The sequence below is a fragment of the Vibrio pomeroyi genome, assembly GCA_041879425.1.
GTDB classification, from domain to species: domain Bacteria; phylum Pseudomonadota; class Gammaproteobacteria; order Enterobacterales; family Vibrionaceae; genus Vibrio; species Vibrio pomeroyi_A.
The window spans coordinates 1,672,470-1,730,140 of the sequence record CP090855.1 but is presented as its reverse complement, the minus strand read 5'-3'; the positions used below and the strand labels follow the sequence as shown (position 1 = coordinate 1,730,140).

General features: G+C 44.4%; 51 protein-coding genes (2 of these 51 cut by a window edge). 24 read left to right on the top strand and 27 right to left on the bottom strand.

What is annotated here, in order from left to right; genetic code table 11:
* The 5 genes from L0992_23585 to L0992_23565 all read right to left on the bottom strand — a co-directional run.
* Positions 1 to 1,312, bottom strand: the 5' portion of a protein-coding gene (locus tag L0992_23585; protein XGB69360.1) for an ATP-binding protein. It extends 1,253 nt beyond the left edge of the window; only the first 1,312 of its 2,565 coding nucleotides appear in the window; the start codon lies at positions 1,310 to 1,312; its stop codon lies beyond the left edge, outside the window.
* Positions 1,312 to 2,406: an autoinducer 2-binding periplasmic protein LuxP gene (locus tag L0992_23580; GenBank protein ID XGB69359.1), complete on the bottom strand. Its 1,095-nt coding sequence runs from the start codon at positions 2,404 to 2,406 to the stop codon at positions 1,312 to 1,314. Before L0992_23580 ends, L0992_23585 begins: the two co-directional genes overlap by 1 nt.
* 308 nt (positions 2,407 to 2,714) lie before the next feature.
* On the bottom strand, positions 2,715 to 3,029 hold the full coding sequence (locus L0992_23575) for a GIY-YIG nuclease family protein (protein ID XGB69358.1): 315 nt from the start codon (positions 3,027 to 3,029) through the stop codon (positions 2,715 to 2,717).
* Positions 3,030 to 3,686 (bottom strand): YceH family protein, encoded by a 657-nt coding sequence (locus tag L0992_23570; protein ID XGB69357.1) that lies wholly within the window; start codon positions 3,684 to 3,686, stop codon positions 3,030 to 3,032.
* A gap of 63 nt (positions 3,687 to 3,749) precedes the next feature.
* A complete protein-coding gene (locus L0992_23565; GenBank protein ID XGB69356.1) occupies positions 3,750 to 3,950 on the bottom strand; it encodes a hypothetical protein in 201 nt (66 codons plus the stop codon).
* A 195-nt stretch (positions 3,951 to 4,145) separates the two neighbouring features.
* Between L0992_23565 and L0992_23560 the strand changes: the two genes are divergently transcribed.
* The 3 genes from L0992_23560 (at position 4,146) to L0992_23550 (ending at position 5,647) form a co-directional block, all read left to right on the top strand.
* Positions 4,146 to 4,460, top strand: a complete 315-nt coding sequence (locus L0992_23560) for a DUF496 family protein (GenBank protein ID XGB69355.1) — start codon at positions 4,146 to 4,148, stop codon at positions 4,458 to 4,460.
* 152 nt (positions 4,461 to 4,612) lie between these two features.
* The gene (locus L0992_23555; protein ID XGB69354.1) at positions 4,613 to 5,239 is read left to right on the top strand and encodes a D-Ala-D-Ala carboxypeptidase family metallohydrolase; all 627 of its coding nucleotides are present in this window, start codon (positions 4,613 to 4,615) and stop codon (positions 5,237 to 5,239) included.
* Positions 5,240 to 5,410: 171 nt separating this feature from the next.
* A complete protein-coding gene (locus L0992_23550; GenBank protein ID XGB69353.1) occupies positions 5,411 to 5,647 on the top strand; it encodes a hypothetical protein in 237 nt (78 codons plus the stop codon).
* Here L0992_23550 and L0992_23545 read toward each other — a convergent pair.
* Positions 5,644 to 8,208 (bottom strand): ATP-binding protein, encoded by a 2,565-nt coding sequence (locus tag L0992_23545; GenBank protein ID XGB70421.1) that lies wholly within the window; start codon positions 8,206 to 8,208, stop codon positions 5,644 to 5,646. The two genes, L0992_23550 and L0992_23545, sit on opposite strands and share 4 nt — an antisense overlap.
* Before the next feature lie 826 nt (positions 8,209 to 9,034).
* Between L0992_23545 and L0992_23540 the strand changes: the two genes are divergently transcribed.
* Positions 9,035 to 10,471: a glyceraldehyde-3-phosphate dehydrogenase gene (locus L0992_23540; protein ID XGB69352.1), complete on the top strand. Its 1,437-nt coding sequence runs from the start codon at positions 9,035 to 9,037 to the stop codon at positions 10,469 to 10,471.
* A 179-nt stretch (positions 10,472 to 10,650) separates the two neighbouring features.
* On the opposite strand, the gene L0992_23535 is transcribed toward L0992_23540, so the two are convergent.
* A complete protein-coding gene (locus L0992_23535) occupies positions 10,651 to 11,706 on the bottom strand; it encodes a hybrid-cluster NAD(P)-dependent oxidoreductase (GenBank protein ID XGB69351.1) in 1,056 nt (351 codons plus the stop codon).
* A gap of 101 nt (positions 11,707 to 11,807) precedes the next feature.
* The gene (hcp, locus tag L0992_23530; GenBank protein XGB69350.1) at positions 11,808 to 13,469 is read right to left on the bottom strand and encodes a hydroxylamine reductase; all 1,662 of its coding nucleotides are present in this window, start codon (positions 13,467 to 13,469) and stop codon (positions 11,808 to 11,810) included.
* A gap of 273 nt (positions 13,470 to 13,742) precedes the next feature.
* On the opposite strand from hcp, the gene L0992_23525 reads away from it, so the two are divergent.
* Positions 13,743 to 13,973 (top strand): hypothetical protein, encoded by a 231-nt coding sequence (locus L0992_23525; protein XGB69349.1) that lies wholly within the window; start codon positions 13,743 to 13,745, stop codon positions 13,971 to 13,973.
* A gap of 48 nt (positions 13,974 to 14,021) precedes the next feature.
* Complete coding sequence (locus tag L0992_23520; protein ID XGB69348.1) at positions 14,022 to 15,185, top strand: alpha/beta fold hydrolase; 1,164 nt, start codon at positions 14,022 to 14,024, stop codon at positions 15,183 to 15,185.
* A 94-nt stretch (positions 15,186 to 15,279) separates the two neighbouring features.
* On the opposite strand, the gene L0992_23515 is transcribed toward L0992_23520, so the two are convergent.
* From L0992_23515 to L0992_23505, 3 genes are all read right to left on the bottom strand, one after another.
* A complete protein-coding gene (locus L0992_23515) occupies positions 15,280 to 15,894 on the bottom strand; it encodes a LysE family translocator (protein XGB70420.1) in 615 nt (204 codons plus the stop codon).
* Positions 15,895 to 16,005: 111 nt separating this feature from the next.
* Positions 16,006 to 16,926 carry a LysR family transcriptional regulator gene (locus L0992_23510; protein ID XGB69347.1) on the bottom strand — a complete coding sequence of 307 codons (921 nt, stop codon included), beginning with the start codon at positions 16,924 to 16,926 and terminating at the stop codon, positions 16,006 to 16,008.
* Positions 16,920 to 17,381: an Lrp/AsnC family transcriptional regulator gene (locus L0992_23505; protein ID XGB69346.1), complete on the bottom strand. Its 462-nt coding sequence runs from the start codon at positions 17,379 to 17,381 to the stop codon at positions 16,920 to 16,922. Before L0992_23505 ends, L0992_23510 begins: the two co-directional genes overlap by 7 nt.
* A gap of 231 nt (positions 17,382 to 17,612) precedes the next feature.
* Between L0992_23505 and yjeH the strand changes: the two genes are divergently transcribed.
* On the top strand, positions 17,613 to 18,878 hold the full coding sequence (gene yjeH, locus L0992_23500; GenBank protein XGB69345.1) for an L-methionine/branched-chain amino acid transporter: 1,266 nt from the start codon (positions 17,613 to 17,615) through the stop codon (positions 18,876 to 18,878).
* Positions 18,879 to 18,911: 33 nt separating this feature from the next.
* Here yjeH and L0992_23495 read toward each other — a convergent pair whose 3' ends face one another.
* Entirely contained in the window at positions 18,912 to 20,372 is a 1,461-nt protein-coding gene (locus L0992_23495; protein XGB69344.1) for a PLP-dependent aminotransferase family protein, read from the bottom strand.
* Positions 20,373 to 20,462: 90 nt separating this feature from the next.
* On the opposite strand from L0992_23495, the gene L0992_23490 reads away from it, so the two are divergent.
* Together L0992_23490 and L0992_23485 are read left to right on the top strand one after the other, a co-directional pair.
* A complete protein-coding gene (locus L0992_23490; GenBank protein XGB69343.1) occupies positions 20,463 to 21,122 on the top strand; it encodes a pyridoxamine 5'-phosphate oxidase family protein in 660 nt (219 codons plus the stop codon).
* An 80-nt stretch (positions 21,123 to 21,202) separates the two neighbouring features.
* A complete protein-coding gene (locus L0992_23485) occupies positions 21,203 to 22,132 on the top strand; it encodes an urea transporter (GenBank protein XGB69342.1) in 930 nt (309 codons plus the stop codon).
* A gap of 6 nt (positions 22,133 to 22,138) precedes the next feature.
* Here L0992_23485 and L0992_23480 read toward each other — a convergent pair whose 3' ends face one another.
* A complete protein-coding gene (locus tag L0992_23480) occupies positions 22,139 to 23,146 on the bottom strand; it encodes an AraC family transcriptional regulator (protein ID XGB69341.1) in 1,008 nt (335 codons plus the stop codon).
* Between the two features lie 133 nt (positions 23,147 to 23,279).
* Here L0992_23480 and L0992_23475 point away from each other — a divergent pair, with 133 nt between their 5' ends.
* From L0992_23475 to L0992_23450, 6 genes are all read left to right on the top strand, one after another.
* Positions 23,280 to 23,630, top strand: a complete 351-nt coding sequence (locus L0992_23475; protein XGB69340.1) for an MFS transporter — start codon at positions 23,280 to 23,282, stop codon at positions 23,628 to 23,630.
* Positions 23,624 to 24,847, top strand: coding sequence for a biotin/lipoyl-binding protein (locus tag L0992_23470; GenBank protein ID XGB69339.1), 1,224 nt, complete (start codon positions 23,624 to 23,626; stop codon positions 24,845 to 24,847). Before L0992_23475 ends, L0992_23470 begins: the two co-directional genes overlap by 7 nt.
* A 776-nt stretch (positions 24,848 to 25,623) precedes the next feature.
* A complete protein-coding gene (codB, locus tag L0992_23465; protein ID XGB69338.1) occupies positions 25,624 to 26,862 on the top strand; it encodes a cytosine permease in 1,239 nt (412 codons plus the stop codon).
* Positions 26,863 to 26,871: 9 nt separating this feature from the next.
* The gene (locus L0992_23460) at positions 26,872 to 28,149 is read left to right on the top strand and encodes a cytosine deaminase (GenBank protein XGB69337.1); all 1,278 of its coding nucleotides are present in this window, start codon (positions 26,872 to 26,874) and stop codon (positions 28,147 to 28,149) included.
* 356 nt (positions 28,150 to 28,505) lie between these two features.
* The gene (locus L0992_23455) at positions 28,506 to 28,718 is read left to right on the top strand and encodes a cold-shock protein (protein ID XGB69336.1); all 213 of its coding nucleotides are present in this window, start codon (positions 28,506 to 28,508) and stop codon (positions 28,716 to 28,718) included.
* Between the two features lie 458 nt (positions 28,719 to 29,176).
* Complete coding sequence (locus L0992_23450; protein ID XGB69335.1) at positions 29,177 to 30,193, top strand: GGDEF domain-containing protein; 1,017 nt, start codon at positions 29,177 to 29,179, stop codon at positions 30,191 to 30,193.
* A gap of 124 nt (positions 30,194 to 30,317) precedes the next feature.
* On the opposite strand, the gene L0992_23445 is transcribed toward L0992_23450, so the two are convergent.
* Entirely contained in the window at positions 30,318 to 30,917 is a 600-nt protein-coding gene (locus tag L0992_23445; GenBank protein XGB69334.1) for a hypothetical protein, read from the bottom strand.
* A 268-nt stretch (positions 30,918 to 31,185) separates the two neighbouring features.
* Between L0992_23445 and L0992_23440 the strand changes: the two genes are divergently transcribed.
* Positions 31,186 to 32,619, top strand: coding sequence for a DUF3612 domain-containing protein (locus L0992_23440; protein ID XGB70419.1), 1,434 nt, complete (start codon positions 31,186 to 31,188; stop codon positions 32,617 to 32,619).
* A 635-nt stretch (positions 32,620 to 33,254) separates the two neighbouring features.
* Here the strand turns inward: L0992_23440 and L0992_23435 are convergent.
* Positions 33,255 to 34,922, bottom strand: a complete 1,668-nt coding sequence (locus tag L0992_23435) for a DEAD/DEAH box helicase (protein XGB69333.1) — start codon at positions 34,920 to 34,922, stop codon at positions 33,255 to 33,257.
* Between the two features lie 150 nt (positions 34,923 to 35,072).
* Entirely contained in the window at positions 35,073 to 36,440 is a 1,368-nt protein-coding gene (locus L0992_23430; GenBank protein XGB69332.1) for a sensor domain-containing diguanylate cyclase, read from the bottom strand.
* A 286-nt stretch (positions 36,441 to 36,726) separates the two neighbouring features.
* Between L0992_23430 and L0992_23425 the strand changes: the two genes are divergently transcribed.
* Positions 36,727 to 37,929, top strand: a complete 1,203-nt coding sequence (locus L0992_23425; protein ID XGB69331.1) for a DUF3541 domain-containing protein — start codon at positions 36,727 to 36,729, stop codon at positions 37,927 to 37,929.
* A gap of 108 nt (positions 37,930 to 38,037) precedes the next feature.
* On the opposite strand, the gene L0992_23420 is transcribed toward L0992_23425, so the two are convergent.
* The 8 genes from L0992_23420 to L0992_23385 all read right to left on the bottom strand — a co-directional run bounded on the left by L0992_23420 (position 38,038) and on the right by L0992_23385 (position 48,524).
* Positions 38,038 to 38,655: a class I SAM-dependent methyltransferase gene (locus tag L0992_23420; protein XGB69330.1), complete on the bottom strand. Its 618-nt coding sequence runs from the start codon at positions 38,653 to 38,655 to the stop codon at positions 38,038 to 38,040.
* Positions 38,655 to 39,908, bottom strand: a complete 1,254-nt coding sequence (locus L0992_23415) for a HAMP domain-containing histidine kinase (GenBank protein ID XGB69329.1) — start codon at positions 39,906 to 39,908, stop codon at positions 38,655 to 38,657. Before L0992_23415 ends, L0992_23420 begins: the two co-directional genes overlap by 1 nt.
* Entirely contained in the window at positions 39,905 to 40,615 is a 711-nt protein-coding gene (locus tag L0992_23410) for a response regulator transcription factor (GenBank protein ID XGB70418.1), read from the bottom strand. The genes L0992_23415 and L0992_23410 overlap by 4 nt, the downstream gene beginning before the upstream one ends.
* Positions 40,616 to 40,754: 139 nt before the next feature.
* Positions 40,755 to 43,943 (bottom strand): efflux RND transporter permease subunit, encoded by a 3,189-nt coding sequence (locus L0992_23405; protein XGB69328.1) that lies wholly within the window; start codon positions 43,941 to 43,943, stop codon positions 40,755 to 40,757.
* Between the two features lie 2 nt (positions 43,944 to 43,945).
* Positions 43,946 to 45,190, bottom strand: coding sequence for an efflux RND transporter periplasmic adaptor subunit (locus tag L0992_23400; protein ID XGB69327.1), 1,245 nt, complete (start codon positions 45,188 to 45,190; stop codon positions 43,946 to 43,948).
* On the bottom strand, positions 45,187 to 46,635 hold the full coding sequence (locus tag L0992_23395) for a TolC family protein (protein XGB69326.1): 1,449 nt from the start codon (positions 46,633 to 46,635) through the stop codon (positions 45,187 to 45,189). Before L0992_23395 ends, L0992_23400 begins: the two co-directional genes overlap by 4 nt.
* Positions 46,636 to 46,748: 113 nt before the next feature.
* Positions 46,749 to 47,018 carry a hypothetical protein gene (locus tag L0992_23390; protein ID XGB69325.1) on the bottom strand — a complete coding sequence of 90 codons (270 nt, stop codon included), beginning with the start codon at positions 47,016 to 47,018 and terminating at the stop codon, positions 46,749 to 46,751.
* A 297-nt stretch (positions 47,019 to 47,315) separates the two neighbouring features.
* The gene (locus L0992_23385; GenBank protein XGB69324.1) at positions 47,316 to 48,524 is read right to left on the bottom strand and encodes a NupC/NupG family nucleoside CNT transporter; all 1,209 of its coding nucleotides are present in this window, start codon (positions 48,522 to 48,524) and stop codon (positions 47,316 to 47,318) included.
* A gap of 613 nt (positions 48,525 to 49,137) precedes the next feature.
* Between L0992_23385 and L0992_23380 the strand changes: the two genes are divergently transcribed.
* The 4 genes from L0992_23380 (at position 49,138) to L0992_23365 (ending at position 51,881) form a co-directional block, all read left to right on the top strand.
* Positions 49,138 to 49,614 (top strand): hypothetical protein, encoded by a 477-nt coding sequence (locus tag L0992_23380; protein XGB70417.1) that lies wholly within the window; start codon positions 49,138 to 49,140, stop codon positions 49,612 to 49,614.
* Positions 49,615 to 49,898: 284 nt separating this feature from the next.
* Positions 49,899 to 50,168, top strand: coding sequence for a PTS sugar transporter subunit IIB (locus tag L0992_23375; GenBank protein ID XGB69323.1), 270 nt, complete (start codon positions 49,899 to 49,901; stop codon positions 50,166 to 50,168).
* Between the two features lie 10 nt (positions 50,169 to 50,178).
* Positions 50,179 to 51,435, top strand: coding sequence for a PTS ascorbate transporter subunit IIC (locus L0992_23370; protein ID XGB69322.1), 1,257 nt, complete (start codon positions 50,179 to 50,181; stop codon positions 51,433 to 51,435).
* The gene (locus L0992_23365) at positions 51,432 to 51,881 is read left to right on the top strand and encodes a PTS sugar transporter subunit IIA (protein ID XGB69321.1); all 450 of its coding nucleotides are present in this window, start codon (positions 51,432 to 51,434) and stop codon (positions 51,879 to 51,881) included. Before L0992_23370 ends, L0992_23365 begins: the two co-directional genes overlap by 4 nt.
* 164 nt (positions 51,882 to 52,045) lie before the next feature.
* On the opposite strand, the gene L0992_23360 is transcribed toward L0992_23365, so the two are convergent.
* On the bottom strand, positions 52,046 to 53,311 hold the full coding sequence (locus tag L0992_23360) for an HD domain-containing protein (GenBank protein XGB69320.1): 1,266 nt from the start codon (positions 53,309 to 53,311) through the stop codon (positions 52,046 to 52,048).
* A gap of 226 nt (positions 53,312 to 53,537) precedes the next feature.
* On the opposite strand from L0992_23360, the gene L0992_23355 reads away from it, so the two are divergent.
* A complete protein-coding gene (locus L0992_23355) occupies positions 53,538 to 54,068 on the top strand; it encodes a GNAT family N-acetyltransferase (protein XGB69319.1) in 531 nt (176 codons plus the stop codon).
* 164 nt (positions 54,069 to 54,232) lie between these two features.
* Here L0992_23355 and L0992_23350 read toward each other — a convergent pair whose 3' ends face one another.
* Together L0992_23350 and L0992_23345 are read right to left on the bottom strand one after the other, a co-directional pair.
* A complete protein-coding gene (locus L0992_23350; GenBank protein XGB69318.1) occupies positions 54,233 to 55,582 on the bottom strand; it encodes a HAMP domain-containing histidine kinase in 1,350 nt (449 codons plus the stop codon).
* Positions 55,575 to 56,264: a response regulator transcription factor gene (locus L0992_23345; GenBank protein ID XGB69317.1), complete on the bottom strand. Its 690-nt coding sequence runs from the start codon at positions 56,262 to 56,264 to the stop codon at positions 55,575 to 55,577. Before L0992_23345 ends, L0992_23350 begins: the two co-directional genes overlap by 8 nt.
* A gap of 534 nt (positions 56,265 to 56,798) precedes the next feature.
* Here L0992_23345 and L0992_23340 point away from each other — a divergent pair.
* Both L0992_23340 and L0992_23335 read left to right on the top strand, forming a co-directional pair.
* Positions 56,799 to 57,356: a hypothetical protein gene (locus L0992_23340; protein ID XGB69316.1), complete on the top strand. Its 558-nt coding sequence runs from the start codon at positions 56,799 to 56,801 to the stop codon at positions 57,354 to 57,356.
* A gap of 47 nt (positions 57,357 to 57,403) precedes the next feature.
* Positions 57,404 to 57,671, top strand: the 5' end (the start) of a protein-coding gene (locus L0992_23335) for an EAL domain-containing protein (GenBank protein ID XGB69315.1). It continues 1,727 nt past the right edge of the window; the window shows 268 of its 1,995 coding nt (coding positions 1-268); its start codon is at positions 57,404 to 57,406; the stop codon falls past the right edge of the window.

Here is a 57,671-nt window from a genome sequence, read left to right as displayed (position 1 = left end):
CCGACATATTCCAACGAAATACCTTTTCGCCAATAGGCACATTAATACCGGTTAGCTTTGCCCCTTGAACCACCATTTGAATGTTCGGCAACATACGATGCTCAAACTCTTGAGCCATAGCGCCATAGTTGTCATCGTCATCAAACAACGCCATACGAGCCGCAGGGTTCATCTGAATTAAATCGCCTTTTTCAGACCAAACCAAAATCGGCGAGTGAGCAAAGTTGAATAGATCTTGGAACTTTTGGTTCTGCTCAGACAAGCGTTCAAAAGTGTCTTCAAGCGTACAACCGATATGGTGAAATTCAAAGATATTAGAGCCATCGAACTTATTGTACTCTTCGCTATCACTGGCAGAACGAGTGAAGTCCATCAATTTATCCAGCTCCGCCGCCACCCTTCTCTGAATCCAAGCACGCGCAAAGAAAGACATGAATACGATCACCACGATCACAACAATGATTGCTCGCTCATAGTTCTCTTCTAGCGCGATGAAGTTAGTGTTCTTCTGCACAGCACGAATAATGAGAGGGGTTTCAACCGCATTGATCTTGATGGTTGTAATCGTGACGAAATGACGAGGCAGCTGTTCGTAAATTTTATATTCAAGAATATCCTTTATCGTATACGTCTCATCGCCACTGAACGTCGATGTGACAGGTGTGCCATGCGCTTCAATTACGATATTCTCACAGTTACTGCCCTGCTGTATGGACTCTGCAAGGGAGAAATTATTGTCGAGTACAATAGCAATATAAAGCTGACCTAGAACTTCACCTGTTTTGTTATCAACAATCGGGGTTCGACGAGCCAACAAGTGACGCTTGCCAATCTCGGTCATTACTTGGATAAAATGCCAGTTACTGCTGAACGACACCTCGTCCGAAATATGTTTTAAGCTCGATTTATCCAAACCATAAAACTGACCGTTGCCATCTTCCCACGCCAAACCATCATGAGTAGAAACAAAACGTAAATCCGGTGCATGGTCGGGCTCACGTTGGTCAACACCGAAGAAAAAGTAGCTCAGAGCCTCTTCATTACCTGTTTCAAAGTACTCTTTTAGCGTTTCACTGTGTGAGCTACTGTCTTGGTGGATTTGCAGCACCGACAAGCGGTAATCAAACATGTTTTGAATCAAACTAGATGTCTGCTGAACGGTTCGATTGGTCTCTTGCTTTACGATGCTGCTGCTGGTTTCATAATTGTGAATAAGCACGCCGAGTGCCATCACGCCTATCACTAAAATAATGATACGCGTAATGAGTTTGGCTAAGGTGTTCCTTGGTGTACTGGCGTAGCTTTTCTTCATTATTGACCTGAGTACCTAAATGCTCGCTGTTTTAGTTCTGAAATACGTTCTGGAGAATCTTCTTTGGTCACGACTTCAAATTCACCAGAGTAAACGGTAGGAACTTCCAACCCGGCCAGATCCCACTTGATCGCCTCTGCCATCGCAATACCGGTGTCGTCGTTCATACGCATAACGGTCACATCTAAGTCACCTCTCGCAAGAGCTTCAAGCTCAGCGGAACCGCCTCCCCAACCATTAACCAAGATATCTCGACCTGATTCGCGAATCGCTTCTGCAGCGCCTAGAGCGACATCGGTTGCACATGCATAGATAAAGTCTAGATCCTTATCGTTCGCTATGCTGATTTTAGCCGCTTGGTAGCCGGTCTCTTTGTCTGACTTTGTGTAAAACGAAGACTTGAGGGCAAAGTTGGTGTCGGTGTTCACTTCATGGATGAAGGTATCTCCACGAGCATCACTGATATAACCTTCAGAGCGGTACAACACAGAATACTTGCTGTCTGGTTGGCTCACTTCTTTAAAATAATCTGCCAGTTTTAAACTGCCTGTCGCGTGGTCAAAACCCACGTACATAAATGGTTGTCTATCTGCCCAAGCACGCACCGGTGTGGTGATATTCTGCAAGATCAACTTTGTATCGGTGGAACTCAACACGTGTTCGATAAACTTGCGGTGCCGCGTGGTATCTAAGGTAAAGATCAAGTAATCCGTTTTGTTCTCAATCGCCTCTTGCAAAGAAATACTCTGCTGAGTGAGGTCGGCATTAACACGTGTAAACACCTGATTTATCTGATAGTTAATTCTCAGCTTATCAAGGCGCTTCTCAAATGCTTGGATATTACGAACCCAATAGTCAGAGATCTGTTGACCTGGATACACAACCGAAATCGTGATCGGTCGATCTTGAGGTCGCCTCAATGGCACAGGGTGGTTTTGTACAGCTTCGACCATTTTATCGGTCAATATTTTTTGTTCTGGAAACTTGGAAAGATAATCTTGGTATTCCCAGTACCCATTGAGGACATGGGTACCATGAGAGAGAGCGGACGCAGAAAATACGGCAAGTCCAAACAACATCAGTAAACGTTTCATATTTTTCTCGTTTTATATGAGCTACTTTGGCTCATTTTTTAACCTAGCATGACACCATATCTTTGTATGGCTGAACGATATTATGTAGGACAACGATTAGAAATGATAGCGTCTCGCACTAATTAGAACGACATTCTAAATGAGCGAAATGTTAATTTGGAATAGAGATTAGGGTTAGCGTGTTAGATAGTGAAATTAGCCCGATCAAACAAAATCGATTTATCATTTAAATTCAAATAGTTAACCACAATACATATGCAACCAAATATTATTAAGATTTAGTCAATAACGAATATTTTAGCTATGAATTATGAGACTTCGATATATTGAATTTGGTCTTCTTGCCACTCAATGATTAGTTTGAGTGATACCAGTTTTTCTTTACGAGATTTGGGTAATTGTTTGATCGCGTATTCGGTTTTCAATGCCTCACTTTTTGACCTAACATCGAAACTCCAAACCAACTTAATCGGGCCTTTCCCTTTTAAGGCTTTTGCGCCTTTACCTGTCTGGTGCTGTTCAAAACGGCGCTCTAAATTATTCGTCACTCCACAATAAAGAGCATTGTGACGATTGCGGATCAAGTACACGACCCAATCCGCATTTTTATCAGACTCAGACATCTAAAGCAGCGATTCAACCAGAGCCTTAAGCTCTGCCACTTCTGCTCGTAGGCTTGCGACTTCTGACTCTAATTCTTCAAACTTTTCATTCGATGCAGAAGGTGCTGCCGCGCTTACCGATGCCGTCGCAAACGCTTCAACATCCACTTCACCGCTCAACAGGTGTTGGTAACGTGACTCACGCTTGCCCGCTTCACGAGGTAGCTTCACGACTAATGCGCCCGCTTCTCTTGCAGCTAGCTTCTCAAGCGTCGCTTCCACCTCTTTTACATCGCTGAAGTTCGCTAGGCGGCCAGTTCGAGTGCGGAGTTCACCTGGAGTTTGCGCACCACGCAGCAACATACAACAGATGATTGCGCGTTCTTGCTCAGTAAATTGCAGATCACCAAATTCTGTGTTGCAGAAACGATGTTGATATTTGTTTACGCGGCTATTGAAACTGCTTTCGTCGCTTACCATGCGACGCGAAATCAAACCATCAACCGCATCTAAAACATCTGATTCAGACAGTGAAAGAACAGGTTCACGGTTGCTCTTTTGATTACAAGCCGTTGTTAAGCTGTTCAGTGTTAATGGGTAGTGATCGGGAGTAGTGACTTCTTTCTCGATCAAGCAACCAATAATTCTCGCTTCAATTGGGGAAAGTACTGTGTTCATCGTTTTTCCTTTTTATTATTTTGATAATTCCATCTCAACACCTAACAATGCAGCCACTTTGGACTAGTGCTCAGACAAAATCGGTACTCGTTTCTTTCTGCCTTGTTCATCAATCATTATGATCTTAGAACGGTTTAGCTCTATTTCCACGACTTCCAAATAAGTACGCTCTTGTACATACGCATCACGAAGCTTGTTTTGTTCTGCTGAAGATTCAGTGACGTTATCGTCCAATTCTTCGGTTTCTAATTGTTGTTGATTCATTTCACATTTCGTATCAATGCAGTATCTACATGGGATACTAACTTGATCGGTGAGATAAAAACAATCACACATCAGCGAGAGTGACGAATAATTAAACAACCTTACTTTTGCTTTGATCTAAAGACTGTTACATCATCAATTGATGTGCTTTAATCAGAACCAGACAACGTATTTGACGAATAGGAAAAGGAATCTATGAGCAGCGTATTTGAAATTGTTAACCAAGCACGACGTAAGAACAAACTTAAGCGTGAACTTTTAGACAACGAAAAGAAAGTTCGTGACAACCGCAAGCGTGTCGACCTTCTTGATAACCTACTTGATTACATCAAGCCAGAGATGACTCACGATGAGATCCTAGGCATTATCAAAAACATGAAAGCAGACTACGAAGACCGCGTTGATGATCACATCATCAAGAGTGCAGAGATTTCTAAAGCTCGTCGCGACATCAGCCGCCGCATTCGTGAACTAACAGAAGAAGACAAGCAAATCCAAGGTAAGAAGTAATCTCACCTCGTTGATTAACTTGTAATAATGTTAGTAACCCACTCTTTGTAGTGGGTTTTTTTGTACATAAATTTCAGTGTCTATACTTAAGCTTACGCATTTACTGACTCAAATATCACTAGCAAAGCCAACGTAAGTAATGGAGCCACCTTATGTACTCAAGCATCCTAATTACCTTAGCGCTATCAACCACTCAACCCTACCCTGAAGAATTTAAAAGACTTTATACCGAAGAGACTGAAATCACCTACGAAGACCTCGTGGTGGATGTTCATGGCTACAAGGTTCCGACTCGCTCGGCATTTCGTGGTTGGATGTTGCTTAACCACGCAGAAGACCAAGTAAGAGAGATCGGGCAACAGCTCAAAGATGCAGGTATCACGCAAAGCATGCCTTTGCATCTGGTGTTATTACAAGGGACAGACTGGGCAATGAGTAACACCACCTTGTTTACCCTTCCCAATAAGAAGCATGTACCCAACATGATCAACACCTTGAAGTACATTCAACAATACATCGAGCCTGAAATCGGCGTGGTTATTCCTGTTTCTGGTGAACGTTCAAAACTCTACAATCAACAAGCTGGCGGTGCCCTGCAAAGTAAACACTTAGAGTTCTGCGCCTTAGATCTTGTCCCAGCCAACGGTATTTCTCGAGCAGATTTGCACGTTAAGCTCAAAAAAATTCACGCTGAATACGGGCAGAAGAATAACGTAGGATTAGGCCTGTACGCCGGCGTTCGATTCCACATCGACACTTGCGGCTTCAGAAACTGGTGATTACAAATGGATAACAACAAGTCAAAAAGACACGGTTATTAACCATGTCTTTTTGACACAACTGGCACTTGACATTTAATTAAGGTGTTGATATTTAACTAAAATAAAAAATGGAACGCTAATTGCTCTTACTAAGTATCAAAAGAAACTAATAGCAATTAGGAATTCAATATGAAAACTATGACTCAACGCTTTCAAACTCTACTTTCTGTATCGAACTTCAGTTTAGCGATCACCGCGTTACTTATGCTACTCAGCATTATTGTTGCTTATCCTATGGCCGACCACTTCTCACTGCCGATTCAAATCGTCGCTCACATCAGCACAATCTTAGTCGCTGCAGTATTGAAAATCAGCTATGTAGGTCGCTGTCTTGCGCAGTACAACCTTGGCTTAGAAGTCCGCTAGACGATATCAAGACTACTGAAAAGATCGTACAACTGGTGGGATTTATAAGGCTTGGGCAAGTAAGCGTTCATGCCCGCTTCAAAACAATCTTTGATGTCTTCTTCTAATACACTGGCAGTTAAGGCAATGATCGGCAGTGGTGTGGCTTCTTGTTCACACTCCCACTGTCGAATAGCTCGAGTCGCGGTGATGCCATCCATCACAGGCATCATACAATCCATTAAGATGGCATCAAACTGGGCACCTTGAGTGATCACGTCCACCGCTTCTTGTCCGTTACTGGCAATCAAATACTCATAACCCGCTTGTTCAAGGAAGAAGCTCGCTATTTTCTGGTTCATTAAATTGTCTTCAACAATCAAAATACGTCGATTCAGCGAACGAACCTCTTCATCCTTCGGTTCCGCCTGCGGTGCTGGCTCTTCGCCGACATCCAGTGATTGCAAGCTATTGAAGAATCGTCGGCCCAAAAATGGCAAGGTATGAGTCGAGTGCACTGTCTCTGTGATTAGGTTGGTTTTAAATAGGTGATGCTGACACACGATCACACGAGAAAGCGGATATACGGCCTTTAGTGCCGCCAAGTCCTTCTCCATTGAGTGATGCAGCGTATGACAATACAGTATGAAATCGCTCTCTTTGAGGCTGTCATCGAGGTCCGCAATAGATGAAACGACATTAGGACGAACATTCAAGCGTTCACACTCTTTCACCAATTGGTCTAGGTAATTGAAAGAGTTCGAGACAACCGTCACGGAGCTCAAATTCTCGAAGCTTTGAACCTGAGATTCAACAATGTCGACATACAAACAAAAAGTGAACGTCGAGCCCTCTCCTTTCACTGAGCGCGCAGTAATATAGCCACCCATCAAATCAACAAGCTGTCGACAAATGGCAAGCCCAAGCCCTGTACCACCAAATTGGCGCGTGATGCTGCCATCTTCTTGTGTGAAGGGTTCAAAAATGGATTCTAACTTCTCTGGCTCAATGCCTATCCCAGAATCCGACACACTGCATTCAAGCTTTCCTCTTCCCAAAGACATGGGCGTGTACGCAATGTCCGTCGTGATCGTTCCTTTAGACGTAAACTTGATGGCGTTAGACAACAAGTTCGTCAGCACTTGCCTAACTCGGTATTCATCAAAGAACAATTGTGGCGGAGTTTGGGAGTCGATGTTGATGTCGAGTTCGATGTCTTTACTGATCGCTTTGGATAAAATCACACTCACCGAGTCATACACAGCTTCACGCAAATCAGCATTGTGTGGCGACAACATCAAGTTGCCCGACTCGATTTTAGACAGGTCTAGAATGTCATTCAGTAGCACTAACAACGAGTGAGAAGACGATTCAATATCCCCTAGCACTTCTTGTTGGTTGGCACTTAACTGGCTCTGAGACAAGATCTCCGCCATGCCGATAATCCCATTAAGCGGCGTACGAATTTCATGAGACATATTGGCAAGAAAAGCACTTTTCGCTTTATTCGCTGAAATCGCGTCTTCCTTGGCTTTTATTAACTCTTTGTTGTGATGATAGTTACGCTCCATCACTCGGTTCAGAGCCTCAGTAAATTCAGCAAGTTCATCGTTCCCTTGAATGTGAATCACCTTGGGCTTGCCATAACTATCTGCGCATTCTGTTACCCCTTTAAGAATCAGCGAGAGGTTGCGATTTAAACGCAGAGAGGTTGCGATACCGAGCCACAGCAAAACACCTGATGCAGCCAGAATCAGCAGTGTCATGACCAAGGTTTGTCTTTTCTGTAGCGCGATGTTCTCTGTTAGATCGAACTGCAACTGCTTGGTATAAGCGCCAATCGCTTTTGAAATAGCGCGTTTTTTAAGCTCCAAGCCTTTGAGGTGGTCATAGATTTCAGGTGACGAGAAGTCCCCTTCGAGGATTCGTGATGTGAAGCTGTTTTGAAGTTCATCTTTGGAGAAAGCGTTTAACAGTTCTCTAATTTCTGGGGAGCGAGTGCCCGATCGAAAATACGAATCTAACAACTGTTGTTGCCTTTCCAATGCACCAACATAACTCAGTAGATATTGATTTTTTAATTCTGGAGTACGGTACAGGCTGTAGCTTAACCACGCTTCTCTCTGAGTCCAGAATACATAGTTAGTGAGATGGACGAACACCGCATCAGCCTGACCGATATCTTCATCGACTAAGATCATTTGATATTCAGACAACTCCATCAAAACGTCTTTCAGCAAGTCGAATGCGCGTTCGGTCAATTGTGTGTTGTTCGGGGTTTCTGTTTCTTGAGCAAGCCTCATCAACACGCTTTTAAGCTCAACCAACTGCGGTTCAACGCTCCAGTTACTGTCGAACTGTTGAAGTCGAACCTCATATTGAGTGAGCTTATCCAATTCTGATTGCAGTTTTAACAGCAACTGACCTTTCTCAGGGGAGTCATTAGACAGAACCAACCATCGATAAGCACTACTTGAAATGGTATTAAAAGATTGAAGCGCTTCGACCTTAATACGCGTTGTTTCAAGGTGATTCATCTTCTTATCGTTCTTTAGCACTTCGTTAACTGTAAACCCAAACATAATGAATACAGAAACGGTGGAAAGAAAAATAAGACGCCATCTAATTGACATATTTATCATTTTTATAACTACTCCCTTCCCGAAAGTAATTTACCTAGCCCAAGTTAAGAATAGGACATTAACAGAGGTTATTGATCAAATTGGATATGAACAAACGATACTCCGAGTCCAGAACGGACATTTAAAATGAACAAGCATTGATATCAGTGCGATCAAAGTAGAAAGGTTTACCGAGTTATTATCACTCGCATAACAAGTAAAAGAGGAAGAGGTTCAACGCCGTGAGGTAGCGAATCACCGCCCTACACACTAACAAAGTCGAAAATTAGGTTAAATTTTTGAGATCCAATCGTTTGCGTCTTGCTGTTTTTCCACTCAACCTCGGCTTATTCGAAAGTCGAACAGCAAAACCCATTGTTCAGCTTATCTATTGTTTACCAATTCAGTGTAACTTGAGTTAATGATCACACCTTGAATGATAGGTATGACTTTTATTACATATAATATTTTGATTTGAGTATTTTTTGGCGAAAATTAAGTACTACAGATTGTTAAAGTCAATAGTCTTTCTTAATACTGAAATCTTGATTTATGGCTATTATAACGCCAACTTGCAGATAATTTATCTGCATTTATTTTTCCTAGCAGAATAACCAGTCGTACCTTACAATCCTGCCACATAAAAATTACAAGTTACACACAACGCATTCAAGCAGAATTAAGTGGCATTAAAGACCACCGCTTGATAGCTCAACCCCCTATGCTGATTGGCTTCCCTACAACCGCCATGACTGCAGAAACTTAACGTGAAAGGTCCCGAGTAAAGATGAGTCCCGAAAAGCACCTCCTAGACTGGCAAACTAGTCAAACTATTGCTGAATCCATCGCTCCAACTTTAGGTCAGTTATACCGCCAAAAAGGCGTAGAAGTTATCCTCTTCGGTAAGACCTTAGTTAACGCAACCACTATCGACATCATCAAAGCTCACCGCATCGCAAAACGTTACACTGGCTCACCGCTAACCGCAGAACAAACTCAACCAATTATCCAGCATCTACTATCAATGCGCTTGTCTCCATGCCGCGTTGATGTTGGTCGTCTAGCCGCTCAGTACTGGGAAAACCACGAAGACCTTAGCGCGATGGATGACTTCCTTCAAACGGCTCTAATGGGTTCGCTTGAAGGCGACGCGATGACGAAACCTCGTGACGTTGTGTTGTACGGCTTCGGTCGTATCGGTCGTCTGCTAACTCGTATTCTTGTAGAGAAAAGCGGCCCGGGTTACCCACTTCGTTTACGTGCAATCGTAGTTCGTGGCGGTAAAGATGGTGATTTAGAAAAACGCGCAAGCTTGCTACGTCGTGACTCAGTACATGGCCAATTCAACGGCAGCATCGTGGTAGATCAAGAACGCAAAGCGATCATCGTTAACGGTAACTTCATCCAAGTTATCTACGCAAACAAGCCAGAAGAAGTCGATTACACTGCTTACGGCATTGATAACGCATTAGTTGTTGATAACACAGGTGTGTGGCGTGACGCTGAAGGCCTAAGCCAACACGTTGCTTGTAACGGCGCTAGCAAAGTTCTTCTTACTGCACCTGGCAAAGGCGACATTAAAAACGTTGTATTTGGTGTGAATGAAGATGTGATTAAGCCAGAAGACACAATCATCTCGGCAGCAAGCTGTACAACCAACGCGATTACACCAGTATTGAAAGCGGTTCACGACAAGTTTGGCGTTCTATCGGGTCACATCGAAACGGTTCACTCATTCACTAATGACCAAAACCTAATCGACAACTTCCACTCAGGTGACCGTCGTGGTCGTGCTGCTTCATTGAACATGGTACTGACATCGACCGGTGCTGCAAAAGCAGTATCAAAAGCGATGCCAGAGATGGAAGGTAAGCTAACGGGTAATGCGATTCGCGTGCCTACGCCAAACGTTTCAATGGCAGTAGCAAACCTAAACCTTGAGAAAGGCACTAGCAAAGACGAGCTAAACGCGTACCTACGTGAAATGGCGCTGTCTTCTGCTCTGTCCGCTCAAATTGATTACACCGATTCAACTGAGATTGTATCTACTGACTTGGTTGGTTCTCGCCACCCTGGTGTCGTTGACGGTGTTGCAACTATCGCGCAAGACAACCGCGCTGTTCTTTACATTTGGTACGACAACGAGTTTGGCTACAGCTGCCAAGTTGTTCACTGTATGGAACAGATGATGGGTGTTCGCTACAAGACTTACCCAGCGGTTTAAGATCTCTGAGTAAAATCAGCTCCACAACATAATAACTATATCTGCGAAGCCTGTTTCAGGCTTCGCAACCCCTTCTGTTTTACTCCCCCGTATAAACAAAAGGGTTGCCACTTAGATCTGCTCTCTCTAACTGATCTAGGTGGCCTTTTTACATCCAGCCTCGCTAGCCTTCATATCTGTTACAACTCAACCTCAACATCCGACTGAATCGTGCTTGAACACGCCAATACGTATCCTTGTTCAATCTCTTCTGCTGTCAGTGTCTCTTGGCTGCTAGATTCCACCGAACCTTTGGTCACTTTACATTTACACGAGCCACAAATACCGCTGCGACACGCAATAATAATGGGTACCCCTGCTTGCTCTAAAGAGTCGGCTAATGGCGTCCCCGCCTCGGCTTCCACTTCTTTGCCAAACGTTGGGACAAATACCTTAACGGCACTATTCGTATCTCCAGAAGCCTCGACTTGTGACTCTTCTTGCTGAGCATTCTGAGTAGCAGGAGTAAAGCTCTCTTGATAGAAGTTGTCCATGTTGAACTCAAGCTCTTTCAGGTAGCTTTCTATGTCTTGCATAAAGCCAACAGGGCCACAAAGATAAACGGTTCTGTCTAGGATGTCTGGGCTCAGTTTCACCAACCAGTTCTTATCCAGTCGACCTTGAGGCGCTTTAGTGCCTTGGTTATCTTTAAGCAGCAACTTGAGGTTGAAGTTGTCATACGCTTCATCGAGCTGGTGAAGCTCTTCAAAATAGATAGTCTCAAGTTTGTTACGCGCCATGTGGACGAAGTCTATCTCCATCTCACTATCTTGAGACAACCAATACTTCACCATCGCCATCACAGGCGTGATCCCACAACCTGCACTGACTAGCGTTACCTTCTTGCTCTCAGTCGGCATGCAATCAATGCAGTTAAAGCCACCAGCAGGTTTTAAAACCGCAACCTCATCACCTTCATCAAGCTCATCGACAATAAAGTTAGACACCAAACCACCTTCAACACGCTTAACTGTCAGCTTCAAACGATTGTCTTCAGGACAGGAAGCAACTGAGTAAGCGCGGTAATCGGTTTTTGTCGGCATATCCAAGCCCAACGTGATGAACTGGCCTGGCTTAAAATTGAAATGTAGGTCTTGTGGAATACTGCCAAGCTCGAAGCTGACCGTATCTGGCGTCTCATGCCATTTCTTTAAACACACTAAATTGATTGAATCGCTATCCGACCATGCATACATAGTTCACACACCTTACTGATACTAAAGAATTAAATCTAAAAAGCCCCGCCGCTGCACGTTCGAAGAGAACAGCAACAACGGGGCTTGGGAGTGGGCTTACATTAAGCCGCTAAGATTGTTTTAAGATCTTGCTCTGGCGTCGAAATAGAACGCATGTCGAACTCGTCTTGAATAATCTTTAGTAGGTTCTCTGTTAGGAATGCAGGCGCTGTTGGACCTGTGTAGATACCTTTCACACCCAGTGCGAACAGAGTAAGCAGGATAACAATCGCTTTTTGCTCGAACCAAGATAGAACCAGCGTTAGTGGTAGTTCGTTGATGCCACAGTCAAACTCTTGAGACAGTGCAAGCGCAAGCTGAATCGCCGAGTAAGCATCGTTACATTGGCCAACATCTAACAGACGCGGGATACCGTTAATGTCACCAAATTGGTTCTTATTAAAACGGAATTTACCACATGCCAGCGTTAGTATTACTGAATCTTCTGGCGCTTGGGCTGTGAAGTCTGTGTAGTAGCTACGTTCAGATTTGTCACCGTCACAACCACCCACAAGGAAGAAGTGTTTGATGTTGCCTTCTTTCACTTGTTCAACAACCGCAGGTGCTGCTTCCATCAATGCATTGCGACCAAAGCCGACAGTGATCATTTGCTCGATCTCGTCATGCTTGAAGCCTTCTTGTGCAAGCGCGCAATCGATTACCGCACTGAAATCGTCGCCTTCAAGGTGTGCAACACCCGGCCAACCAACAATGCTACGTGTAAATAGACGGTCAGCATATGCACCAACATCTGGGTTAAGCAGGCAGTTAGACGTCATCACAATTGCGCCAGGGAAGTTAGCGAACTCTTTCTGTTGGTTCTGCCAAGCACTACCGTAGTTACCCGCAAGGTGTGGGTACTTGTTCAGTTCAGGATAACCGTGCGCAGGTAGCATCTCACCGTTGGTGTAAACGTTAATGCCCTTGCCTTCGGTTTGTTGAAGGATCTTTTCTAGATCGTGAAGGTCGTGACCAGAAACAAGGATACAGTGACCCTTCTTAGTCTTCACATTCACCGTTGTAGGTTGTGGGTGACCAAACGTATCTGTCTCGCCCTTGTCTAGCATTTCCATTACTTTGTAATTCATCAAGCCAATCTGCATTGATGTATCAAGTAACTGTTTTAGGTCGGTTGGATCAGTACCTAAGAAAGCCATGATTTCGTGGTATTCAGCAAAGATTGCATCATCGGTTTGGCCAAGAACACGTGCGTGCTCCATGTAAGCCGCAGCACCTTTTAAGCCGTATAGGCAAAGAAGACGAAGACCAATCACATCTTCGTGTTGAGAGTCGTGACCACGGTTAACCGCTGCTTGTGGCGCAAGTGCTAATAGCTCTGAAGAATCTGTTGGTAGATCGAACTGCGCGGCAGGAGAAAGCGCTGGAATTTCGAAACCAATTAACGTCGCGGCAGCGCGAACTTTTTGCTCTAAACGCTGTTTAAATTCGTGAGATTGCTGTGCAAATTCGATGATACGAGCAGGGTCGAAGTTAACGTTGGTCAATGTTGCGAAGAACGCTTTTGGTGCCCACTCGTCAATTTCAGTATCAATAACATCGCAAGTGCGACCCAAATTTGCCCAAAAAGAAACACCTTGAAGAGAATACACCAACACATCTTGAAGGTCTGACACTTCCGAGGTTTTGCCACACATACCTTGTGCGAAAGAACAGCCTTTTACAGTGGGTGTTTGAATGGTTTGTTCACATTGAATACAGAACATATAGGGGCTCCAGTAATTTTTATTAGCTGTAAGTACTTTGCTTACAGTGACTTATTCCAAACCCTATAGAGCATCAACTGTGCCAACTTTTAACTCGTTGATTTTAAAGAGCTTTGCTGTATTCCATATTTTTAGCGCGTGTTTATGACTACATTTACACACCCAAAGTCAACACACCCGTGTCATAGTGACTCTCGGTAATTATTTAACGACGTTCATGTTTCGTTCAGAATAGAAGCGATAAAGTAACAACATAGAAAAAGAGGAATGAATATGAAAAATATCTTAGTTACGATTGTTGCGCTGTTTACTGGCCTTTTGGCGCTATTCACAAGCTTGATCCTTGCTATTCCTTTAGCTATTGCAGCTTTAATTACTGGCAAGCGCATTCAAAATCAAATGGAGAAACAAGGCTTCGCAGCTCATATGAACACTCGTCAGTCATCAACCAGTGATGCAGGTGTAATTGAAGGTGAATACGAAGACCTTTCAAATAGAAAATAGTCTAAGCTTTTGCTTCAAGACAAAACACGATAGAGACAACACTAAAAAATGCATAGCAAGACCATTCTAACGCTACTCGCCCTAACGACTTTAAGTCTCGTTGGTTGTTCCAACGAGACCATCGCTCCAGCTTACGAAACCTCTCCTAACTTGCCTGAATATCAGCAAGACAGCTTTGACGCCTACGTAAATGACACTCAAGATTGGTTACTGAAAAACCGTGTGTTCATGACCGAAGACAAACAATTGGAGATCCAACTTAATTCACCAACCGAGTATCAACCAACCTCACCAAATGGCAAGGCGGTGTTACTGGTTCATGGATTAGGCGACTCACCCTATTCGTTTAAAGACATTGCAACCCATTTAGCTGAGCAAGGTTACTTAGTGAGAACCGTATTGCTTCCGGGTCACGGTAGTCGCGTGGGTGACTTAATGCAGCCAAGCCTAGAGGATTGGCAAGGTGTGGTAGCTCATCATACAAAATTACTTGAGCAAGAGTACGATTCTGTTTGGCTAGGCGGCTATTCCACTGGCGCGAATCTCGTGACTTCACAAGCGATGCATGACCCAAAGATCTCTGGGTTACTGCTGTTCTCTCCTGCATTTCAACCGAGCTCGTCAGCCGTTCAATACGCAGAGCTAGCAAGTTACTTTGTCACATGGGCCGATCAAGATCCTGAAGACAATGTATTGCGTTACAACTCGCTGCCAATGAATGGTGCTTCTGTTTACTACGAAACATCAGAAGTGGTGCGTGAAGACTTACAAGATAAACACTTCGACAAGCCAGTGTTTATTATGATGAGTGAAGGCGACAGTGTGATTGATACTAGCTATGTTCAGCAGGCGTTTACTGAATCTATGCCAAACCCAAACAACGTGTTGATTTGGCAAGGGGAAACCACACTCGACGATCCTCGTGCGGTTCAATACAGTATGAAGATTCCTGAACAACGTATCTCAAACGGTTCGCACATGGGCTTGCTGTTCTCGCCAAACAATCCGTACTACGGCATCAATGGCAGCGAGAAAATCTGTTCGAATGGTCAGGCTGAAGGCTTTGAAGAACAGTGCAACGCGACCAGTGAAGTATGGTACTCGGCATGGGGATACCGCGAAGAAGGTAAAAACCATGCACGTTTAACCTATAACCCTTACTTCTCAGATTCGATGAAAAAGCTAGACGAAGTTCTGAACTCGGAAGGCTAAAAACTCACTCGATAAAAACCCCAAAAGGCTCACTAGATAACGTCTCATGAGCCTTTTTTATGGATATCGTATTTTGCCGGAATATGAGCGACCGCTATATCGTCCACACCACACGGACAGCAAGCAGAATCAAAACCACACCTGAAAGTCGGTCAATCAGCTGCGCTTTAGAACGGATTCGTTCAACGATCAGTGGGCTCGATAACACCAAGGTGATGAAGGTGTACCAAAGGCCATCAACAATCAACGGTGTTGAAACAATGATCACTTGATTGCTGAGTTCATTACCTAGCGCTACGAATTGGCTAAACAGAGCGATAAAGAACAACGCGATCTTTGGGCTCAAGATAGAGATCAAGAAAGCCTCGCGAGCAGACTGCATGTAGCTCATCTGTTCACCCGCTTCTAATTTCGCCGCTACCCCGCCTTTCGAACGCAATGCATTCACACCAAGGTAAAGCAGATACGCGGCACCCGCCAAGCTGATCCCTTTAAATAGCATTGGCGATTGTTCTAGTAACACCGCCAAACCCACGATGGTTGCGAAGGCATAAATACCAATACCAGCGGCATGTGACCAAGCTGCGATAAGGCCATTGATACGGCCACCAGCCAAACTGTGTTTAGCGATCATCGCCAAGCTTGGACCCGGAGACATCGCGCCCAACAAGCAGATAGCTAATAAAGAAAACCAAATTGTTACTGTCATCATTCCATTCCTAATAAACCATACGTCCCAACTGAACGCCTTTACTTGTTAGTAACCATAATTCGCCGAAGGTATCATTTGAAATCAAAGATTATCATCATAGCTATGACTTCAAGTCATACTGATATTGTAGCTCGACTTCTGCATAGCTTGGAATGCCTTTTCTCGCGCCCATTTGTGAGCAGAATCGTTGTCATACTTGGGGTGCCACATTAGCCAATAGGTGTGCATTTCCGTATCAAACGGCAAAGAGAAGTATGTCGTTTCAAGGTGTCGACCTAGGTTATAGGCGATGTGCTCCGGCACAATCATCAGGTAATCATCTTGCATCAGCACCGTACCCGCCGATGAAAAGAACGGAACCTGCAATGCGACTCTACGTTTAAGACCCTGTTTCTTGAGAGCAATATCTGCGTAGCTGTCTTTGTCCCCTCCTCCCGTTACCTTGATGTGTGAATAATTGACGATGTCTTGGGCACTCAGAGTCGATTGTTGAGCTAACGGGTGAGATCTACGCATCAAACACACAGACTTGTCTTCACCAAGCTTCATGCTCGACACGTGGTCTGGCTTTTGAGGAAACATACTCGAAGCTAAGTGAATGCCCGACTCATTGAGCGCTTCAAGGTAGCTTGGTTGCCATAATCGATACGCCAAATTGATGTTCGGCGCTTCGGCAGATACCTCAGCCACAATCACAGGCAAAATATACTGAGCGACATAATCACTCGAAGCTAACACCAACTCACCGTGCCAATCTTGCGGCTCAAATGGCTTATCATCTAACAGGTGGTCAAACTCACTAAGCAAGTCATCGAGCTTGTCTTTGAGCTGTAGAGCACGATTGGTAGGAACCAGTTTGTTACCATCACGAACCAACAAAGGATCACCACACAAATCTCTAAGCTGACTAAGCTGACGGCTGACCGCAGACTGGGTGATATGCAGACGTTGAGCCGCACGGCTTACATGACACTCTTCAAGAAGCACATGCAGTGAACGCAGTAGGTTTAAATTAATATTGCCTAACATGAATGTACCGTCGGATTCAGTTTATTAAAAAACTCGGTCAGCACAGTATGAGTCATTAGGTGACGCAGATCAGGATAGCTTTGCAGTTGGTCGCGAACTTGATTTAAACGCTCCATGCTTTCTACTTCAACATACAGCATCATATCGGTCTCACCGCTGATCGAGTGACACCATTGCACACCATCAATACTCTCGATTCGTTGCGCGTAAGATTCACAACTATGGTCGCTGCTCGACATGTCGAATTTCAGCAAAATATAAGCGCACACATTCTTCGTTTGATTGGGTTCTGTCACTTGAGCGCAGTAACCCGTAATCACTTTGTCGCTTTCCAGTTTTTTTATTCTGGCGTTCACTGCCGAGCGCGAGAGGCTCACATCTCGGGCGATATCGCTCACTGAGCATCGAGCGTTGGTTTTGAGAATATCCAAAATCTGGCGATCAAATTTATCCATGCTTTTGATTCTTTCCACTTATTGTTCTATTTATAACGCCTAATTTGACACAACTTTCCGACTTATAACAGCCATTATGACAACCGACATTTTCACGCTTAAATGGATTAATACCGTCAAAATGGCGGTGTCTTACGACGTTTCGCTAGCTGTATTATTGATGTCGACAATGTATGCTTTCAATCTCAGTATTACCCATCCCAGAATAAGCACCAAAAGCTAGGAGAGCGAATGACACAACTCAAACAAGAAATCACGCTAATGTCCGGAATTGGACAACTCTCTACGACCTTGCTGGGTACTGGGTTATTTATGATTCCCGCTATCGCTGCAGGTATCGCAGGTCAGTTGTCGCTGCTGGCATGGTTAATCTTGTTTATCGCCATTTGCCCAATCGCCCTTACCTTTGCAGCATTAGGGAAACGCTACCCTAATGCTGGCGGCACCGCCTATTTTGTACGCCAAGCGTTCAGCGAACGTTTAGAAACGAGTGTTGCTTGGTTGTTTGTGAGTGTTATTCCTGTCGGCATTCCCGCTGCGATTGCATTAGCGGGCGGCTTTGCGCAACAACTATTACCTTCGCCTCTCGACACACCGCTCGGTGCTCAATCCTTTACTGTAGCCCTGCTGATTGCCGTCAACTTGATGGGCAGTAAGTCTTCTGGTCGTCTGCAAACCGTAATTGCATTGTCGATTTTTGCCTTGGTCAGTGCTTTTGTTTGGAAAGCTGATATCACCGTTGCAGACGTTGCGATTCCCTCTATCTCATCCGACTCGATGTGGTCTATCGGCGCGGCATTGGCGGTGATGTTTTGGTGCTTTGTAGGGATAGAAGCCTTTGCTCACATGGGAGAGGAATTTAAGAATCCACAGCGCGATTTTCCGATCGCCATCATTGCAGGGTGTTTCGTCGCAGGTCTAGTGTATTGGGCTTGTTCAGTGGTCATTCTTAAACTTGGGGCTTATGGGTCCGCTGAATTTGATGCTGCATCGATTCCATGGGTGACAGAGCAACTGTTTGGCAATGGCTTCAAAACGGTCATCAGTGTACTGGGTTTCTTTGCTTGTTTTGCGAGCCTAAACCTTTATACCCAAAGCTTGTCTCGCATGATCTGGGCTCAAGCTCGCCAACACAGCCCGACAAGTAAAATGGCGCAACTTAATAGCCGTGGTGTGCCTCTTTACCCAACTTTGGCGATTGGTTTCATCGCGCTTGTCTCATGTGTGATTGGCGAGTTGTCTAACTTGGATCTTGAATTCTTTCTTAAACTCGCCAACGGTATTTTCGTTCTGGTTTATCTACTTGCGATGTTAGCGGCTTGCCGACTGTTGACTGGCATTTCCAGATACACAGCAATGGTTTCATTGGTTATCTGTACATTAGTGTTTATCTGCCTAAGTTGGTCGATGTTGTATGCGGTGACTATTTTTGTGACATTGTCACTCCCTTGGAAGAAGTGGTTGGGTAAACCCACCGTTTCTATCGACAAGTTGTAGCTTGTCGATAAATTATAAATAGCCTCTCCGATATCACTGATAAAAAAGCCGAGCGATCTGTTTGATCTTCGGCTTTATGTCACTCAAGCGGATATTACCAAAGCCCAGTACCGCCCCACTCCAATCTCGATCATCACTTGAGCCATATTCATAGAAATCGAACGGTCGTATAATGATGTTCTCAAGTTCAGCTCTTCGACTCCATTCCTGTTCTGATATTCCGTTCGACCACTTCACAGTCACATGTAACCCTGCAGCTTGACTGATCACTTCAAGATCACCATGAAACCCACTTTGAATCGCTTCTATCATCGCTTCGTACTTGAGTTTGTATGAGCGACGCATCTTTCTGATATGTCTCAGCAAGTCGCCTTCATGAACAAAGTCAGCCAATGCTTCTTGTGTATGTGCGGCGGTATCTCCTGTGAGTGCATCTTTAATCTCGAGACATCTCGCCACCAAATGTTCAGGCACAACCAAGTAACCTAATCGCAGGCCGTTAAACATGACTTTACTCAGTGAACCGACATAGATAATCCTGTCATCAAACCCAAGTTTACCCGCCAAGCCCTGCATACTGGTGTAAGGGCGATGTGCAAACTGAAACTCACTGTCGTAGTCATCTTCAATAATCCAAGACTGATTTTTGTTGGCCCAGTCAATCAGTTTAAGGCGTTGTTCGGTGTTAAGTGTTGTACCCATTGGGTATTGATTGCTTGGCGTGACATACAAAGCTTTGGCGTTGCTGGAGAGCACTTTTTCAATATCAAGGCCGACCTTTTCACGAACACGCACACCATCAAGTTCGAGCTTCAACAGGTCAATAATTTTATGCACCTGTCGATAGCCCGGCTCTTCAACAAGGATTTGGTCGCCCATCGCTAACGTCGCCATTAAACCTATCGAAATAGCTTGCTGAGCACCGGCGGTGATAATAATTCGATCAGCATGACAACGAACCGAACGGCTACTTGCGAGGTAACCGCTGAGTGCTTCCCTCAAGACCAAACTGCCTTGAACGTCTTGGTTGCCCGCGATGTTCTGCCGCGTAGCATGACGTTGCAACAGTCTCTGCCATTTGGCAAACGGGAATGCATCCAGATCAGGGACACCCGGCGCAAAACTGCGGTTGATATCATTAGGTGTCACTCTCGCACCACTTGATGCATCAGGCTTTGTACTCAAGTCATGTGAATTCTGAATATAGCTCGATTGAGACAAACTAAGAAAATGCTCCGGCTGTTCAACTGACACGTAAAAACCTGAGCCTTGTCTGCTCTCGATGTAGCCTTCCGTGACTAACTGTTCATACGCATAGATCACCGTATTTCGGCTTACCGACAGTTCTACGGCCAACTTACGTGTTGAGGGTAACTTACTGCCTTTGCTCCATAAATCTTGAACGATCTTCTCTCGGATCGCATGAAACAAGGCGGTTTGGCGCGTGTCGTGTTGCTCATCTAACTGTAGGTCACCGACATCAATAGGCTGCATAACTGGATCCAAATAGTGTTTAAAAGTGGCTCTATTTAATAGACCAGTTAATCGCTACATTAATCAAAAGGCAATGATTAAGGAGCGATTATGTTATCTAACACGAAAAGAACCACGATTAAAAAAGGGGCTCACAAAGCCGTATTTGAACAAGAGAAGCTGCATCAGATTATTGATGAAAGCTTAATCGCACACATTGCATTGCAAGGCGAACACGGTCCGATGGTTATCCCTATGCTTGCTTGGCGAGTGGATGACATGGTCTATATTCATGGCGCCAAAAACAGTCGCTTGCTAAAGAGCTTAAAGAAAGGAGAACCAACCTGTTTAACGTTCACTCTGTTCGATGGTTGGGTGTTGGCTCGTTCTGCATTCCATCACAGTGCGCACTATCGTTCTGCAGTGGTACTCGGCTCTTTTTCAGTCATTGATGACAACCAAGAAAAGGATCGCTTGTTGAACATCTTCATTGAGCAGATAGCACCGGGAAGAACCGATGAGGTTAGGCTGAGTAACGAAAAAGAGCTCACCGCCACCGAGTTACTGGCGATTCCACTAACCGAAGCATCGGTAAAAATTGGTAAGCATGGTGTGAATGATGACAAAGCTGATATGGACGTTCCCGTTTGGGCCGGCGTATTACCTTACCGAACCGTTGTTGGGCCACTAGAAACAGTACCAGAACACGAAGGAATCATTGAAAAGCCAGATTATCAACAAGCCTATGGTGAACGTTGGTATCAGAATTAACACACGAAGATGGTCAACCAAGAATAGTTGTATACAATCTGGCGTATCAAAAATTTAACATAATGAAATTCTGTCACCAGATGATGAACACGAATAAGGACATTCTTCCACTTCAAGGCTTGCTCAATGGTATTGGGCAAGTCTATTTCACACCATCTGTCGTAACATCCCTTCTGTTATTGTTAGCTATCTCTATTGAATCCATTCCACTGGCTTGTCTTACTTTACTTGGTGCCAGTTGCAGTTACACATTAGCTCGCTTTATCCATAACAGCATTAACACCAACAGCAAAACAGCTCATGATCTTAATAGTGGTATGTATGCCTTAAATGGTGCACTGATCGGGTTGTTCATTGGTAACTTCTTTGGAGTCACACCAATGCTGGCTGTTGTGACGGCCTTCAGTGCCCTACTGATAGTTCCAATCGCTAAGATAGTGTTTAGCTTTAAAAAGTACCGCGGTTACACCAGTGCCTTTGTTATCACCTCTTGGGGAATTTATGTTGTCCGATCAACCTTCGAGCTTTCTGCATTTTCAACATCCAGCATTGCGTTAATGCCACTCATTGATATCGGCACAGATGCAGGAACCGACTTACCAACGTTTGTGGTGACCATGCTAAAAGGGATCAGCCAAGTCAGCTTTATCAATAATGAATTGTCCGGATTGGTTATCTTGGTCGCAATCGCACTGAATAGCATAAAGCACGCTGTTTGGATGCTGCTTGCGGTGTTGATCAGTACCCTATTTAGCTCTCTGATTGGTGCTGACAAAGAACTGATCAAGCAAGGTCTTTATAGTTACAACGCGATTCTTGCAACCTTGGCTCTAGTGCTTTACCCAAGAATAGCTTGGCCATTCGTCATCTTAGGTATTCTGTTGAGTTGCCTTATTACTCTAGGCTTTCACACCTTGGCACTGCTGCCATTAACAGCACCTTTCATTCTAAGCACTTGGGCTGCGGTTTACTTATCAGGCTTATTACAAAAGCGAAGCTTGGCCTATTAACATAACCTATAGATCCGTCCAAAATCGTTCAACATATTGCTTAGGCGTTAAGCCACGGTGCTTTTTAAACATTCGATTAAAGCTTGCCACATTGGTGTAGCCTAAACGTTTCGCGACCTCTTCGACCGGGAGTTTATAGCTCAACAGTTCCACGGCGACATTGCTCAGTGCATAACCCATGATGGTGGAAAAGTTGACGCCCAACTTATGCAAACGGCGTTGAAACTGCTGCTCAGAAAGCCCTAATAAACTGGATACTTTATGTAACGTAGGAAGGCCAAAATGACGACTGTAGTTGATCATCTCATAAGTCACTTTATGTTCATCACCTGCATCTGGCATGTTGAGGTAATTGTCTAAATCGTGGAAGTTCATCGCCAAGCTCATTTTACCTGCCGCCGGAGACTGATTAATGGATAACCTCAGTTTACTTGGAATCCAAACCTCTGTGCGTGGTTGTCCCCACTGGATATTGCACCCAAAGTACTCGTGATAAAGCTCAGTATTCTCACGATAGCCTGCAATGGATACCGCTGCTGGCTTGAAGTCGGGCCCTAGATAACGCCTTAGGATCTTCATCATAAAGATCGCTATACGCACTGAGTCATGTACTTTACCAACTTCAGAATACTCAGGGTTGTCATAACACCATTTAATAAGTGTCCCAACTTGCGCGCCATACAAGAAAGCCCCCGACTGTAAACAGTGCAACCCAATATTGACTCGACGAATCGCAGAAGCAAGGTCATGACCAGAGAAAAACCAGTTAGCCAGTGGCCCTAACTTTTCAATATCCACTCTATCAGCCAGCTTCAAAATGATGTCAGGGTCGCGGGTTTTCTGTTCGAGTAAGCCATACCATTGGTCCACTTCATTCACTGGAATCAGGTTCATCGCGTTAGCAAATACTGACTTTGGAATACCCAAAGAGTCCATATCTAAGTCACGATTGGCCGCCGCATACTGATATACACCTAAAATTCCTAGTGCTCTTAGGAAGTTACAATTGTTCATTTGCTACTAAGCCTCGAAATCCAAATTACAGATCAAATCATATAGAGCTAATTATTAAAGTAATTAGTAAATTTGCAACCTATAAATCTGATATCAATCACACTCGGCGCTCAATTTAACCTAGGGTTTATCAATGAGTTTACTTAGTGTCCCATTTGTCGGAACAGGCGCAGATACTGCACTACACGTAGTAGCTGGTGTAGTGTTGGTCGCAACTATCGCGGCAGCATGTTACGGGTTCTGGCGTGTGCATGAATTACCAATCAATAAAGCTCACAGTAAAGATCATCACCAGCTCGGTTTGATTACCGCATTAACATGGATTGGTTTTGTATGGCATTGGGTATGGGTACTCGCGGTAATCTTGGCATTTGTTGATATGGAAAAAGCCATCATCAACCTAAGAGACACATGGAAATCTCCGGCAGCACCGAAGGAACAGGCTACGACCGACAAGCAAGATGAGGAGAGCCAAGCATGTTAGAAGGCTTAGCCATTTGGGCACTGTTCATTTATTTACTTAGACTGGTTGGTATGCCTTGGAATAAAGGCACCAAAGCGTTTGCGTACCTAGGTGGTACATCTTGGTTATTGTTTGTATGGGTCGGCCTACTCAACTTTACGCCGATGGATTTATCGGGTGGTTCGGTTGTTCAGTCTCCGCACATTCAATTGCGTCCAGACTCCACCAATGTGTCGGGCAAAACAACGAAAGTCCATATCCATCCAAACCAGGATGTGACAGAAGGGCAACTGATCTATGAGATTGACGACACCAAATATGTGATTGCAAGAGACAAAGCAAGTGTTCAACTTGAGTCAGCTGAGGTCGCTTTAGACACGGCTCGCCAAGAAGTCAGCATTGCTAAAGTCAGCTACCGTTCGGCGCTAGAAGACATCAAAGCTTCAATTGCACAGATAGAGTCAGCAAAAACAGACTTAGTACTGCAATCGAAAACGCTTGATCGTTACCAGAAGCAAAACAGTGTCGTACAACACACGATTACTGAAACTGACATCGACCAACAAACGGCAAAGGTAGATCTGGCGACTCACAATGTGACTACGTTGGAATCTCAACTGAGCAAGAAAGAAGTCGATGCAGAAAACGCGAAGCTCGACATTCACAAAGCCGAAACCAACGTTAGTAAAAAGCAAACAGAGGTGGATTCAGCGAAAGCAACATTGGCTCAAGCACAATGGGACCTGAACAGCACTAAAGTCACAGCTCCGACGGATGGCTTTGTGACTAACTTTATTCTTCGTGAAGGTCAGCGTGTTTCAATGATGCCTCGTATTCAAATGTACACCGAAGAGAAGTACGTGTTGATGCGAGTTAACCACCAAGCGATTCGTAACATCAAAGTTGGTCAACCTGCAGAGTTTGCGACGGCGGTTTACCCTGGCAAGATATTCTCGGCAACCGTAGAAGGTATTGTTGAGGCAACGGGTGAAGCACAGGCGAGCTTGCTCGGTATCGATGAACAGGTGCGTGTCACCACAGGTCGAAACCTTCAGAATAAGCACCACTTTGTGCGTTTAAAGATCGATGAAGCAGAAGGCTACGATATTCCTGTTGGTTCTGTCGGTTTAGCATGGGTGAGTGGTGAGAAGCCAATTAGCTTCATGGCGTTCCTAGATGTAATACGTGGGATCATCATTCGAATGAAGTCTCAGCTGTACTTCTTCTACTCTATCTAACACGCCTGATAGGCAAAACAAGGCAAAGCCCGTGTGATCTCAGATCGCACGGGCTTTTTTTGCTCGGTTGCTTAGTTACTTAGTTACTTAGTTACTTAAAATTCCATGTTTTTAGGCGTAGGAGAGTCCATAGAAGGTAAAGAACTCAGGAACGTGCTGTGTTCATCTCATCGCGACACTAGATCACCACCACCTAGATCACCCTACACTAGCATTAAATTGCAAATCGCAATTGCATAATGCGACAGGGTAATTCTAAAACGCGAATAAAACGCCCAAATACGCACCGAATTGCTATTAAACAGCCTATATTCGTGGTTTTTAAAGTTGGCACGCTACCTGCAATGTATATATCGACCCTTCTTAAGCCGAGGGTCACCTAGCCAACTGACGTTGTTAGTGAACCTTATTCTTGTTCACAAAATATATAAGCCAATTGCGGTTATTGCGATTGGCTATTTTTTTGCCTGTCGTTTGGCTAACCAGTCCCCTCTCGATACAGACACCCATTCAATCGCATAATAATCAACATTCATAGCCAACTATCGATAGCAGATATTCAACACGCTATAGAAAACGTTTTCTATTTATTTTCATGAAATAAATGAAGAAAATAACCTTATGTTTTACAAAAGATTTAAGGTGATAATTGATTCTCAAGTGCCTTTATTGACAAAATTAGCATTGACTATGTGATTTATATCACCATAATGCGCACGTTTGCCTGCAATACGGCGACCGTTAATTTTAATTTTGATCATTTGCGGAGGTAAAAAATGGCTGCTGATAATAACTACAGTCTAGGGCCGGTTCCTACATCGGCTAGGAAAGGAGTCGCTTCACTCACCATGGTAATGCTTGGACTCACTTTCTTCTCTGCAAGTATGTGGACAGGTGGTTCACTCGGGACAGGCCTCTCATTCAACGATTTCTTCCTCGCCGTTCTCATCGGTAACCTAATTCTTGGTATTTACACTTCTTTTCTTGGCTACATCGGCTCATCTACTGGCCTCTCTACTCACCTCCTAGCGCGTTTCTCTTTCGGTACAAAAGGCTCATGGCTTCCTTCTGCTCTACTTGGTGGTACACAAGTCGGTTGGTTTGGCGTAGGTGTAGCAATGTTCGCAATTCCGGTACAGAAAGCGACGGGCATTGATACCAACACTTTGATTATTGTGTCAGGCCTTTTGATGACAGGTACGGTGTACTTCGGCATTAAAGCGCTAATGGTACTTTCAGCGGTTGCCGTTCCTGCTATCGCGATTCTAGGTGGTTACTCAGTACTGACAGCAGTAGACAGTGTCGGTGGTTTAGAACAGTTACAACTTATCAAGCCAGAAACGCCAATGGACTTCTCTGTTGCTTTAGCGATGGTTGTGGGTTCATTTGTTAGTGCGGGTACGCTAACGGCCGATTTTGTTCGCTTTGGTAAAAAGCCAGCGAGCGCAGTATTAATCACAATGGTGGCATTCTTCATCGGTAACTCACTGATGTTTATCTTCGGCGCAGCCGGTGCAGCAGCGACAGGCCAATCAGACATTTCAGATGTGATGATTGCACAAGGGCTGCTACTTCCAGCGATTATCGTGCTTGGCTTGAACATCTGGACAACCAATGAAAACGCACTTTATGCATCTGGCCTTGGTTTATCTAACATCACTGGTCGCTCAAGTACTACAATGTCTATCATTAACGGCATCATCGGTACGATTTTCGCGCTTTGGTTGTACAACAACTTCGTAGGTTGGTTAACCTTCCTATCGTTGGCGATTCCACCAATCGGTGGCGTAATCATCGCTGACTTCTTCGCGAACCGTAAACGTTACAAAGATTTTGCAAATGCAGAGTTCCAAACCGTTAATTGGGCTGGCATTATCGCGGTAGCAACAGGCGTAGCCGCTGGTCACTTCCTTCCTGGCGTTGTTCCTTTGAACGCCGTGTTAGGTGGTGCAATCAGTTACCTCGTGCTTAATCCTCTATTGAACAAAAAAGCTCTGAAATCTCAGGCCGCTTAAGGACACACTATGACAACCTTATTAATCAAGAACGCGAAACTTCAAGACCAAGAGGGCTTGAAACAGATTCTGATCGAAAATGGTCAATTTTCTCGCATTCTCGATAATGACGCACAAATCAATCATCAAGGTGACATCCTTGATGCTGAAGGTGGCATTGCAGTTACACCGTTCTGTGAACCGCACATCCACCTAGATACCACTCAAACCGCTGGTGAGCCTAACTGGAACATCTCTGGCACTTTGTTTGAAGGTATTGAGCGTTGGGCGGAGCGCAAAGAACTGCTATCAATTGAAGACGTGAAATCGCGTGCGAAGCAAACACTGAAATGGCAGATCGCTAACGGTGTTCAACACGTGCGTACTCACGTTGACGTATCTGACCCAACATTAGTTGCATTAAGAGCGATGGTTGAAGTTCGTGAAGAGATGAAAGAGTGGGTCGACATTCAGATCGTTGCATTCCCTCAGGAAGGCATTCTTTCATACCCTAACGGCAAAGAGTTGCTTGAAGAAGCAGTGAAGATCGGCGCTGACGTTATTGGTGCAATCCCTCACTTCGAATTCACTCGTGAATACGGTGTTGAATCTCTGCATTACGTGTTCGAGCTTGCGCGCAAGTACGACTGTCTGATCGACGTTCACTGTGACGAAATCGACGACGAACAATCTCGTTTTGTTGAAACACTGGCAGCCCTTGCTCATAAATTTGAGATGGGTGAAAAGGTAACAGCAAGCCACACGACGGCAATGGGTTCTTACAACGGTGCTTACGCATCTCGCTTGTTCCGCCTATTGAAAATGTCTGGTATCAACTTCGTGGCAAACCCGTTAGTGAACATTCACTTACAAGGCCGTTTCGACGATTACCCGAAACGCCGTGGTGTGACTCGAGTGAAAGAGATGCTAGCAGCAAACATCAACGTTTGTTTTGGCCACGATGACGTGTTTGACCCATGGTACCCACTGGGTACAGCAAACATGCTTCAAGTTCTGCACATGGGACTGCACGTAACACAGGTTATGGGCTACGACCAAATCAACAACTCGCTTGATTTGATAAGTAAAAACTCGGCTCGCACATTGAACATCCAAGACAACTTCGGTATCGAAGAAGGTAAGCCAGGTAGCCTACTGATTCTTCCTGCTGACAATGGCTTTGATGCAGTGCGTCGCCAAGTACCAGTGCAGTATTCAGTGCGCCACGGTAAGGTGATTGCAGAGACTCAGCCAGCTAAAACAAAAATTAACTTAGCTCAAACAGAAGATATCAACTTCAAGCGTTAATATCGTCTATACTAATGAAGAAAAGGAAGCTGAGATGCTTCCTTTTGTTGTGTTGGCGGAGCGACAAAACTATCACTAATTCAGTGTATTTTTTGTACATTCGCACGGTATGACAAAAAAAGCACAGATTTCGCAATCAATGTGTGTACATCTCAAAAGACTGTGTTAACATGCTCTCGCTCTGTTAGCCGGAGTTATTTAAGTTAGATGAATAGTAAAAAATTGACATGTAAAATCGTTACCCGTTTTTGTAAGTAGTTTTTCCTTATTTCTTAGCAATATTAAATAATTCAATTATCAGCGCATTGCAGTAATGCAATCAACAATTTAGAAAATTTATGAATAAGGGACAAATTATGTCTAACACAAATACTGGCACTGTAAAATGGTTTAACGAAGAGAAAGGTTTCGGCTTCATTTCTCAAGACAACGGCGGCGCTGACGTATTCGTACACTTCCGTGCTATCGTTTCTGAAGGCTTCAAAACTCTGAAAGAAGGCCAAAAGGTTTCTTTCGAAGTTGAAAACGGTCAAAAAGGCCTACAAGCAGCAAACGTTGTTGCTCAATAATTAGCTTTTAGCTAAAAAGAATTTTAAAGCGCTGATTTTTATCGGCGCTTTTTTATATCTACTCATAAATCCCCCCCTATTCCTTTCTTTCGTTACACGCTTCATTCTCTACCCCTCTTGCGAATCAAATTGTATCGTTCAAAGGTCCAGATCCAATTGTTCATACAGGTTCTAAGCTAAGAACATCACCCCAAGCTTCAATGCACCACAACCCAGAAATTTAGTTGAGCTTTTCATCTAAAACCTCACCTATGTTCCAAAATGAATAACCAAAAATATGGTTAAAGAACAATCCATTAGATGTAAGTTATGAATACGCAATCGGTATTCATAATAAAAATGAGTGTTTTATCCAACCCTCATCCATTAATTATATAATTTTTAAAGCAAAGACCTTCGAAATCCGCTAACCTTGTCCACAAGTGGCTTTAGTTAGTTTGGTACCTGCAGTAAAAATAATGAAGAAAGACGAATTTCAGAAATCCACCGCAAATCTAAAAAAAGCGGTGCCTCTTATGATGAAGAACAGGGTGTCTACCACACCGGCAAATTACGCACTTTGGTACACCTATGTCGACAATGCTATCCCACAGCTAACTCAAGACATGGATGGTATTTTAGAACACTACGGTATCTGCCCTCCTGCCGTTGGTGAACAGCTTTACAACAATTACGTTGCCAGCAAATCCGAAACCAATATCAATGACCTTCGCGCGAATTTAGAACTGTTAGTTTCTGAAGTGTCGAACTCGATGAACGACACACTTACCGATACCTCTGCTTTCTCTGACATGATCGACAAAAGCTTCGAGGACTTGGCTCGTGTTGATAACGAAAGCTTATCTATCGATGAAGTGATGACTCTGGTTCGTCAGCTGGTTTCTGAATCTCGTCATATTCGTCACTCTACTCAGTTTTTAAACTCGCAGCTGAACTCGGCTACGTCAGAAATCACTAAGCTGAAAAGCCAACTTGTCGAAGTTCAGAAAGACGCGCTTTTTGATAGCACAACCACACTGTATAACCGTCGTTCTTTCGACCGTGATATAGAAACCTTATGTGAAGCGCAACAATCTCTGTGTTTGATTCTTCTCGATATCGACCACTTTAAAAATTTCAACGACACTTACGGTCACTTGTTTGGCGATATGGTTCTGAAAGGAATAGCTCGCAAACTTAAACTAAGTTGTCGTGAAGGTATTTCTGCTTATCGCTTCGGCGGCGAAGAGTTCGCACTCATTGTGCCAAACAAATCTGTGCGTATTGCTCGTCAACTCGCTGACACCAACCGCCGCTCTCTAGAAAAGCTGTCAATCAAAGATCGTCGCAGCGGTCAGCAAGTTGGTAATATCACCGCATCGTTTGGGGTGGCCGAACTTGAACCGGGTGAATCAGCACAGTCGCTGATCGAACGCGCTGATAAGCTACTTTATGAAGCGAAATCACTGGGTCGTAACCGAGTCATGCCTTTGTAAGACACCATCAGTGCTCTTTTCGACATATTAGTCGGCTCGTATTGAAACTAGAAAGCCCCAAAGACATCATCTTTGGGGCTTTTTCTTTAGCTGTATAAACTGGTTTGTTACTTAGGAATCACCGTTAAATCTGGAAGCAGTAATTCAGGCAGTAATCTTCACCACTCTTGGCTCTGAACTCTTTATCTTCACTGCACGCTTTTGGTTTTCCTTTCTCGTCACCTTTTACCAGGCTGATCCAGTGACGCATTGCTGCGATAGTCTCTTGATGTAATGTAGAGCTCGTTGTTTCTGTTGGAGATTGACCGAAGGTCGTGCACGACTCTAACTGAATGTCATCAATCTCTACGAGCTCAATGCAACCCGTCCCTTTGTGACAACCAAACATCACTTCTAGGTGACTTCCACTGCCATCGCGGAACAAGATTGAGTCTGGGTCACTCTTCTCACCCATGTAAGCCACAAACTGCTTAGGGTGCTTCAGGCCGCTGTGTTGACCATCTTTAAAGTAAGCCATGATATGGCGGTAATCGACTACGTAGCTCGTTACGTCTTGGTGTGAGCCATGTTCCAGTGGGAACAGGCGGTCAAGCAATTGCTTTGCTTTCACTTGCTTTTCAGTTTGCTGGTTTGCGCTGATTGTCTCCACGGCAAAGACAGCTTCAGCGATAAATGGCTTTGATTGTTTTTGGATTTCTGTTTTATCGAATGTAAGCATATTCATAGTCTTTCCCTCTTGACCAGTCCGGTGAAAGCCACCGATTTGTAACGCAAAAATGTGTCCTAGAGCAATTATTCCAAACTAACGTTTAATTTATTTGTCATTTTGTGAATTGCTTAGTTTGTAGATTAGCGGTTTTTTACATACAATTTCACAACAAAAATTTTACAATGTGAATTTTACAAATATGGCCTTGTCAAAAAGTTTAGTTCGTCAGTCACATTTCCTAGGTACGAAAATACGTAACCTTAGGAAGCGTAACCATTTAACGATGGAAGACCTGTCTGCGCGTTGTATTAGAATCAACCCAGAATACGCGCCTTCCGTTTCTTACCTTTCAATGATTGAACGTGGAAAGCGGGTGCCAAGCATCGACATGCTGGAAGTGATCGCGCAGGTCTTTCAGAAGAACCCTACGTGGTTTCTCGACGACGAATCAGAACAACAAGCCATAGCTCCAGATAAAGGGAATCGCGGCGGGATAAGCGGTATGGCGCTCGAGCCTAGCTTTCTTTTCTCCAACGACATCCTGCAAATTGCCATACCCGAGATGTTGTCACAAACTGGTATCTCTGGTCGCCAGTTTGCACATCTATTGATTCGAGCACACCAAGAGAGCAATCAGAACCACTTCCCTGACCTTGAGCGTGCTGCAGAGGAAGTTGGCCTAAAACGCCTCAACCTCAGCGTAGAAGACCTCATAGACATCGCGAGAACGCTTGGAATCAATATCCGCTGGGTAACACGCACACCGCAAGATGTGGTCGATGAGCTAGGCATCAACGCCAAGCAGTTAGTGACCTCGTTCTTTGAACCCCCAGGTACGATTTTCTTAAACGAGATTCTTAAAGAGTACCCAACTCGTCTGAAATACGATCTGTCGGTTTATATCGGCCATTGCATTTTGCATAGCAAAGAAGGATTAAAGAGTGTGTTGTCTGTTGGCAATAACAACACATGGGACGACAACCAAGTGTCAGGCTCTTCCCAACTCAACTCTCAAGACATTCTTCAAGCATGGCGTGATTTTGAATCTAGCTTCTTTGCTGGCGCGCTGTTATGCCCGAAAGTCCCATTCCGACAACTTCTTGATCGTACTGGTTACGAAATCGACGTTCACAAAAGAGCAGGGGTTTCCCCCTCTGTTGCGATGCGTCGAATGACGGTAGTATCGCCCTACCCTCACTGGCACTACTTTGATGCTTATGGACCGGGGAAACTCAAGGCGGTATACCGCGGGAACGGGATTCCACTTCCTTGGGGGAATATGAGAACGGTCGCTGACCCATGTCAACATTGGGCCGTGTTCCGTCGATTATCTGAACCTAGAGCGGGTAGCTCTGCTCAAATCTCCATTTTGAATGTGGGTGATGAGCCAAGAATCTACTGCTGTGAATCCATCAATATGACGGATCCAGCGGGTAACAATCGCGTTTTGTGTGCTGGTATAGATCTCAACCCTGCGATTGATGCTCAAGGCGGTAATTCGAGAGAAATAGCAGAGCAGCTTAAAGCGTCATGCGTCAACAATGGCGGCTCTGTAGCAATACCGCGTAACATCAAGAAAGATCTCACGACAATAGCCAAGATTCTAAATATAAATTGGATTGAACGTGGGATAGAGACAGAGGCGAGGCTTATCTGCTCCAGAGGCGGAGAATGCCCACGCCAACCAAGCTGTTACTCAAAGTGTGGTGAGTGTTAAAGCAATTGAGGTGCGAGCATGATAAGCAATTATTGTGTTCTACTTATTTTGTCTGGTTAGCTTTGATTTGGCCTGATTGGCTTTAATAGAGCAACGACCATTAGTAAAAAGCAATAAAACAAATAGAACCTAAAATTCAGGCAAAAAAAACCAATCACAAAAGGGTGATTGGTCATATATTTTGTGTGAACAATAAAGGTTCACTAACAACGTCAGTTGGCTAGGTGACCCTCGGCTTAAGAAGGGTCACCATTACTAATGCAGCATACGTGCCAACTTTTAAAACACGTATTTACTACGCATCTGGACACGTATTAGCCGTAAATTCTTGTTTGTTTTGCAAACTGGAATTGCAAATTGCAAAAACCCACAAAAACGCTAGTGATTATGTTGTTATTAAAAAATCATTAAAGATTCGTTACTCTTCCTCTAAAGTCCAATTTATCAATAGATTCAACAGTTTTACCCTCACCTACCACACTCTCAAATTGCAAAATAACAGGCATAAAAAAACGCGAACATTGAGATTCAATATTCGCGTTTATTCGATTTCTATGACAGAAAGAACTTAGTCAACGAGACGCCTTTTTATAAAGCGACTCTCGTTCGTTGCTCTTTCAATATCTCAGAAAAGATTACTTCTGAGGAGCTGGCTTAGAGCGGCTTCGAGACGGTTTGTTTGTCGAAGGCTTATTCGATGACTTGCTTGGGCCATAGCTGCCACCGTAACCTGACTTCTTAGGTTTGCCTGCTGGTTTACCCGCGTTGTTTGGCTTGCTTGTATTGTTTGACTGACCTGAGCTTTTTGGCTTGCCAGAACCGTTTGCTTTACCCGCACCGCTTGGCTTGCTTAAAGTGTTTTGGTTACCTGCTTTGTTCGCAGAAGGCTTATTGCCTGCACTACCGCGCTTGAAGTTGCTGCCGTTGTTTCTTACAGACTTGTCTTCGCCCGCTGCTGCGTTATTTTCAGCAGGTTTCTTACCAGATGTTGGCTTACGCTTTGGCGCAGAACCTGTACCCGGTACGTGACGCTTGTTCTTGCCTGCTGGCTTGTGACCACGAGCGTTGTCACCAGAACGTTGACCGTCTGCATGTTCACGTGGTTGTTTCGCTTTCTTCGGCTTCTTAGGCTTGATTGGACGTGTATCCAAACGAGACTCTGGCAGCTTGTTTACTGGCGAGAAGCCTTCAAGTTCACGACGCTCTAGCACTTGTTGAATCAGGCGCTCAATACCGAACAGTTCACCCACTTCATCAGCACAAACTAATGAGATAGCTTTACCCACTTCACCAGCACGGCCTGTACGACCAATACGGTGTACATAGTCTTCTGATACATGAGGAAGGTCGAAGTTAACCACTTGAGGCAGTTGTGGGATATCGATACCACGTGCTGCGATGTCTGTCGCTACAAGCACTCGAACCTTACCCGTTTTGAAGTTCTCTAAGGCTTTGGTACGCGCGCCCTGGCTCTTGTTACCGTGAATAGGCGCAGCAGTGATGTCTTGCTCTTCAAGGAAACGAGCAAGCTTGTTAGCACCGTGTTTTGTTTTGCTGAATACCAGTACTTGTCGCCAATCATTGTCTTTGATTAGCTTCGCTAGCATTGCGCTCTTTTTCTTTTTATCTACTGGGTAGATGCTTTGCTCAACGGTTTTCGCCGTAGAGTTTGCAGGGCTTACCGAGATCTCAACTGGGTTATTCACCAGGCCTTTTGCCAAGCTACGGATATCATCAGAGAAAGTCGCAGAGAACAGTAGGTTCTGACGTTTCTTAGGTAAGAAAGCCAAGATCTTACGGATGTCACGGATGAAACCCATGTCTAGCATACGGTCCGCTTCGTCTAGCACTAGGATCTCTAGTTGATCGAAACGCACTGCATTTTGGTTGTATAGGTCAAGTAGACGACCCGGTGTTGCCACCAGCACATCACTACCTTTACGCAATTTTTGCATCTGAGGGTTAATTTTCACGCCACCAAACACAACGGTAGAAGTCAAAGGTAAGTTAATACCGTACTTAACTACGCTGCCATTCACTTGCGCAGCAAGTTCACGAGTTGGAGTTAACACAAGCGCACGAACTTGATTCTGACGTACGCGAGTGCCTTTTGATAAGATTTCAAGAATAGGTAGCGTGAAGCCTGCAGTTTTACCTGTACCTGTTTGAGCAGCGGCCATAACATCTTTGCCCGTTAGGACAGCTGGTACGGCTTTCTCTTGGATTGGTGATGGCTTATCGTAACCTTGTGCTTCAATAGCTTTAAGGATCGGTTCAGAAAGGCCAAGGGAGGTAAAACTCATAGATTATTTTCTCAGTTGAATAACATTTAGTATGAGCAACACCGTAAAAATGGCGTTGCTACAGCTTTTGCTGATCAGATGATTGATATGGAGCAAAGCGCGGTATTCTGAGGCTTTTCCCCACATTCAGCAACTAAATTCTAATCGCAACTAAGATTCTGTTGAGGTTATCTGGCGCTTCTGCTCGTACATTTTTTCATCAGCGGCTTTTAAAAGGCCATCCACATCATTGAAGCTGTCGTTATAAACAACCCAACCAACACTGATTCTGAGATAAATTGAGTGCGTTTCATAAACCACAGGTGTTTCGCAGATCGCACCTTGCAATTTATTAGTAATCGATGCCACATGTTCTTCATCGATAATGCGCGGTAACAGAACGAGGAATTCATCCCCGCCCATCCTCGCGACAATATCTGAGGTACGCAGCTTGCTCTTAATTCGTTTAGCACACTCAATCAAGACTTTATCACCTGCGGCGTGACCATAGGTATCATTGATAGCTTTAAAGGAATCTAGGTCGATGTTAACCACCGCAAAGGTTTTGGTTTTCTGTTTTTGTACCGTTTTGAACGCTTGCTTGAGGCTATACATGAAATAACGGCGATTAGGTAGCATCGTCAGTTCATCATGCATTGAACGGCTATCCGCAATGCGATAGAGCCTGTAAATCATGATGTAAGCAACCGCTAGAATCAGCATTAGGGTGTAACCCACCAGCCTCACCCCATGAACACGGTACCAAGGCACATCCATCAATACATGTTCGTTACCGGAGAGAGCAAGGTACCAACCACCGTATGGGAAACTCACCTGTTCAGTGGCGAACGCATTATCGAACACATCCTGAGTGCCATAAAAGACAGCGCCATCTTTACCTGAACTGTTTGCACCACGAATAGCGAGTTCATATTTATTCTCGATCTTGCCGATACCAACATCCTCAAACAGCTCGTCTAAGCCGATAACAGCGCTCGATACGCCCCAATAGTTCTGATTAAAGGGTGGATCTCTAAAAATAGGCGTGCGTGTAATTAAGGCTTGCCCACCTTGAAACAGCTCAAAAGGACCCGCAATAAAGGTGTTACCAAGATTACGGGCTATCTCAACCGACTCCCATTGGTTTGGGTGATCACGATAATTAATACCGAGAACCTGCTCATTACCTTCCAGCGGGTAAACAAAGTTTAGAATGTCGTCTTTGGCGAGTCCGATAAGTCGAATATGGAAGCCATCTTCAATGATATTCTCAGCAATCTTATCCCAATTTTTCACCTCACCATCGGGGTTGATGGTCACTAAGGTCGAGAAATTATTGAGGATATACATATCTGACACGATCGCGGCTTCAATCCGAGAACGAATAATCGAGAGCTGCTTTTTTGCCTCAGAATAGGATTCATTTTTAAGATAGGTTAATTCCTTGGCGTGAAAAAACTCGATAGCACTCACTACCACTAGGAAAAACAACAAAGATAATAATTTGGCAGGCAATTGCTTGCTAGAACCACTTGGCATTCACGAACCTCTAACACTTTTGTTCTGTTTACTGCCTTAAATCGGCTCATTTCTGGCTAATTCTTTCAGTATGCCGACAAGCAGTTAAAAATCCACACTTTGCGTTGGGTCTCATTTCATTATTGAGCGATTCATCACTTCACTGTGAGTTAACTACACTGATTAATAAATCAAAAAACCTTAATGAACCTTTTAAAGCTTACATTGTATTGACCCAAATATTACATTAAAGGATTCATCAGTGTTATTTTATACTTACAATTAATCAGCTTGGCACCTTACAAACATGAAGCTAAAAACTCTCACTCTGTGCACTTTGTTATCAGCCTCCGTAGCAGCAGCGTTTCAAGTACAAGCGACTTCTGACGAGCAACAGACTGTTAACGTACAAGAGCGTGTTAACATACAAGAGAACAAACAAGCAACAAGCGTACCAAATGTTCAATCACAAGCTGATTCTCTCTACTCTCAAGAACAATCTTTCAAACAATCCGCCGATTTGATTCGCACGACCTACGAAAGCCAACTCTTCACCCTGCCAGCATTCAAAGAGGGTCACTATGGTTTGCGTATGTATCGACAAACATTAGACGACAAATATTCTGCCGCGGTGTGGAGTGATATGGCGCGCGTATCAAGCAAGCTCAGCCGCCTGTCGAATGATGTTCACACCATGGAACAAATCGTACTGTACTCAGAGAAACGCGTGGCTTCTTATGTCGGCGACGATGATGAACGCAGTGTTCGACGCTACAACATCACCAAACACATGCCTGAGTATCTGTACCTAGGTGTCGACCTTCTAGGTTCTATGGCGCGTGCGAACGAATACGGCTTGGAACACAAGAACGATGCCAAACTGCGTGAAATCATTCGTCGCTATGATTTCTCTCGCTACGTAACCAATGAAGACATGGTGAAAGCGTGGGCGGCTCAACTTGCAAACCAAGTATACTGGCTACGTCAGCTGGGTGAGCAAGATGTAGTTGATGAGTTCGTTGATACCTTCAAAAAAGCGTACCCAGACGACAAAGACAAGAAGCTATCAAGTCAGCAATACGGTAATAAAATCTATGGCATGACACATGTGATCTTTGGTGATTCGGAATACTACCAACACCAAGTGAGCGAACAAGAACACCAATGGATCTACGATTACTTTAGAGAGAACATCGATACTATTCTGCTACGTGCAAAAGAAGATGTGATTGCAGAGGTTGGGTTAACCTTCCTACTTGCAGGACTAGAAGATGACCCGGTTGTAGAGAAAACTCGACTCGCTATCCAAGCGTCCATCGACAAGAAACATGGGATGATCCCGTCTATCACGGGTGACTTTGATCTTGAGTACGGCGAACACCGCAACGTATTGGCAATCATGCTGCTTGATTGGCAACAAGTGAACGAAGCGCCAACTTTCAAGGGCAATCCAAAAGTATTTAAGACGATTCCTTACGGGCTCATTGAAAACCAACCATTGAGTAAATAGAAACTCCAAGGTTTATCTACAGAATCTAAAAAGCCGCACACCTTTCGAGGCCTGCGGCTTTTTAATGTCTGTTCCATTACTACTACATCAAACCAGAATAGCCGCTCCTCAAGCTTCAGAGGCGGCTTTATTCATCACTATCGTGAAATCCCCTTCTGTGTAACCTTCTATTAAGGAGACATCATCACACAGCGTTTTACAGAAACGATAAACGCCTTGAGGGTGATAACTCATCAAGGTATTGCGCGAAGGATATTGGCTTGAATTGAGCAGATTAAAAATCACTGTCTGATTCGCTAGCCCAAACATACGAGTAATCATGTTAGTCAGATAGTCGGAATCACGAGAGGTATAGTTCAGAGAGCCACTGGCAATAACCACATCGTGCGTTTGTAGGTTCATCTTACTCATGTCACCCGCAATAAACTTGCAGTGAGCTTCGGTGTAGTTTTGCTTGGCCTTCTTAAGAAAATCGGCGTGTTGGTCAACACCTGTGTACGATTCAATGCGGTAGATACTATCGAGCAGCTCGAATAACTCTCCATAACCACACCCCAAATCCAAAACACTCTTTTTTTCAAAGTCGGCCGAGCGTGCGATGACTTCGAAGCGACACAATTGACTCTCTTCGTTAGTCCAACCTAAAGACTTTGCCTTGTCACCCTGCCAACGATTAGTTTGCTTTCGGTGATACCAATACACCTTAAAACGATCACGCCAATGCATTATGAGAAATCTACCCACACTTCACGACCACCCGCCAACTCTTGGTTGTGATATTTCCATTGATATTGTGCGAGCAGTTTTTCGGTTAACTCTAGCCCAAGACCAAAGCCGAGATTATTGTCTTCTACCGTGCCGTCGGTGTTGTGGTTAACAATGGTCACTTTTGAACCGACTTGTACCATGTTTACAGTACCGCTTCCTGTGTGTTGAAAGGCATTACGAATCAAGTTAGTTAATACGATTCGGGTGAGCCCTACTGGCAACTGGCACTGTGTGTCATCGCTTTCAATATTCACGACCACAGCCTTTCCATTCAATAGATAGATTAAGTCATGGTTTATCTGTTGTAGCATGTCGCCAAGACGTATGTTTTCCAGAGGTAAATCTTTGTCTTGTTGTCGAGTTAGCCACAACAAGGTCTCGGTCAGGTCTGTCATTGTGAAACCCGCACGCTTAATTCGGTCTATCACTTCAAGCTGCTTTTCTGGGCTCTTGCCTTTTTGAATCAGCTTCTCTAACAGTTCACTGTTAGTTCTTGTTACAGCGATAGGGGTGCGTAACTCGTGACTCGCATAGCCTAAGAACTTCTGCTCTCGTTCTAAGCTGCTTTGAACCGAACTTAAGCTATCACGAATGATGTTAGCCAAGGTGTTCAGCTCACTGAAATGAAAATCGGGAGTGGGTTCACTCAGGTTATCTTTATCTAACGACTTAGCCCAATTCTTTAGCTGTTCAACAGGCGATGCCACCTTACGTAATACCAGAATCAGAATAACAACGAACAGCGCAATCGCGCCTAATGCGGTCAAAAAGATCGTCACAAAGTGCGGAAGCCCATCATCATTCATATAGGGATCAGACTTTTGAGTAAATACGGCAGAAACATATCGAATCTCATCACCTTTCATCACCTTCATGGCAAAATAACCTTCTTCCGGAGGTGAGAATATGGATTTACCAATGATCATTTTTGTGATGAGGTTGAATTGGAGTTCGTTCTGCTTAAGATTGTTCTGGATGCTTTGTGGAAGATCGCTCCATTGCGTTGCTACAGTAAATTCTTGATTGTTCATCGGTTTGCCCGGTTTCACCGCGTCTTGCTGAGCTTGAGCAATCATAGAACCACGCATCGCGATATCCATACCCGAGACAAAGTATTTTACGCTCAATGCAGACAGAACCAGAATCGTCGTGACACCTGTAACCAGAATCGCCAATAAAACGTAGATCCTTAAACTTGGTCTGATCTTCATTCTTGTCGTAACTCCTTAATCGCAAAGCCTTTGCCCGCAATGGTATGCAGCAGCTTATTGTCTTGTTCAGCATCGACTTGTTTACGCAGGTTGAAGATATGTACTTTTAAGCTATTGCTGTCGGGTTGATCGTCACCCCACACGCCCTGCATGATCGTCTCTCGTGAAACAGGGTTGGGGCTAGAACGCATCAACACTTCTAAGATTTTGAGTGCGGTTGGCGAAAGCTTGAGAGGTGAATTCGCGCGATAAGCTTGATGTTGTTTAATGTCGATCTCCAAATCACTCACCGATAAGCGGCTCACCTGACCGCTGCGTCGCTTTGCCAATACTTGCGCTCGAACAATCAGCTCTTCCATCGCAAATGGTTTGATCAAGTAATCATCCGCACCTTTTGAAAAACCCGTCAACTTGTCATCGAGCGTGTCACGCGCCGTCAGCATCAATACGGGAGTATCGATACCTTGTGCTCGCAAGTTTTCACACACCTGCAAGCCATTCATTTTAGGCAAGTTAAGATCGAGAATCACCGCATCATAGCGATTAGTTTCGATAAGGTTGAGTCCAGCTAAACCATTCGCTGCGTGATCACACTGAATGTCTTCTAAATCGAGGTAATCGATAACAGCCCTCGCCAAATCGAGGTCGTCTTCAACCAATAGCAATTGAAGCTTATCTGTGAGTTTATTAGTGACGGGTTCTGCCATCATGACGACCTCTATTGTTAGTTGTATTGTGGCTTGTTATGCAGTGAACTTTAATGTCTTGTTTAGTAACGAACCTAGACCGATGTAGCAGAGACTCACTCAGCAATCATCAGCCTAGATATCACTAGCTTAGCCATTGTTAAGCTGTTTGTTCAACGCCTTTGACTCGATTTGTGACTTTAAGAATCAGAGACTTAATCTCACACTGAATCATTAACAATGCTGGTGTCAGAATCAGTGTAATAAACGTCGCAAACAGAATACCGTAGCCTAATGCCGCTGCCGCAGGAATCAGGAATTGAGCCTGCAAAGACGTTTCACTTAACAATGGCGTCAAACCTGCGAACGTCGTCACCGATGTAAGTAATACGGCTCTCAGTCGGCCTGAACACGCTTCAACAATTGCATCGTGAACCGATTTACCCTTTTCTTTGATTAACTCGTTAAAACGAGAAACCAACAACAAGCTGTCATTCACCACCACACCGCTCAACGCGAGAATACCGTTTAACGATAGGATACTGATTGTTAAGTCATTCCACCAGTGTCCTAGGATTGCGCCAACAATACCAAATGGAATCGCCGTCATGATGATCACCGGCTGTATATAAGACTTCAGCGGGATAGCAAGCAGTGTGTAAATCGCAATCATAGCGAGCACAAACATACTCATCATCGAGCTAGCCGTCTCTTCTTGCTCTTCCGTTTCGCCTGCAAAATCGACCGTTAATCCCGGGTACTGCGCTTCTAGATCCGGTACTAATGTGTCTTGTAGCTGACGAACAAGCTCTGCCGGCGCAACTACATCTTTATCCAATACAGCACTAATATAAACCGCGCGCAGGCTATCAATGCGTGTAATCTCTGATACTTGGTAATCTGAATGTACTTCAGCAACCGTACTCAAAGGCACCACGGTACCGTCGTTGGTTCTCACACTTGATTGCTTGATATCCGCAATGGTTTGGCGATCCGACTCCGGGTAACGAACTCGAACTTTCACCTCATCTTTACCACGTTGGAATTGCTGAACAATGTCACCACCAAACGCCTGTAATACTTGCTGTGAAAGACTTGCAGTATCAAACCCTAATGCTCGGCCTTGTTGTGTTAATTCAAAGCGATACTGAGGTTCACCAAGGTCCAAGTTGTGGTCAATGCCACTCACACCGTCGATGGTTTGCAGTTTGGCTAAGAACTCATTGCCCGCAGCCGTTACTGATTCTTCATTCCACGCTTTCAGTTCTACTTTGAAGTTGTCGACCATCTCCATTTTAGACAAGACTTTCAACTTCTTAACGCCTTCCATTTGGCCAACTGTTTCTTCCCATAAATCTGCAAATTCATTGGATGTGTAAACACTGTCGCTGTCGAGCTCAATTCTTACCTGCCCCGAATCATCAGCATCGGCGATAACCTGAAGGCTAAGCAATTCAGATGGTTCACCTTGAGCACCGTATTGAGATCTCAGTGTTTCATCGGTTTGTTTTGCTGCCGCTTCAAGCACCAACAAGTTCTGCTGTGTTTGACCAAAGCTGGCATCGTTTTGCATCGACATATCGGCTGTCACTGTGTCGCCCGGCATATCAGGGAAGAACGCCACACGAACCGCCCCCGTCATTGGTAATCCTGCCACCAAGATAAGCAGTGACAAGAAAACCATCACCACGGCGTAACGCAGTTTCAGCGCCCATTCAATCACAGGACAGTAGATGCGCTTATTAAACCAACCTAATCCAGTATCGGCAGCATGTTGAACGCGAGCCCACAGCCCCTTCTTCTCGCTGCGCTTAGTATTAATGTGTGCAAGGTGCGATGGCAGAATGAATTTAGACTCAACCAAAGACAGTAACAAACAGACAGTCACGACCGTGCCGAACTGAGCGTAAATCTGCCCCATTTTGCCTTCAACGTTAGCCAGTGCTAAGAAGGCAACGACGGTCGTTAACACACCAAATATGGTCGGTGACGCCACCTTCATAGTGCCTCGAATGGTACTGCCTATCGAGTCGCCTTCTTCTTTGCGCGTGGAGTAGATACTTTCCCCGACCACCACAGCATCATCGACCACTATCCCGAGCGCCATAATGAAACCAAAGGTGGTCATTTCATTGATGGTTAACCCTATAAAGGTGTCGGTCATGAAGAACATGGTGCCAAAAAAGACAAACGGTAAGCCCGCTGCTACCCAGAAAGCGACACGCACGTTAAGGAAGACCGCTAACACGATGAATACCAAAGCGATACCGGTGAGCGCATTCTTCACCAACAGGCTCAAACGGTCTTTGATCATGGTACTTTTGTCGTACCAAGTTTCGATTTCGACATCGCTAGGTAGCATGTTGCTGTTTTCCCAACGCTCTACCACTTTCTCGGCTTGCTCAACAATGCTGACGACGTCTCCGTATTCATCCATTACGATCTGAATCGCCATCGCATTCTGTTGGTTATAACGAGACAGCATGAAGGTATCGTCGGCAAACATGTCTTCAACGTTGGCAATGTCACCCAATGTAATTTGAGTGCCATCGGGAGTCGTCATCACCGGAATCGCATTGAAATCTTGGATCTCATACGCCTGTTCCGACACCTTCAAACGAACCGTTTTTTCGCCGTTGCGAAGGCTAGTAGAGATTGCAGCAGAAGACTCTGCATTGATCGCTTCTGAAACGTCAGTCAGAGTTAAACCGTAAGCTTGTAGCTTGTTCTCATCAACCTCGACTGAAATCATAGGATCAGCCTTGGCCTTGATTTCCAGATCGCGAATCGAAGACTGACTCAGTAAATCCGACTTAAGTTGCTCGGCTAAGCTTTGAAGCGTTGCTCTGTCTGCATCCCCATAAAGCTGTACCCACAAGGCGTGATCTTGCATACGAGCCTTATCGATCACTGGATTATCGGCACCTGCAGGTAGGTTATTGATCGCATCAACCTTGGTTTTCACGTCGGCTAATAGGGTATCAAGATCGTAAGTGCTCGTTTTCTCAATCGAAACATGGCTACCGTTGGCGTCAGAAGTTGACGTGATGCGCTTAATGCCCGGCACGGTTTCTAACGCATCTTCAATCTTAATCGCAAGGCCTTCTTCCGCCTGAACAGGGTCACCACTGTCATAGGTCACCGACACTGTCACCACATCGGGTTCAAGGCTTGGGAACGCTTCTTTACGCAATGAGTTCAGTGATAATAGGCCAATGATAATCACGCCCACTAACAGCAAGTTCGCCGCCACAGAGTTATTCGCGAACCATGCGATTGCACCAGTATGTGGCTTGCTTGGCGTCTGGTTACTATCCACTTGGTTATTCGGTTTCAACTCATGAGACATGATTAACTCTCCGCCTTAGCTAGAACGACCATGCCCGCTTTAAAGCTACTTAACGGACGCTTAACCACTTGTACACTGTCGCCAATTTCCACGTTCAGTTTAGTAGGATCGATATAAATCAAACCGCCCTTTTCGAACTCAACATCCGCGTTTGATTTAGAAAGCAGACCGTTGTCATCGACGAACCACAGGTCACCCTGCTGCGAAAGTGCAGAAGCTGGAAGTTCCCACAATTGAGTTAACTGCTTGCCCGAGATCGTTGCTTGTACGAATGTGCCTGGATAAAGATCTTTCTCTTGCTCCAAAGGGTTGTCGACTTTAACGATCAATGAGCGCTGACGCGTGTCTTGCTGTAAGTGCTGCTCTACTCGCTCGACATAACCTTGCCATTGGAATTGACCATCAGAACTCGACAGAGTCACTGGCCACGGCTGCTCTTTCAATTGCGTGTTATCGCTGCTTGGTAGGCTCAACCATTGGCTTTCAGAAAGAGGCACGGAAACTTCAACCTCATCGATGCTGTATAACGTAGCGATCTGCGCGCCCGTTTGTGCGTAGCTTCCCGGTTGAACATCACGACTCACGACCAGCGAATCAAAAGGGGCAACCAAGGTTGTTTTTTCGAGGTCTTGCTCAGCCTTCACCAATTCAAGCTTGGCGTTCTCTAGAGCGGCTGTTACTTGTGCCAATTGTGGCTCACGCAGTACCAAAGGTGAATCAGGTTCGCCAGACAAACCAGAACGTTGCCATTCAGACTTAGCTTGTTCGCCTTGTCTTTGTTCTTCCAATAAATCCAGTTGAGCTTGAGCCACATTCGCCTTAGCTTGCGTTACCGCTTGTTGGTAACTGGTCGAATCGATATTGGCGATCACCTCACCTTGGCCAATCACTTGCCCTGTTTCAAACTGCGAACTGATCGCTTCTACTCGGCCGCCGACTTCCGTTGAAAACATCAATTCGTAACGCGACTTCGCTTCGCCATAACCCACAACTTCGGCTTGGTAGTCACCCAACGTTGCGAGTACTACAGATACTTGTTGCTGTTGTGACGCAGCCAAGGTCGTCGCTTCGATAGACTTCGTATCAATAGACTTCGTATCAAGAGACATAGCTTGAGGCTCTGAAACTGTGAGTTCATTCGCCTTCTGAGGTGCAGGAGCAACTTGAGAACCGTTGTAAGCAAGAGCTGCAAAAATACTTGAACCAGCCACTAGAGTAATGGCGATTGTAATGGTATTCAGTTTCATGAAGATACTCCCAAGCCCAGAGCTAGGCCTAAATCAATTCGGTTTACGAGACGGTTATAAATGGTTTGTGTTAGCTGCGCTTCAAGGTCATAGGTTTGTTGCTGAACAGAAAGTAAATCAAAAATGTCGACCAAACCCTGACGGTATTTTTCTTCATAACTGGTGAAGCTGCGTTGTGCGCTCACCAAAGCGTTTGCTAAGTGTTGCTGTTGAAGTGTTAGTGACGACTCTTGTCCCATCGCGTTTTCCACTTCATTCACCGCACTAAGCAGTGTTTCTTGGTAAGCCCAGTAGCTGGTTTCTGTGGTTAGGTCTGCAATCTCAGCTTGTGCTTTCAGCTTGCCACCTTGAAACAGTGGTGCTGAAACTTGACCCAGTGCGCTCCACAAAGGTCCAGTCAGCAAGGCTTCACTCGGAGAGTCCGCCATGTCAGTTAGGCTCGCTGATAAGCTGATCGATGGCAGCATCGCTTTGTATGCCGCATCTGCGCGCAATGCTTCTGCTTCGATGTTGAAGAAAGCGGCTTGAAGATCCGGACGACCTGCCAAATCTTGCGTTGGCATATTGTCTAGCGGATTAATGATGGTTGGGAATGAACCGAGTTCCGCAAGCGGTAGCTCATCAGATTCACCACTCCACTGTCCGGTTAACAAAACCAATTCACGTCGGCTTTGTGCAAGCTGTTCGCGGTAGTCAGCTAAAGTGGCCTGAGTCGATGCGCTGCTGGTTTTTGCGTTATCCAGATCTTCAAGGCTACCTAGCCCTGCGCGGTAACGTTCTAAAACCAGCTCTTCGTTATTTTCTAGAATCACTAAGCGCTGCGTTTCAATATCAACAAGCTGCTGCTTCAAACTGATATCAAGCCAACCTCTCATCACACTCGCGACCAAAAGATCTTGAGCGCCCTGAAGGTTAGCCTGAGACGTCGCAATGTCTTTTAAAGCGGCGTTGTTTGTATCTGCAAGCTTCTGCCATAGGTCGAGCTCCCAACCAACCGTCACATCTGTGGTGTAGGTTTCAGTGGTGCTTGAACCGTTGGTGCCTTCGTCTGCTTTTCCTGAAAAGCTCGCATCTACGGTGGGTAAGCGGTCGCCAGACGTCACACCTTGTTGTGCATAGGCTATTTTGAGTGCTGTGATACTTTGTTGGAGGCTTGGACTGTTCTGGAGTGCACGCTCAATATAAAGATCGAGCTCGGGCGCATTCACTAAATCAGTGAGCTGTAGGTTCTCAGCTTCCAGATCTTGGCCGTTTGAAGCCGTTTGATTCGAAACTTGTTCATCAGACGCTTGTTGAATCAGCTCTGAGAGCAGGCTTTGCTGTGTTTGGTTGGTGCTTTGTTCGGCTAGCGATACGTAATCAGCCTGACTGGTTGAAGTACAACCCATCAAACCAACCAGAGCCAGCGCAATGACGGAATGTTTTAAAGGAAGATTCAATTTCATCTTCTTGTCTCCTGTAAGAATGGAGACAAGATAACGAGTTGGGGGTTAAGGGAGGGTTAAGGCGAACGTTAACCCTAAATAAAATGCATAGAGCGTACGTTTAAACTTCTGATTTACGCTTCTGACTTGCTAGAGAAGAGTCCACCGATCTTATAACCAATCGCATAACAAACCACTGCAATCGTCACAAACACCAATGCCGAGAAGAAGTACGCCACCGATGCCGCTACGCCAGTGCCCCACACGACGCTAAACACCAAACCAAGATAAGCCTCTTGCGGCCACTGAGAGACAGGAAACTGAGTACCACCAGCAATAAGATAAACCATCGCAAACAAGCCGATAAAGGCGGTGATAAGACCAATGAGAACGCGCATGTTCATGGGAAGACCTTTGATTAATTGGACTTGGTTGCTTTTGTTCTGGTGAAAACCGACTGTTCTTAATCGGAGACGAACGTTATTAATCGCAACCTAATGATATTCAAGTATATCGGATAAAACAGGCTCGCTCTATTACTCTTCCGAGTGAGCCTTAAACGCAATAGAAATAATGAGAGAAGTGGTTAAGTCCTAATTACCTTAACGAACAGGCACATAAAAGCGGACACCCTTCTTACGTAAACTCCGTAAGTAAGGTGCCCGCTTTTAGTGAATCTAACTGTTTCTGCTAAACCTAGCTTAAAGCAGGATGAAGATACCCGCTAAACATGCACTCATTAGGTTTGCTAGCGTACCAGCAGCGACCGCTTTCAAACCTAGGTTAGCAACTTCAGCACGACGCTCTGGTGCCATCACACCGATAGAACCCAGTTGAATCGCGATAGAGCCGATGTTAGCAAAGCCACATAGAGCAAATGTCACAATCACTTGGCTGTGTTCAGATAGCAGCGCTTTGTTCTCAACGAAGTCGATGAAAGCAACAAACTCGTTCATTACGATCTTCTGACCGATGTAAGAACCCGCCATTAATACTTCATCACTTGGAATGCCAATCAACCATGCTAGTGGTGAGAACAGGTAACCGAAGATAGCTTGCAGCGTAATACCCGCAAAACCGAACGTCTCACCGAGGCTTTCTAGGCCCGTGTTGACCATCGCAATCACACTCACGAATGCAATCAACATAGTACCGACAGCCACTGCGACTTTCATACCGTTCATCGCGCCGCTTGCCAATGCATCGATCACGTTGCTTTGGTCTGCTTTATCTAGTTCGATATGGTCGTAATCACTTGGTGTGCTGCGCTCAGGAACAATGATCTTCGCCATTAACAGGCTACCCGGAGCGGCCATGAAGCTTGCGGCAATAAGGTATTTAAGTTCGACACCTAAACCAGCATAACCACCAAGCACACTGCCGGCTACCGACGCCATACCACCTGCCATTACAGCAAACAGTTCAGAACGAGTCATAGACTTTAAAAAAGGACGAATAAGAAGAGGAGACTCACCCTGAGAAAGGAATATATTACCAGTTGCAACCAGAGATTCAGCTTTACTTGTGCCAAGCAGCTTTTGCACCGCTCCACCCAAGATTTGAATCACTTTCTGCATGATACCTAAGTAATAAAGCGCAGAGATCAAAGCACTGAAGAAGATAATGATTGGAAGTACGCGAACCGCGAAAATGAAGCCTTCAGTAGCAAGGTCACCGAAAAGGAAAGCAATACCAGCGTCTGCAAAACCAAGTAGGCTAGAAACGCCATTACTTAGGCTTGTTAACGCCAACTGTCCCCATGGGAAATACAATACTAGAGCAGCAAAGCCAATCTGAAGTAATAGAGCACGGGAGACCGTTTTCCAGTTAATCGAAGAACGACTTTCAGATAGCAGGTACGCGCAAGCAATCAGTGCAATAACACCGACAAAACCAAATAGAATATTCATAATGTGTCCTAGTAATCCTTATAGAGTGAACATGAGCCAAGCAAATGACATCAAAGGAACAGGACAAAGAACCGCAAGCAAAACGCTACGCGATGAAGGAGCTAACAGAGTTAGCGACTGTAACAACGAGTTGTTCATGTAAAAATCACCTTATACAAGCAGTGGAACGTAGCTGGTCCGGTCCGTGGGGTCATTCACATATCCATGTGACGGCTTGTATTGGCTAAGCACCGGCTTAAAACCGGAAGAGAAGTATAAACAGTTAAGTGAGACTTTCATCACATTTTTTAACGCAAACGATCGCGCGGTCAAGGATTAAACAAAACGTATTGTTTGTCGTCGTTTTCGTGCTTCAAAAACTGTAAACAATCTGTATAAGGTTGAATTTCGAATGTTAAGTCCTTAAGCGCATGAGCGTAACCTCTCGGTTAATTCTGTGTGATTATTAGCAGTTTTCTGTGCTCTACCTCATTTCCCACGACTTCAAGATTCATCTTAACTTTAGATGCGTATATACTTTGTAGGTATCTCACCAAATAATATCTACAAAATACTAATAGAGCTGATTAGATATAACAGCCATCGATACTAAGAGAGGAAACACGTGAAGAAAATGGAAGCTCCGCACGACATGAACAATGGAGCTAGATTCAAAACAAATAGACACGGCTATGTGACAGTAGTTGAATATTATAATACCTACACTGTTATTGTCGCGTTTGAAAACACCGGAAATATCCGCGCTATCAGTGCGGCGAAATTACGTACAGGTCAACTTACCGATCGTTCTGTTGCACCTGAGTCAATTATGATTGGTGAAAAGGTTGAATCTGTTAAACACGGAATATTAACCATTACTCAAGTTGAATCTGAAAATATTGTTGTACTGACCAATGCTAATAATGAAGAAATTAGAATGCTATTGCCTGCAGTACAAAAAATGAAAGATAAAACTGAAGACGTCGACAGTGAAAATGTTGCCGCGCCAAAACCGACTTCGCTTAGTCAGTTAACGAAAAGAAATAAAAAGACCAAAGACGTTAATAGCATGCTTAAGAAAATGCTTACTGACTACGGTCGATACGATTAATTACTCATTATCTGCAATAAAGCCTCTAAATATTTATACCCTAGCGTCAAAATTAATTAAGCCTTCCTTTCTCAATAAAATACGTTGCATATTCGAGTGAAAAGTTAAATTTGATCAAAGTCTCACTCTGGATCTTTACTGCAAATTAACGAGATCTCTATCACAATCTCATTTTAGCTTTGTGATGGAGATCTTATTGAAATCTGAATATTTCCATTACTATGCTCTCACACAATAAGAGAACGAAGTTTCTCAACCCCTAAAATCCAATTGAGACAAATATTATGAAAAAGATTCTTGTAGTTTGCGGTAACGGCCTTGGTACTTCTCTAATGATGGAAATGGCAGTGAAAGAAGTCGCTAAGAAAATTGGTTTTGAAGCAGAAGTTGATCACGAAGATCTATCATCTTCTGCATCAAGCAATGCCGACATTTGGGTAGCAGCGACAGACGTTGCAAACCAACTAAAAGACGCTGGTAAAGAGAACATCATCAGCCTTAAAAATATTTTTGACAAAGCAGCAATCGAAGAACAACTAAAAACTTTCATGTAAGGTCAAAATTATGCAAAACTTTTTCGAGTTCATGCTCGGCTTATTAAAAGAGCCAGCGATCATGGTAGGTTTAATTGCTTTCATTGGCCTAGTTGCTCAGAAAGCCGATATTTCTACCATTCTTAAAGGCACCATTAAAACCGTAATGGGTTTCCTAATTTTAGGTTTTGGTGCAGGTGCTCTTGTTGGCGCTCTAAATAACTTCTCAGTGGTATTTACTGAAGCATTCGGCGTAAGTGGTGTTATTCCAAATAACGAAGCAATTGTGGCTCTAGCACAAGAAGCATTCGGCTACGAAATGGCACTTATTATGTTCTTCGCATTCGTTGTGAATATTTTATTGGCTCGTTTAACACCTTTAAAATATATTTTCTTAACGGGTCACCACACAATGTTCATGTCTATGCTAGTAGCAGTAATCCTGTCTACAGCGAACATTCAAGGCACGGCTCTAGTTGCGATTGGCTCGATCATTGTGGGTTCATTGATGGTTATCATGCCTGCACTTGCTCAAAAATACACAGAGAAAGTGATGGGTACCGATCAACTGGCGATGGGTCACTTCTCAACATTCTCATACTTAGTGTCTGGTTACATTGGTAGCAAGTTCGGTGACACGTCTAAATCAACAGAAGACATCAACGTACCAAAGAGCCTAATGTTCCTACGTGATACACCTGTAGCAGTAGCAACAACAATGGCAATCTTCTTCATGTTTGCTTCTATTGTTGCTGGCGGTGACTTTGTAGAAACCGTTTCGAATGGTCAAAATTGGGTAGTGTTCACTTTCATGCAGTCTCTTGTGTTTGCCGGCGGTGTTTACATCGTACTGCAAGGTGTGAAGATGCTGATTGCTGAAATCGTTCCTGCATTTAAAGGTATCTCTGACAAGCTAGTACCGGGTGCGAAACCTGCTCTAGACTGCCCAATGGTATTCCCTGTAGCGCCAAACGCGGTACTTATCGGTTTCCTTTGTTCTTTCGCTGCTGGTCTACTAGCAATGGCAGTTCAAGGCGCACTTGGCTGGACAATCATTGTAGCGGGCGTTGTTCCTCACTTCTTCGTAGGTGGTGCAGCAGGCGTTTACGGTAACGCAACTGGCGGTCTACGTGGTGCGGTTCTAGGTTCATTCACGCAAGGCCTATGTATCTCTTTCCTACCAATGCTACTGCTTCCAGTTCTAGGTGGCCTTGGTCTTGAAGCAACAACATTTGCTGACTTCGACTTCGGTGTAGTTGGTCTGATTCTAGGGTGGATTGTTTCATGAGCCTATTCGATTTAATTGGTAACCAAGGCGTTATCATCAACTCTGAAGAGAACCTGACGGTTGATGCAGCGATTGATGTGACATGTTCAACACTGCTAGCAAGCAACAAAATTGAAGCAAGCTATGTTGAAGCTATCAAGCAAAAGCACAAGGACATCGGCGCGTACTATGTTCTAGCGCCAAAGATTGCGATGCCTCATGCTCGTCCTGAAGATGGTGTGAACGAAGCATCACTGCAAGTGACAGTATTCAAGAAGGGGGTTGATTTAGAGTCGGAAGACAACGGTGACGTTTATCTTTCAATTACTCTGGCGGCGATGGACTCAGATAGCCACATCCATACGATTATGGCGCTATCAGAGTTGTTCCAAAATGATGACGACATTGATGCCATTATCGCAGCGGAAACTGAGCAAGCGATCATCGAGATCTTAAAGCGCTACTAGCTTCTATTTTTAGGTCTTAACCTTTAGTTCTTACTGATGTTGATCTCCTGAAAACCCCCATTAAAAAAGCGATAGCCTCGACTATCGCTTTTCTGTTTCTGGCATTAAGTCATTTTTCATCAAGCGTGATTTAGGGAATCACACATCTAAAAGACTCACTGGCACTAAAATGCGTACATTCTTTTATCTGTCGATAATTCAAAGCAGTATTGCGCGTGTTTTTTAAGGCACTCAAACACTTCTCTATCCAACTTAAAGTTATCAACGTGGTCCGTCAAAATAGCCATCGTCTGTTCTAGCGTCATGCCTGCACGATAAGGGCGAGACTGAGTCAACGCTTGGAATACATCGACCACAGCGACGATTCGACTCGGTTGATCCAGCTCTTCAGCCGTTTTGCCCATTGGATAGCCCGAGCCATCTAACCTTTCATGGTGATTAGATGCCCACTGGCAAACCTGAGGAGAACTGAATAGCTCTTGCAGAGCGAATCGAGTGTCCGTAGCGTGACGTTTAATGCAGCAATACTCTTCTTCAGTAAGTAAATCCGGCTTATGCAGAATGTCGTTAGGGGTTTGCAGTTTACCGATATCATGAACCAAGCCCGCTAAATAGAGTTTACGCTGAGTGGTGTACGAATAACCCATCTGCTTGGCAAGGTATTCAGAGAGCTGCCCTACCTTCAAAGAGTGCTTAAAGGTAAACGAGCTCTTGGTATCCACAACATTGGCAATAAACTCAGCGAAGGCGACCGTCTCATCCAACGACATTTGCTGGGAGAAGAATGGCACAGGTTCAAAGTTATCCCTCATATTTTCAATATAAGGGATCTCCATCGAGAACCAGAAATCATCCAAATCGACCAATTCACACATGTGTTGCACAAGGTTGGATTCGAACATCTCATCCGCTTGTTCAGTCAAGCGTTCAATGATGCTCGCTTTGCCATCGGGTGTGAGGTTTCCATAACGATCTGAAGAAGTGATGCCATACAAGTAGTCGACCCTATCGGCCAACATCACAATGGCTGCTAGCTCTTTTTCCAACTCGCTAATATGAATAGCCTTTAACTCAACCCAAGGGGTGTGATGATAAAGCACTGGCTTAGCGAATATAGAAAGGACTGGGCACTCTTTTAGTATTTGGTAACCCTTTTGACAATGGTGGTAACTTGAGTCAGGAATGAACCCTGAAACCAAACTACGTTGCTCATCAATTTGCGAGACACCGCAGTCGTGAATTAACCCCAATGAGAACGCAAGTTGCGCTTGTTCTTCTTCCCATCCCACGCTCAGAGCACATCGATAAGCGATGTAACCCACCCTCTGTCCATGATTTTTGCTTTCGAAACCGACGTTATCAAGCGCCTTAGCAATACCAAATAGAGCCTTCCTTAGGTCTACGGTCACGTCCTGGCAATGTTGATTCATTAATTAAGCCTAGCTTTTTTATAGTTTTTATATATTTAGGCCGCCAATACTAATGCATACTTAATGATTATATACACAACTATTGTAAGGTTTAATGAGTTTCGTGATAGAACTAACGTATCACGAAAATTCCGTGCTACAAATGGTTGCATATTAAAAATCATGCGACATTATATCCTGCCGACTAAGATTCACTAAAATCAGCAGCCATAAGAAAAGGAAAGACATGTTTAAGACAGTTATTGATGACGAACTATCCATCGCATTGGTTGAAGAGAGTTTCGCTGTTCATTACGCAGAGATCTCACAAAGCCAGAATGAGTACCTAAGCCAATGGCTTGTGTGGCCACCGCATTGCAAAACCGAGCAAGATTTTAGGATCTTCATCCAGCGCTCGCTGCACGATTACGCAGAAGGCCAAAGCATGACCTGTGCGATTGTGTATAAAGATAATATCGTCGGTAACTGCAGCTTCAACACCATTGACCACAATAAGCAGAAAGTCACGATAGGTTATTGGCTGTCTGAAACGTATCAGGGAAAGGGGATTGTTACCCGCGTGGTCGCGAAGCTGATTGATATTGCTTTCAATGAGTTAGATATGGAAAAGGTCGAGATATCTGCCGCAACGGGCAACCAAAGCAGTCGCAAGGTATGTGAGCGCTTACATTTCACTTTAGAAGGCATCATCACGCGCAATGAGAACTTAAATGGTCGTATCGTTGACCATGCTATTTACGGACTTCACCGCTCTTAGCATTACGTCTTAAGCACTCACCTCTTGGAAAATGAGCATACTAAAAAGCCACGGTATTCGACCGTGGCTTTTTCATTTTACGAAGATAAACCTAGAGCATAGGACTTAGAATCTAAAACCTAGGATCTGGAACCTAGAACGTAAGCAACTCTTAAAGCGCCCAGTTATACGGTCTTAGGTATTACGATACTGAACTTTGCTCCACCATGGTTACTGTCGTCAATTTTAATATCCCAAGAGAGCTTTTTAGCGGCCGATAGAGCAATCGCAAGACCTAATCCCAATCCACCCGTTGCCGATGTTCGACTTGAATCTAAACGAGAAAACGGAAGAAACACTTCATCACGTCGCTCTTCTGGGATCCCAGAACCATTATCTTCAATCACCACCAGCCAGTTTTCTGAGTTCTCATCGAGCGTCATCCACACTTTGTCTTGGGTGTAGTTGCCTGCGTTCTTAAGAATGTTATCAAACACCAAGCGCGCCATTGAGCAATCACATTTTATCGTGCTTTCTTGCTGAACTTTAGAATCGAAGGTCACGTTATCCAACTGCGAATAGCGAATCCTATCTAGACAGTACTCAAGCAGGCTAGCTCTCACTTTTACCAGTTCAAAGAAGGAGTTATCCATAACGTTCAGCTTCGACAACATGATAATTTCTGATGTGAGGTCGTTGATATCCTCAATGTAGGTATCAATATCGTCAAAAAGCGCTTGATGATGTTCCGGTGCTCCCCTTCTTAAAATATCAGTCGCCAACTGAATACGACTCAACGGCGTACGCACTTCATGAGGGATAGCTTGAGCGAAGATATGACTCTGTTTCACCTTGCTTTCAATCTCTTCAGCCATGAAGTTAAAACTGCTCGCCAAATCAGACACAGGATGAATCTCGTCCAACTCCGAACGGGTACTGAGCTTGCCCTTACCGAACTGTTTTTGCTTCTCGACTAACAGCTCTATTCTTTCTTGAAAACGCCTCACAGGTAAGTAAACACTTGCTCCAATCGCCACAATGACAGCCAGTAACAACCCTATTAGGAAGTGCCTTTCTGAATCCTCATACCATTCAATCTCGGGAGAGAAGAAATCCCCTACCTCACTGAATGCAAAGCTAAATCGAGAATTCGGCAACTGAAAGACTGCCGAATAAAGATTGTTGTCACTCAGATAAATCGGCACACCATTTAAGGTGGTGTACAGCTCACATCGTTGGCAAGGCGCTTCGCCCGACCAATTCTCCAACAGGCGTAAATTGAAGATATAAAATTGTTGGTAGCCTGTTCTATCGAGTTCTTTATAGAGTGAGTTTTCTTGATTATGTTGGCGAGTGTACTGCTCAGCAAAGTAGATACCGTCGTTGAGGAAGGTTTCAATCTCGGTTCTTCGCATGTGCCCTTCACCAAGGTTCAAAAACAAAAATATCGTTGCCGACATTCCCGTCACAATGCCAAGGTACAAACGAGCAAACATCGAAACCGAGCGCAGTTTCGCAGTAATGAACTTACGCAACCAGCATGTACCCCTTGTTGCGAACCGTGCGGATCAGCTGTTTGTCTTTTGCGTGAATTCGCAGCTTGCGGCGTAAACCAGAAACGCGCATGTCAATCGAGCGGTCGTTAAACGCGTAATCGATCCCTCTGAATAGCTGACAACACTGATCTCGAGTCACGACCTGACAGATGTTATTCACAAGGAGGTTTAAGATTTCAAACTCAGCAGAGGTAAGCTTGAGGTTTTGCCCATACAAGGTGGCACTTTGAGCCGAACTATTGATGACAATATCGCACTGCTTTTCAGCCGCGGTTTCTTGCGCTTTTGCAGCAGGCGCAGCTCGACGCAATAACGCTTCAATTCGAGCTAATAAGGCATGGCCACGAATCGGTTTGGCAACATAATCATCCGCACCAAACTTGAATAAGCTGACCTCACTCATTTCATCGGCAGAAGCTGTGAGCACTAAGATCATGCCATTGTAAAACTCACGAGCCTGACGGCAGATCTGCGCGCCGCTCATGCCTGGAAGCATCAAGTCCAATAGCACTAAATCAGGTTCAATACTTCGGATCGCTTCAAGTGCCAAATTCCCTTCATGAACAACGCTAACACTGTAGCCTTCAGCTTCGAGGTAAAGCGTAGTTAAACGAGCTATCTCTTGGTCATCTTCAACAATGAGCACTTTGGTTTTTGACATTCCTATCACCAGTATTTATTAAAAGCGAGGGCAGTATATATACTGATCATATATCATCAATGTTGTTATTAGAGCCTTAATTTTACCGTACGCAAAACATAGTAATCACTTTTGTACATGCACGTTTACAAAATACGGTATTCAGCAACCACTGAGCCTTTCTTTATAAAGGCTGTAGCAAGCAGAGGAAAGAGCTGACGTGTTTTGTCCGCTTATCGTTCGCTTACATTTGCTTTATTTTCTTACGCGCACTTACATTTAAGGCGTTTACAAATTCCGATCAAATCAACCATCCGCACACTCAGTTCATACCAGTGAATAACACTAGAAAGTGACAAACACGCAGTCTAATAAACCAATGGGTTGTGTCTGAAATCAAAAGAAATCGATTACTTATTTAATGAACCAGTATTTTCCATTATTGAGCACACCACAGATCCTGTTAAGCGGTAAGTTCCTAAAGTAACATTCACCCGACCAATAAATTAACTCGTTATTAGACAACCACCACTTGGACACAGGGCCCTCTTTAAGATGAATAAATCGCTTTCACTGTTACTTACAACCACTGCTTTAGTTTCAACACCGCTTATTGCTGACACCAATAAACATGACACTGTGAACAAGATTCAAGAACAAGTCAGTGCTTGGATAGACATTCAGGTGACACCACAAAGCAGCATTATTCAGAAGATGGTTTTTAGCTGTGAATTCTACAGCGCCACGCCTTCAATCAAGTCGCCGGACGGCAGTGAAAGTAGCAGTGGTTCATACCTCTTTTACTCACACAACGGTGTATTGGGTACAGTGACAGAACCTTACACAACCCAGCCATTACCAGAGTTAACCATGTGTCTTAAAGAAAACTTCGTGGTCACTAACCAAGATGAAGCTCAGCTGTTGTTCGAAGCCATCGAAACCGTCTATCCAAATTATTCGATGTTCGACAAGGACTTCCCTAAAGAGATCACAAAGCAACCAAATGGATGGCAGTTGATTGATGGCGAGATTTTTGATGATAAGAAAGGTTATGTCATCGAGACCACGCCGCAAGGTAAAGTGACGAAAATCATCCGCTCACTGAACCTGTAAAAGTTTAAATTAAAAATAAATATAAAGACAAACAGCCTACTGACGGCATGAGTTCAGTGGGCTTCGTTCGACCCAAATATCCGTGTGCCGAGTTCAATATGATGACAAGTTATCAGCCCTTCGAGTATCTCCAGTGTCCTATTTGGATATATGACATTGATAATAAGAGAATAACTTGGGCAAACAGCAGTGCCCTACCTCTCTGGGAGTCTGAATCTCTGTTTGAGCTGACGTCACGTGATTTTAGTGTCGAGATGTCTAAGGCGATAGAAGCAACACTTGAAGAGTACCAAAGGCAGTTTCTCCGAAATCAAA

Coding starts and splice junctions, on each gene's coding strand:
- L0992_23360 (XGB69320.1), bottom strand. CDS start 53,311: ATGAATCAACATTGCCAGGACGTGACCGTAGACCTAAGGAAGGCTCTA.
- L0992_23345 (XGB69317.1), bottom strand. CDS start 56,264: ATGTCAAAAACCAAAGTGCTCATTGTTGAAGATGACCAAGAGATAGCT.
- L0992_23510 (XGB69347.1), bottom strand. CDS start 16,926: ATGTTAGGCAATATTAATTTAAACCTACTGCGTTCACTGCATGTGCTT.
- L0992_23575 (XGB69358.1), bottom strand. CDS start 3,029: ATGTCTGAGTCTGATAAAAATGCGGATTGGGTCGTGTACTTGATCCGC.
- L0992_23440 (XGB70419.1), top strand. CDS start 31,186: ATGGAAGACCTGTCTGCGCGTTGTATTAGAATCAACCCAGAATACGCG.
- L0992_23570 (XGB69357.1), bottom strand. CDS start 3,686: ATGAACACAGTACTTTCCCCAATTGAAGCGAGAATTATTGGTTGCTTG.
- L0992_23385 (XGB69324.1), bottom strand. CDS start 48,524: ATGAATATTCTATTTGGTTTTGTCGGTGTTATTGCACTGATTGCTTGC.
- L0992_23370 (XGB69322.1), top strand. CDS start 50,179: ATGCAAAACTTTTTCGAGTTCATGCTCGGCTTATTAAAAGAGCCAGCG.
- L0992_23340 (XGB69316.1), top strand. CDS start 56,799: ATGAATAAATCGCTTTCACTGTTACTTACAACCACTGCTTTAGTTTCA.
- L0992_23505 (XGB69346.1), bottom strand. CDS start 17,381: ATGGATAAATTTGATCGCCAGATTTTGGATATTCTCAAAACCAACGCT.
- L0992_23555 (XGB69354.1), top strand. CDS start 4,613: ATGTACTCAAGCATCCTAATTACCTTAGCGCTATCAACCACTCAACCC.
- L0992_23450 (XGB69335.1), top strand. CDS start 29,177: ATGAAGAAAGACGAATTTCAGAAATCCACCGCAAATCTAAAAAAAGCG.
- L0992_23535 (XGB69351.1), bottom strand. CDS start 11,706: ATGTATGCATGGTCGGATAGCGATTCAATCAATTTAGTGTGTTTAAAG.
- L0992_23430 (XGB69332.1), bottom strand. CDS start 36,440: ATGCCAAGTGGTTCTAGCAAGCAATTGCCTGCCAAATTATTATCTTTG.
- yjeH (XGB69345.1), top strand. CDS start 17,613: ATGACACAACTCAAACAAGAAATCACGCTAATGTCCGGAATTGGACAA.
- L0992_23375 (XGB69323.1), top strand. CDS start 49,899: ATGAAAAAGATTCTTGTAGTTTGCGGTAACGGCCTTGGTACTTCTCTA.
- hcp (XGB69350.1), bottom strand. CDS start 13,469: ATGTTCTGTATTCAATGTGAACAAACCATTCAAACACCCACTGTAAAA.
- L0992_23560 (XGB69355.1), top strand. CDS start 4,146: ATGAGCAGCGTATTTGAAATTGTTAACCAAGCACGACGTAAGAACAAA.
- L0992_23420 (XGB69330.1), bottom strand. CDS start 38,655: ATGCATTGGCGTGATCGTTTTAAGGTGTATTGGTATCACCGAAAGCAA.
- L0992_23400 (XGB69327.1), bottom strand. CDS start 45,190: ATGAAACTGAATACCATTACAATCGCCATTACTCTAGTGGCTGGTTCA.
- L0992_23435 (XGB69333.1), bottom strand. CDS start 34,922: ATGAGTTTTACCTCCCTTGGCCTTTCTGAACCGATCCTTAAAGCTATT.
- L0992_23380 (XGB70417.1), top strand. CDS start 49,138: ATGGAAGCTCCGCACGACATGAACAATGGAGCTAGATTCAAAACAAAT.
- L0992_23550 (XGB69353.1), top strand. CDS start 5,411: ATGAAAACTATGACTCAACGCTTTCAAACTCTACTTTCTGTATCGAAC.
- L0992_23355 (XGB69319.1), top strand. CDS start 53,538: ATGTTTAAGACAGTTATTGATGACGAACTATCCATCGCATTGGTTGAA.
- L0992_23460 (XGB69337.1), top strand. CDS start 26,872: ATGACAACCTTATTAATCAAGAACGCGAAACTTCAAGACCAAGAGGGC.
- L0992_23475 (XGB69340.1), top strand. CDS start 23,280: ATGAGTTTACTTAGTGTCCCATTTGTCGGAACAGGCGCAGATACTGCA.
- L0992_23395 (XGB69326.1), bottom strand. CDS start 46,635: ATGAAATTGAATCTTCCTTTAAAACATTCCGTCATTGCGCTGGCTCTG.
- L0992_23470 (XGB69339.1), top strand. CDS start 23,624: ATGTTAGAAGGCTTAGCCATTTGGGCACTGTTCATTTATTTACTTAGA.
- L0992_23415 (XGB69329.1), bottom strand. CDS start 39,908: ATGAAGATCAGACCAAGTTTAAGGATCTACGTTTTATTGGCGATTCTG.
- L0992_23365 (XGB69321.1), top strand. CDS start 51,432: ATGAGCCTATTCGATTTAATTGGTAACCAAGGCGTTATCATCAACTCT.
- L0992_23545 (XGB70421.1), bottom strand. CDS start 8,208: ATGTTTGGGTTTACAGTTAACGAAGTGCTAAAGAACGATAAGAAGATG.
- L0992_23520 (XGB69348.1), top strand. CDS start 14,022: ATGCATAGCAAGACCATTCTAACGCTACTCGCCCTAACGACTTTAAGT.
- L0992_23540 (XGB69352.1), top strand. CDS start 9,035: ATGAGTCCCGAAAAGCACCTCCTAGACTGGCAAACTAGTCAAACTATT.
- codB (XGB69338.1), top strand. CDS start 25,624: ATGGCTGCTGATAATAACTACAGTCTAGGGCCGGTTCCTACATCGGCT.
- L0992_23485 (XGB69342.1), top strand. CDS start 21,203: ATGATGAACACGAATAAGGACATTCTTCCACTTCAAGGCTTGCTCAAT.
- L0992_23425 (XGB69331.1), top strand. CDS start 36,727: ATGAAGCTAAAAACTCTCACTCTGTGCACTTTGTTATCAGCCTCCGTA.
- L0992_23490 (XGB69343.1), top strand. CDS start 20,463: ATGTTATCTAACACGAAAAGAACCACGATTAAAAAAGGGGCTCACAAA.
- L0992_23495 (XGB69344.1), bottom strand. CDS start 20,372: ATGCAGCCTATTGATGTCGGTGACCTACAGTTAGATGAGCAACACGAC.
- L0992_23580 (XGB69359.1), bottom strand. CDS start 2,406: ATGAAACGTTTACTGATGTTGTTTGGACTTGCCGTATTTTCTGCGTCC.
- L0992_23525 (XGB69349.1), top strand. CDS start 13,743: ATGAAAAATATCTTAGTTACGATTGTTGCGCTGTTTACTGGCCTTTTG.
- L0992_23455 (XGB69336.1), top strand. CDS start 28,506: ATGTCTAACACAAATACTGGCACTGTAAAATGGTTTAACGAAGAGAAA.
- L0992_23480 (XGB69341.1), bottom strand. CDS start 23,146: ATGAACAATTGTAACTTCCTAAGAGCACTAGGAATTTTAGGTGTATAT.
- L0992_23515 (XGB70420.1), bottom strand. CDS start 15,894: ATGACAGTAACAATTTGGTTTTCTTTATTAGCTATCTGCTTGTTGGGC.
- L0992_23565 (XGB69356.1), bottom strand. CDS start 3,950: ATGAATCAACAACAATTAGAAACCGAAGAATTGGACGATAACGTCACT.
- L0992_23390 (XGB69325.1), bottom strand. CDS start 47,018: ATGAACATGCGCGTTCTCATTGGTCTTATCACCGCCTTTATCGGCTTG.
- L0992_23410 (XGB70418.1), bottom strand. CDS start 40,615: ATGGCAGAACCCGTCACTAATAAACTCACAGATAAGCTTCAATTGCTA.
- L0992_23445 (XGB69334.1), bottom strand. CDS start 30,917: ATGAATATGCTTACATTCGATAAAACAGAAATCCAAAAACAATCAAAG.
- L0992_23405 (XGB69328.1), bottom strand. CDS start 43,943: ATGTCTCATGAGTTGAAACCGAATAACCAAGTGGATAGTAACCAGACG.